The organism is Acrocarpospora sp. B8E8, from assembly GCF_039871605.1.
Lineage (GTDB): Bacteria > Actinomycetota > Actinomycetes > Streptosporangiales > Streptosporangiaceae > Acrocarpospora > Acrocarpospora macrocephala.
Window position 1 is genome coordinate 223795 of the sequence record NZ_JBDPLV010000002.1, and the last position, 56430, is coordinate 280224.

Consider the following 56430-nt stretch of genomic DNA (forward strand, 5'->3'; position numbering starts at 1 on the left):
GCTTCCAGGATGGGGTCGAACTCTTCGGCCGCCTCGAAGGTATGGACGTAGCTGATGGACGTAGGCGAGCCCGCCGCCGTCCTGCAGCAGCGCGGCGGCCTGGGCCGCCAGCGCGGTCACTTCCCCGGCGAGGACCTGCGCGATCTCGTCGCGGACCTGGTCCCAGAGCCCCCTTTTTCCCCGCCGTCGGCGGGGGCGGGGGCGGGGCCGGATCCCCGGCGGCCCGTCCCGGCCGCTTTCGCGGCTCTGGCCTCGCACAACGCTTCGCTGACCGTGCTCACCTCCTCCACCAGATCGGCGAACTGCTGGTAGGTCGCGACCTGCTCCTTTACCGCCTCCAGCTGCGGGCCCGGCTTGTAATGCGTGTTCACCGTTTTGCCGGCCACCCGGCGGGTCAGGTTGTACTGCGGGCCGTGCCCGCGATGCCCAGGGCTAGCGCACGCGCAGTTGCTCTTCCCGCACTTGCGGTACACCTCATTCAGGGCGCCGCGCCGGAAATCGGGCAGCTGTGTGATCGCGGCGAACAGCTGTGCCCGCAGCCGCTCCAAGCCCCGGATGTCAGACGGCAGCTCAGGCACGATGACCTCCACATCTGAGTCGGAACATCACTCAGACTAATCCACGACCTGCGCAAGGGCTAAGACCTCACAATCGTGTCGTGCACGCAGCTTGAGGTTTTGGTCTTTGGTGTTCGGAGTTGTGCAAATTACCCGGAACCCGCCTTTACAATGTAGATCAATTTGACCTGGTCCGCACTCCAGCCGGAAGACTTGACGGGACCGACCAGTGACGGAGGAGTGACATATGAAGCAGCACACGCTGGGCGCTCTGCGCACGTCCGAGCTCGGCCTCGGCTGCATGGGCATGAGCGACTTCTACGGCCCCGGCGACGAGGGCGAGTCCATCGCCACGATCCACCGGGCCCTCGACCTGGGCATCACCCTGCTGGACACCGCCGACATGTACGGCCCGTTCACCAACGAGCGGCTCGTCGGGAAGGCCATCGCCGGACGCCGTGACCAGGTCGTGGTGGCCACGAAGTTCGGCATCGAACGCCTCCCCGACGGCACCCGGGTGGGCGTCAACGGGCGCCCCGACTACGTGCGCGGCGCCGTCGAAGGCTCGCTCCAGCGCCTCGGCGTCGACCATATCGACCTCTACTATCAGCATCGGGTCGACCCGGCGGTCCCGATCGAGGACACCTGGGGCGCGCTCAAAGAGCTCGTCGAAGCGGGCAAGGTCCGCCATCTGGGCATCTCGGAGGCCGCCGCGGACACCGTCCGCCGCGCCCACGCCGTCCACCCGATCACCGCCGGGCAGTATGAGTATTCGCTGTTCACGCGCGGCGTCGAGGCCGAGATCCTGCCCACGCTCCGCGAGCTCGGCATCGGCCTGGTCGCCTACAGCCCGCTCGGCCGCGGCATCCTCACCGGGGCGTACGCCACGGTGGAGGGTTTCGCGGACAACGACTTCCGCCGGAACAACCCGCGCTGGACGGGCGACAACCTGGCGGCCAATCAGGCGCTGGTGGCGGAGATCACCCAGCTGGCCAAGGGCAAGAACGCGACCGAGGCGCAGGTGGCCCTGGCCTGGGTCCTCGCTCAGGGCCAGGACGTGGTGCCCATCCCCGGCACCAAGCGGGTGCCATACCTGGAGCAGAACGCCGCGGCGACCGGCCTGACCCTCACCACCGGCGAGCTGGACAACCTCGGCAAGCTGGCCTCCTCCGTCGCCGGCGAACGCTACGACGAGCGCGGCATGTCCTCCGTCGACCTGTGACCCGATCCGCGAATCGCCACAGAGCCTGGCATCGTGGGCGGCTTCGCGCCTACGGTCGCGGGCTGGCCACCTGCGGCGCCAATCCGAAGGCGGCTGTGTTCGCGACGTCCCTCCTGCCGCAGTTCGTCGCGGTCTGGCCAGGTGATCGGGGTGCCGGGCGGGGCGATCCCGGCTGCCCGCACCGGCCTGCGGTCAGCTCAGGTGGGTGATGAGGATGTCGGCGATTCCCCTCGGGCGCTCCAGGGCGGTTAGGTGGCCTGCCCACGGGAGTTCGAGCAGGGTCACGGACGGCAGCTCGGCAACCAGGTGGTGGCCGGTGGCGGTGAAGTAGGGCAGGTCGTGGCCGCCGGTGATCACCAGCGCGGGGGCGGTGATCGCGGTCAGGTCGACCTAGGGGCGGGTGAAATCGGGCTCGGAGTCGGCGGCCAGTTGCGGCTCGAAGGCGTTGCGCTGCATCTCGACGAGTTTGGCCCTGGCCTGGTCGTTCGCGTCGGGGCCGAGCCACGTGCGCGTGTTCAACTCGGCCGCGCCCACGACGTCCCCGGCCTCCATCAGCCGGTCCTCCTCGTCGCCGAACGCCTCCAGCTCCGGCGTCGGCGGGAGCCCGGCCGCGCGGCGATCAGCACCAGGTCCGACACCAGGTCGGGACGGATGGTCGCCAGCTCCAGCGCGACCCGCCCGCCGCCTGAGGAGCCCACCACCGCCGCGCCGTCGATCCCGAGGCTGTCCAGGAGTTCGGCCACGTCGCCAGCGTTGGAATACGACTTCTCGGCGACCAGGGGGCTCTTGCCGTACCCGCGCAGGTCCAGCCGGATCACGCGGAAGGCGGACGCGAGGGGTTCCCACACGTCGTCCCACATGTGCGCGTCGGCTGACGTGGAGTGCAGCAGCACTACCGGCCGGCCGGTTCCGGACTCTTCCCACCAGATGCTCATCGAGCGTCTCTAATCAGCTAAGCGATCTCGTGCCAGACGTAATGTCCGGCAATGGGATTGCCCACCGTGGCGGAGTAGCGTGAGCGTGCAGGTGGAAGCCCGCGCCCAGTGCTGCTCCTCGTGGCCTGTGGCCGGTGGTGGGTGTGCTGATCGTTGTCACGTCCTGGTGCCGGTGGGCTGCGCGGGGCAGCCGGGTCCGACCCGTTGGTGCGTGTCCCTCCGGACGCTTGCCCGCTGGACCGCACGGCCCGGTGGGGGAGGGTGTCCGGCGTCGCCTGGGCGTCGGACGTGTGGTTCGGTGCCGGGTGGGGCCGGTCTTGGACCGGTCCTTCCGGCTGGTCTTCTCGGCCGGGGTGACCACGGCCTTGGCTTCAAGGGTGTCCACGACCGTGCGGATCATCATGGTGCCGCTGGTGCGGTCCAAAACGGTCTTGGCCTGGTGGGTGAGGCCGCGTGCGGCGATACGCCGCCACGCGCCCTGGTCGCGGTCGCCCTGCCACTGGCAGGAGGGGCAGATAGCCCACTTCCATCCGGGCGTGGCCGGGCGGTCGGGCGCCTTGCGGTGCCGCAGCGGGGTCAGGCACTGAGGGCAGTGCTTGGAGGTGTTCCGCGCCGGGACGGTCACCACCGCGATACCGGTCTCGGCGCCCAGGTGCCGCATACGGTCCACGATCTGGCCGCGCACGGTGGCCGACATGCGGGTGTTGTGGCTGCGGCTCATGCCTTTGGCTTCCATCGACCGCAGGTCTTCGACATAGATCACGCTCGCCTCGGCGGCGATGGCCTGATCCACCGCCCAGCGTGCGGCAGCCCACGCGAGGGCGTCATTGAGATTGGATCGCCGGTCAGAGACGTACCGGATCTCATCCCGCAGGACTTGGCGCCTGCCCGTCAAAGCGTGCTGCTGGTTTGTGCCGATGATCCGTCGGTAGTGGTCGGCCTTGGCGTGCAGACGCTCCGACAAGCGGCGCAGGCGGTGCTGTCTGGCCAGGACACCAGCGGCCCGGAACTGGGCTCCGGCCCCGAGCGCGGTGATCCGGCCGGCCTCGTGCAGCCGTGCCGTGCCCGCGCTGAGCAGGGTGTTCAGGCCCCAGTCCACGCCGAGGGCGACGCTGTGACCGGTGCGGGCGCTCTCGGGTACGGCATGGGTGCAGGCGAGATCCGCCCGGACCTGGGCGCCGGTCACGCGCAAGGTGGGCAGGTGCAACACCGCGCCGGCCGGGATCGTCGGCGGCAGCGTGATCGGGCAGGCCACCCACGTCCAGTCCTGGTAGGAGCGCGGATCGGGGCGGGTGGGGAGTTGCAGGCGCAGCAGTGCACGGCCTGGTTCGTCGGCGCGTTCGATGGTGGCCTGCTGCCCGTCGCAGGCCGACAGCAGCAGCATCCGCGCTACCCGGGGCACCTCCTCCAGTTCGAACACATCGACCGGCATCCGGCCGTTCCCGGCGGTGAAGGCGGTGATCTGCCGGGTGCGGGACTTGATCACGCTGGACGGCAGACACCGGCCGCCCGGCAGCGCCTCGCGCACCGCGTCCCACTCCTCGGCGGTCCGCTTGGCAGGATCACCAGGCCAGGTGGCCAGGACACCGGCCGTCAGGTCCGAACGCCACCTCACCGACCGCAGAGCACGCCCGGCCTGCTCCTGAGCCATGCGGAGGATCCGGTCGTTGACCCGGATACCGTCCGGCGCCGCAACACTCCAGCCAAGGCGGCGCAACGCCATCCACGCGTTGGACGGCAGCTTCCGGCCGCCGACGTCCCGACCGGCCGCCAGCACCTCTACGTCGGCGGCGTTCCAATGCCCGGCCAGCAGTTGAGCGGTCATGCCGGACACCAGATCCATAGCCCATCCCACCCGCTGAGCGAGCATGGCGGACGGCAGGACTTCACCGGTCCTCTCATCCACACCGATACGCAGCAGACCACGCGCACACACAGTACGGGAGGTCTGGCCCTCGGCGAGCGACAGCTTCCGGCTCACGCGGCATCAGCCTCTCGCGGGCACTGGCCGCTCTCAGCCAGCAACCGCTTGCGGGCTTCGGCGCCGCGCATCCCATACAGACGGCCCGTCTGCGCGGCCAGCGAGGACTCCCGCCCCAGCGAACCCGAGACACGCACACACAGAACCTCCCGCCTCGGGCGGGAGATCGCGGAGTCACTGCCGCGCGTCATGTTCTCCACATCAAGCGAGGAGAACCGACACTCCCGGCCGACCCGGGAGAACGGGATCTTGCCGTCGATAGCCCACTGGCGAAGCGTCATCGGGTGAATCCCCAGACGTTTCGCAGCCTTGGACATGCGCAGCAACTCCATGCATGTAACTATACATATACAACTAGGGATGACTAATGAAGTTGATGAGCCTCCACGGCTAGCCGTACGCCCAGGCTGATCAGCACAGCCCCAGAGATCTGCTCCAGCCGCCGGCGCGCCGACGACCGGGAGAACACCATTCTCGCCCGGCTGACCAGCCAGATCAGCGAGACGTACCACACCAGGTCGACGAGGACCCAGACCGCGGCCAGCAGCATGAGCGTGACCGGCACATTCGCGCCGGGCGGGACGAACTGCGGCAGGAAGGACATCGCGAACACAGCCGCCTTCGGGTTGGCGCCACAGGTGGCCAGCCCCAGACCGTAGGCACGCCTCCAGCCTGTTGGCGCGGAACCCGCGAAACCACCTGCAGAACCACCTGCGACGCCATTCGCGGAGTCGCTCTCAAGGCCGCCGGTAAAGCCAGCCGCGGAGTCGCTCCCAGGATGGCCCGGCTTGCCGGGACCGGCGGGTGGCGAGTCCCGGCGCGCGTGCCAGATCGACTGTACGCCCATGACCACCAGCACGCCCGCGCCGACGATCTTGAGCGTGCCGTAGGCCGCCTCGGAGGCCAGCACCAGGGCGGAGAGCCCGAACACCGCCGCCATGGCCCACAGGAAGATCCCGGTTTCGTTGCCCAGCGTGGCGGCCAGGCCCGACGCTCGCCCCTCGCGGAGCGTCTGGCGCACGATGACCGCCGTGCTGACGCCGGGGATCATGGCGAGCAGCACGCAGGAGCCTAGGAAGGCAAGGAACAGCACGCGGTCATCGTCGCCATCCCGGCCGTGTGACAGCAAATGGATTAATCCTGGGACACCGAAGCCCTCGTCCGGGCTGGAGCCGCCGTCGTTCTGGTGGCACGTCGCCAGGAGCAGCTCGCCACGGCCGCCGCCGCTGCAGAAGCTCCCGGCGTCGGCGGACAATCCGCCCCAATCCACGCCCGTGTGGCATCACCGGAACGGCCGGCTCTCAATCCCGATACATCACGGACAGTTCCTCGATCGTTTCGACCATGAGTTTGCGCAGCTCAGGAGGGTCGAGGACCTCGACGGCCGAGCCGAGGCGCAGGAGTTGCCAGCGGGCGTGGCGTATCGACTCGATGGGAACGGCGAGGCGGAGCCAGCCGTCGGGCGTGGTTTCGGCGGCGGCGAGGGCGGTGTCGGTGGTGTCGTTGCCGATGGTGTAGCGGAGCAGACCGAGGTAGTCGGGGTCGAGGCGGATGGTGGCGGTGCCGGTGTACATGCGAGCGGCGAACTCGGCCGCGAACCGGGACCAGAACTCGACCAGATCGAAGCCGGGACGCCGTTCGAACCGGCCGGGTAGCGCGTCGATCCCCAAAATCCGCGCAACACGATAAGTCCGGAAATCTCCGGATGTTTCGGCGGCGAGGTACCAGGAGCCGCCCTTCAGGACGAGACCGTAGGGGTGGATGTCGCGCTCGACCTCCTGGGGCCCCCAGCGGCGGTAGCGCATCCGCAGCGGGCGCTGCTCCCACACCGCCTCGGCCACCTCGGCCAGAAACGGCGCCTCATCACTCCCCCGATACCACCCCGGCACGTCCAGATGGAAACGTTCACGCATCATGGCCGCCTGCGAGCGCGGTTCCGGCGGCAACGCGGCCAGCAGCTTCAACTCGGCCGCCGCCGCCACCTCCCCCAGCCCGAGCTCGGCCGCCGGCCCCGGCAACCCCGCCAGGAACAGCGAGGACGCCTCCGCCGAGGTCAGCCCGGTCAGCCGGGTCCGGTACCCATCCAGCAGCTGGTAGCCTCCGGCAGGCCCCCGATCAGCGTAAACGGGAACCCCGGCCCCCGACAGCGCCTCCACGTCCCGGTAGACGGTCCGGATCGACACCTCCAGCTCCGCCGACAGCTCGGCCGCCGTCATCCGGCCCCTCGTCTGCAGGAGAAGGAGCAGGGACAGCAACCGGCTGGCACGCATATCACCCAGTCTGCCACCTTTACAAAGTAGATTCCGTTTGCTCACCGAACACGACCTATGTTCAAATGCACACATGGAAGGTGCCGACCGAATCCGGGCGATCATGAACGCGTTACGCGCCCACGACAGCGTCTCCGTCGCCGAACTCGCCGGCCGGTACGGCGTCTCCGAGATGACCATCCGCCGCGACCTGGACGAACTAGCCCAGCAAGGCGTCGTGCGACGCGTCCGCGGCGGCGCCCTCAGCCTGCTGCTGCGCGGCGAGGAACCCCCCTTCGGCGTCCGCGAACGCGAAGCCGTGGACGCCAAGCGCAGGATCGCGGCCGAGGTCGCCAACCTGCTGGCCGACGGCGAGGCGGTCGTGCTGGACGGCGGCACCACCACCCTGGAGGTGGCCAGGGTGGTGCACGACCGCCGCCTCACCGTGCTGCCGCTGGCGCTGCGCTGCGCCGACGAACTGGCCACCGCGCCGCGGATCAAGCTCGTGCTCCCCGGCGGCGAGGTCCGCCCGGGCGAGCTCAACTTCGTCGGCCCGCTCACCGAGGCCTCGCTGCGCTCACTCCGCTTCGACACCGCCGTGATCGGCTGCTGCGGCATGTCGGCCGAGCACGGCGTCACCGCCCACGATCTGGAGGACGTCGCGGTCAAGCAGGCCGCCATCGCCTCGGCCAGGCGCGTCATCGTCGCCTGCGACTCCGGCAAGTTCACCAGGACCGCGTTCGGCGCGGTCTGCTCCTACGACAAGCTCGACGTCGTGGTCACCGACATCGGCATCCCCCGCGACCAGCACGACGCGCTCACGGGCGCGGGCGTCACCGTCCGCCTCACCTGAACCTCCCCCGGAGTCGAACCATGACAATCGCCGCCCCTCCTCGCACCACGCTGCTCCGCGCCCGCCTCGCCGTGTACGGATTGTTTATGATTGCCGGAATTGCCCTCGGCACCTGGACGTCCCGCATCCCGGCCATCAAGGACGGCCTGTCCCTCGGCGACGGCGAGCTGAGCCTCGCCCTGCTCGGCATCGCGGGCGGCGCGATCACCGGCATGCAGGCCGTCGGCCGCCTCATCGACCGGTACGGCAGCCGCCGGGTGATGGTCCCCGTCGGCCTGCTGCAGGGCGCGGTCCTGGTCCTCCCCGCCTGCGCGGCCGGCCTGCCCTCCCTGGCCGCCGCCATGTTCACCTTCGGCATCGTGCACGGCGTGCTGGACGTGGCGATGAACGCCAACGCGGTCGTGGTGGAACGCCTGCACGCCAAGCCGATCATGTCCTCCTTCCACGCCGTGTTCAGCATCGGCGGCTTCCTGGGCGCCGGCGTCGGCGGCCTGTTCGCGCACGCGGGCGCCAGCGTGCCGATGACGTTCGGGTCGGTCGCGGTGGTGACCACCACGATCGCGATCCTGTGCCTGCGCTGGGCGCTGCCGGACTCCTTCGACCCCGGCCGCCATCCGGAGGCCGCCGCCGGGCAGGTGCCGGGCCGCTCGCTCGCCGGGTGGGTGCTGTTCCTGGGCGTGCTGGCGTTCTGCTGCCTGGTCGGCGAGGGCGCGGCGGCCGACTGGAGCTCGGTCTACCTGGTGGAGGACCTGGGCGCCAGGGAGGCGGTCGGCGCGGCCGGATACGCGGCCTTCTCGATCATGATGACGGCGGGGCGGCTGGCCGGGGACTGGCTCACCGCCCGCCTCGGCCCGGTCCTGCTGGTACGGTGCTGCGGCGGGCTGGCGGGGATCGGCCTGCTGGTCACCCTGCTGATCGGCCACCAGGTCGCCGGGGTCGTCGGCTTCGGGCTGTTCGGCGCGGGCCTGTCGTGCATCATTCCGCAGGTGTTCTCCGCCGCCGGGCATCGCGACCCGGCCCAGTCCGGCCGGGCCCTGGCCCGGGTGGCCAGCATCGGCTACGCGGGCCTGCTGGCGGGCCCGGTCCTGATCGGCGCGGTGGCCGAGCTCACCGGCAAGCCGGTCGCGCTCGCCATCCCCGCGATCATGGCCCTGTTCGTCGCGGCGGCCGCCCCGGCCCTGCGCCCGGCCCGGATCTAGGTATCGGGTTACCAGGGCGCTGAACGGCGGGCCAGCACCCTGGGGCGGGCCGGTCGCGGCTACCTAAGGTGGCGGTGATCCTCTCGCAGCCAGGAGCGTGTGATGACCCAGGACAACCGCCCCCAGTCGTGGCGGCCGACCGCCACCGAACGGGACACGTGGACCCGAGACGTGTTCCGCGCCGCGGCCGGTCTGATCGCCGGCCCCGGCGGATTCATTCTCGTACTCGCCGGCGAGTACCTCTACGACCGGCGGCACCTGCTCTTCGAGACCGGCGGGGCACCCCTGGCGGCGATGAACCCGGAGGGCGAGTCGATCGCCCTGCGCGGCGGCTTCACCAGCGTGAACGCCGTCCCGCTGCTCGGCGGCGCCAACCGCGGCACGCAGGTGCTGTCGGTCACGCCCAGCCTGACCGCCTCCACCCGGGCCATGGGCCTGCGCGACGGCGACCCGGTGTCGGTGGCACTGTCCAGCCGGACCGTCAGTTCCACCCGGAGCGGCCTGATCGTGCCGGCCAGGATCGGGACCACCACCCGGATCACCGTACCCGCGGACGACTACTCGGTGGCCGCGCTCGGCGCCCGCACGTCGGCGCTGTTCACCAGCAAGGACCCGGTGATCGGCACCGGCACGGGGACGGTCGCGGGTTTGCGGGAGCTGCCGTTCCAGCGGATTCGGCCGACCCCGGGCGGCCTCTGGCTCGCCCCGGAGACCGCGCGGCAGGTGAACGTGCCGCTGATCGGCCGCACTCCGTTCCCGTCGCCGCGGCAGCCGAACCCGCTGACGGCGCCGCGGTGCCCCTGGTGCGGTCAGACGGTGACCGGTTCGGTGCTCCAAGCGATGGCGAACTGCCCGAAGAAGCCCGGATACGCCGCGGGTGTCGCCACGTACCAGCCGCTAACCTTCGCCAAACCGGCCGGACAGTACTGCGCGGACTGTCACCGGTATGCCACCTACCGCGAGGACCACAGCCTCTGGTGCAGGTTCATGACCTTCCTCGACGAGTTCTGAGGTTCAGCCGGAGAACTGGTCGTAGCCGAGGCGCAGCACCAGCGCGGACACCACGCACAGCAGCACGGCCCGGACGAACCCGGCGCCCCGGCGCAACGCCATCCGGGCCCCGAGCTGCGCGCCCGCGATGTTGCAGGCGGCCATGCCGAGCCCGAGCGCCCACACCACCTTCCCCTGCGTCCCCAGCACCAGCAGCGCCCCCAGGTTCGTGCCCGTGTTGATGATCTTCGCGGTGGCGGAGGCGTGCACGAAGTCCAGGCCCAGGATCGAGGTGAACGCGATCAGCAGGAACGTGCCGGTGCCCGGCCCGAGAATGCCGTCGTAGAAGGCGATGAACACCCCGCTCACCACGATCGCCGCCGCCACCCGCGCCCGGACGCGCAGCCGCGGATCCGGCGCGAGACCGAACGCGGGCCGTAAGGTCACGAACGCGGCCACCGCCAGCAGCACCACCATGACCAGCGGTTTGAGCACCTCCGCCGCCAGCAGCGCCGCCGACGCGGCCCCCGCCCCGGCGAAACACACCGCCAGGATCCCGGCCGGTACGGCCACCGCCCGGTCGAACTTGGTCCTCCTGGCGAAGGTGACGGCGGCGGAAGCCGTACCGAAAATGGAGGCCGTCTTGTTGGTGGCCATCGCCTCGACGGGCGAGAGCCCGGCCAGCAGCAGGGCGGGCAACTGCAGCAGCCCGCCGCCGCCGACCACCGCGTCCACCCAGCCGGCCGCCAGCGCCGCCACGAGCAGCAGCACGATCTGTTCCGCCCGCATCGGCGCCCGACCCCTACCGTGGTTGACCAAAGAACCTCAGCAGAGTAGCGACACCCCCCGCTTCGCCTCAGACCGGGTCAAATGTCCTGACCCGGGTCCTCGTTCTCGCCCGGCGCCGGGGACGGGCTCTGGCCCTGCTCGGTCTCCCCCGGGGTCGGCGACGGCTGCATCGGCTCGGGCGAGGTCGGCACCGGCGGCGGCGTCGGCACGAAGACGGTCGGCGGCAGCGGCCTGGCCGGCATCGGCTCGTCGTCGGAGCGGACCAGCATCAGCCACAGGATGGCCCCGATGAACAGCACCAGCGTCGCCAGCAGCGCGGAGGCCAGCGCCACCGAGCGCACGGTCTCGGTGCGCGGCGGCGCGGGCGACGGCGGGGCCGGCAGCGCCGGATTGCGATCCCCCAGCCAGTACGGCACGAAGTCCGGCCCGTGCCGGTCCCCGATCAGCATGCCCGACACCATGACGGGCTCCAGGAACCTCTCTGCCCCGACCCCGCCCGGCGCGTACGGCACCGCCACCCAGGGCGCCTCGCCCCCGTCCCAGGCCACCACCGGCGGCGTGGTCACGTTCCGCCGCCTGCTCACCCGCGAGAACAGGCCGCGCACACCGGACCTGGCCGCCTCGCCTTCCTTGATCCCGGTCACGAACCGGTTCCTGGCGGCCGGATCCAGGGCCGCGCCCCGGGTCAGCACGGCCACCGAGACCGCCCGCCCGTCCGCGCCCTGCCCGAGGTAGACCAGCCCCGCGGGGGCCGCCTGCAGGCGCGCCTGAAGCACGAAGGGCCCCAGCCGGGGCGGGTCGCCGTACTGCAGTGGAGTGGCCATCCCCTTCATGAAAACACACCGGGTGTTTTCGCCCATCCGAGCGGGCAGTGATCAGGGCATGGATTCTGTCGGGGAGTCACGATTGAATAACACCCATGACCGTTGCTGAAGGAGAGCCGGGCACCGAGGTGTCCCGGGCGCAAGACGAGGGCGAGGCCGGCCTCGGCGCGCTCCGGGACGCCCTGAACGAGGTCCGGCGGGTGATCGTCGGCCAGGACCACATGGTCGAGCGCCTGCTGGTGGCGCTGCTGGCCCGCGGGCACTGCCTGCTCGAAGGGGTGCCGGGCGTGGCCAAGACGCTGGCCGCCTCCACCCTGGCCACCGTGGTCGGCGGCACGTTCGCCCGGATCCAGTTCACCCCCGACCTGGTCCCCAGCGACATCGTCGGCACCCGCGTCTACCATCCGAGCACTGAACGTTTCGACATCGAGCTCGGCCCGGTGTTCGTCAACTTCCTGCTCGCCGACGAGATCAACCGGGCCCCGGCCAAGGTGCAGTCGGCGCTGCTGGAGGTCATGGCGGAACGCCAGGTCACCCTGGCCGGGGTCACCCACCAGCTGCCCCGGCCCTTCGTGGTGCTGGCCACCCAGAACCCGATCGAGTCCGAGGGCGTCTACCCGCTGCCGGAGGTGCAGCGCGACCGCTTCCTGTTCAAGGTGCGGGTCGACCACCCCAGCGCGCACGAGGAGCTGGAGATCCTGCACCGGATGAGCGTCACCCCGCCGGTGGCCGGCAAGGTGCTCGGCCCGGCCCAGCTGCTGGCCCTGCAGAAGACCGCCGAGGAGGTGTCGGTACACCAGCTGGTCGCCGACTACGTGGTCCGGCTGGTCATGTCCACCCGCAACCCGGGCGAATACGGGCTGCGCGAGCTGGAGGAGACCATCGAGATCGGCGTCAGCCCGCGCGCCACGCTCGGCCTGGTCGCGGCCGGGCGCGCGCTGGCGCTGCTGCGCGGCCGCGACTACCTGCTCCCCGACGACGTGCGCGACGTGGCGGTGGACGTGATGTCGCACCGGCTGATGCTCACCTTCGACGCGCTCGCCGACGGCATCGAACCCGAGGACGTGGTCCGCCAGATCCTGATGTCGGTGCCGCCGCCGCTGGTCGTCTGGAACCAGGGCCAGCGGTGACCAGCCGCGCCCCGCACGCCGCGCTCCGGCGGCTGGAGCTGACCGTGGTGCGCCGCCTGGACGGGCTGCTCCAGGGCGGCCACCAGGGCCTGCTGCCCGGCCCCGGCAGCGAGCTGGGCGACACCCGCGTCTACGTGCCCGGCGAGGACGACGTGCGGCGGATGGACTGGGCGGTCACCGCCCGCACCACGATCCCACACGTCCGCGATCTGATCGCCGACCGGGAGCTGGAGACGTGGGCGCTGGCCGATCTGTCGGCCAGCATGGACTTCGGCACCGCCGACACCGACAAACGTTCCCTGGTCATCTCCGCCATCGGCGCCGTCGGCTTCCTGGCCAGCCGCGTCGGCGACCGCTTCGGGGCGTATGTGATCCACGGCGACCAGATCCACCGCTACCCGGCCAGACCCGGCAGGCCCGCCCTGTTCGGCCTGCTGAAATCGCTCGCCGAGGCCCCGCACGACCCCGGCTCCACCGACCTGGGCGGCGCCATCGAGCTGATGGCCGCCGCGCACCGCAGGCGCGGCATGCGGGTCATCGTGTCCGACTTCCTGGACGCCCCGGACAGCTGGGAACGGCCGATCCGCCGCCTGGCCGCCCGCCAGCAGGTGCTCGCCGTCGAGATCATCGATCCGCGCGAGCTGGAACTCCCCGACGTCGGGCAGGTCACCCTGGTCGACCCGGAGACCGGCCACTCCCGCGACATCCACCTGTCCCGCAAGCTGCGCGACCGCTACGCCGAGGCCGCCGCCGCCCAGCGGGAGGCCAACCGGGTGGCCCTGCGCCGCAGCGGCGTCGCCCACCTGGTGTTGCGCACCGACCGGGACTGGGTCTTCGACATCGCCCAGTTCGTCCTGCGGCAGCGGCGCACCGCCCATCTGATGGCCCGGAGAACACGCGCATGATCTTCCTGTCCCCCGCCTGGCTCTGGCTGTTCGCCGCGCTCGCCGCCCTGATCGCGCTGTATGTGGTGATCCAGCTCACCCGCCGTAAGTACGCGGTGCGCTTCACCAACCTGGCCCTGCTGGCGCTGGTCGCGCCGGAGAAGCCCGGCTGGCGGCGGCACGTGGCCGCCGCGCTGTTCCTGGTCATGATGAGCCTGCTCGTGCTGGGCGCGGCCCGCCCGGCCGACGCGGTCCGGGTGCCCAGGGACCGGGCCACCATCATGGTCGCGATCGACATCTCGCTGTCGATGGAGGCCGCCGACGTGCCGCCCACCCGGATGATCGCCGCCCGGCAGGCCGCCGAGGCGTTCGTCCAGGAGCTGCCCGAACGTTTCAACGTGGGCGTGGTCTCCTTCGCCCGCTCGGCCGCCGTCGCGATCCCGCCCACCACCGACCACGCCGCCGTCGTCAACACGATCAGGAACCTGACCACCCGCCCCGGCACCGCCATCGGCGAGGCCGTCTTCAACTCCCTGGACGCGATCCGCTCCTTCGACCAGCAGGCGGTCACCGACCCGCCCCCGGCCGCGATCGTGCTCCTCTCCGACGGCGACAACACCTCCGGCCGCTCGGTCAACGAGGCCATCGAGGCCGCCCTCGGCGCGAAGGTGCCGGTCTCCACGATCGCGTACGGCACGCCCGAGGGAACCGTGGCCATCGACGGGCGCGACGTCCAGGTGCCGGTGAACAAGCAGACCCTGCAGTCCCTGGCGGACGGCACCAGCGGCCGCGCCTACAGCGCCGAGTCGGGCAGCGAGCTCCGCGACGTGTACGAGCAGATCGGCACCTCACTCGGCTACAAGATCGTCCACGAGGAGATCACCCAGCGGTTCATCATCGGCGCGATCCTGGCGGGGCTCCTGGTCGCGGGCTCGGCGCTGATCCTGGGCACGCGCATCCCCTAGCCCGGCGCGTGGCCCTCCGCCAAGTGGGCACGGTGGGGTGACCCCTCGGGCACAGCTCGCTACGCCACCCGCACGGGGCGTGGCCTGGGCAGGGTTAGGAGATTGGTAACGTTGCTGCGCGTGAGCAACACCGGCGCGCACTACTTCGACGAGCGTCCGCAGGCCGAATCCCGGCCGGGGACGGTCAGCCTGGTGTTGCCCGACCTGCACCTCCGGCTGGAAACCGATCGCGGCGTGTTCTCCCCCGACAAGGTGGACCTGGGCACCAGGATCCTGCTGGAGTCGGTCCCCGCCCCGCCCGCCGAGGGCGACCTGCTCGACCTGGGCTGCGGCTACGGCCCGATCGCGCTGACCATGGCCTCCCGCGCGCCCGCCGCGACCGTCTGGGCCGTCGACGTCAACCGCCGCTCGATCGAACTCACCGCTCGCAACGCCGCGCGCGCCGCCCTTGACAAAGTAAGGTCGGCGCACGTGGACGAGGTCCCCCCGGACATCCGGTTCCGCGCCATCTGGTCCAACCCCGCCATCCGCATCGGCAAGCCCGCCCTGCACGAGATGCTGACCCGCTGGCTCGACCGCCTCACCCCCGACGGCGTCGCCTACCTGGTCGTCCAGAAACACCTCGGCTCCGACTCCCTGCAACGCTGGCTGACCGACCAGGGCTGGCCCACCACCCGCCACACCTCCCGCGCCGCCTACCGAATCCTGAAGGTGACTCCCCGATGAGCACGCCGAACCCGCGCCGCCAGCTCCGGCCGACCGACGTGAAGCGGCTCAACCGCACCTGGCGCCGCACCACCGAGGCCCGCCTCGCCCTCATCCTGGAATCGGTCACCGGCCCCTTCAACATCGGCTCCATCTTCCGCACCGCCGCCGCCTTCGGCGTCGACACCGTCTGGCTGGCCGGCAACGCCACCCCGCCCACCAACCCGAAGGCCCAGAAGACCGCCCTCGGCACCGACCGCCTCGTCACCTGGCACGACCCCGTCCCCGCCCCCGAAGCCGTCAAGGCCGCCAAAGCCGACGGCTACCGCGTCATCGCCATCGAACTCACCGGCGACGCCACCCCCCTGCACGAAACCCCCCTCACCGGCGACGTCTGCCTCGTCGTCGGCAGCGAGGACCACGGCTGCTCCCCCGCCCTCCTCGAATCCTGCGACGCCGTCGCCTACATCCCCCAGGTCGGCCGCGTCGGCTCCTTCAACGTCTCCATCGCCGCCGCCATCGCCATCGCCGAATCCCGCCGCCAGGAATGGACCCGTTAATCCTGCGGGATCGGTACGGCGAGGGCAGCGGAAGCCTGGGCTTCACCCGATGGACGTGTGGCGATCACCTGGAAGCGCGATCGGCGATCTAACGTCCGGGGTGCCCTATTGACTAGAAAGTCGTGATCTGGACAGCCGCAGCAGCGGGTCGCCTGGTCGGCGGCTATGCGGCTGTCTATGGGACGGGTTTCTGGTCAATAAGCCAGGAGCACGAGGAGCGCGCGTGTTACGACGTACGAGCTTCATGACGGTCGCCGTTGGCGTGACGGCCCTTTTTGTCACGATGAGCCTTCCGGGTGGGGTGGCCAGTGCGGCCACCGCCACGTTCGCGCCGGTCGCGGACACCTATGTGGACAACAGCACGACGGGCACCAACTTCGGAACGTCCGGACAGCTTGGTGTGGACAATTCACCGGTGAAACGGATGTTCCTGCGGTTCACGGTGTCGGGGGTGAGCGGCGCGATCAGTTCGGTCAAGCTGCGGGTGCACACCGACGACGTGAGCGGGTCCGAGAGCGGCAGCGGTGGCGTCTTCCGGGGGATGAGCAGCACCACCTGGTCGGAGACCGCGACCACGTGGAACAACCAGCCGTCCATCGACGGGGCCACGCTCGGCACGCTCGGGTCGGTGGCCAGGAACCAGTGGTACGAGCTCGACGTGACCTCCTACGTGACCGGGAACGGCACCTACAGCTTCGGTGTGACCTCCACCAGCACCAACGGCGCGGACTACGACTCGCGGGAGAGCGGATCGGGGACGGCGCCGCAACTGGTGGTCACCACCGGGACCGGCCCGTCACCGAGCCCCAGCCCGAGCCCGAGCCCGCCGCCGGGCGGCGACCCGGTGCTGGTGGGCGCGGGCGACATCGCCAACTCGGGCTCGGGCGACACCGCGACCGCGGCGCTGCTGGACTCGATTCCCGGCACCGTCTTCACCCTCGGCGACAACGTGTACAACAACGGCACGGCCTCGGAGTTCAACACCTACTACAACCCGACGTGGGGGCGGCACAAGGCGCGCACCCGGCCGGTCCCGGGCAACCACGACTACAACACCTCCGGCGCGACCGGATATTACGGATATTTCGGGGCGTCGGCCGGTGATCCCACCAAGGGTTACTACTCCTACGACCTCGGCGCGAACTGGCACGTCATCGTGCTCAACTCCAACTGCTCGGCGGTTCCCTGCGGGACGACCTCCGCGCAGACGACGTGGCTGCGCGCCGACCTGGCCGCCAGCACCCGCCCGTGCACGGTCGCGATGTGGCACCACCCGCGCTACACCTCGGGCGCCAACCACTCGCCCAACAGCTCGGTCGCGCCGTTCGTCCAGGCCCTGTACGACGCCAACGCCGACCTCATCCTGACCGGCCACAACCACCAGTACGAGCGGTTCGCCCCCATCAACCCCGCCAACCAGCTCGACAACACGCGCGGCATCCGCCACTTCGTGGTCGGCTCGGGCGGCGCCAGCCACTACGGCTTCGGCACGATCCTGGCCAACAGCGAGGCCCGCAACAGCGACACCTACGGCGTGCTCAAGCTGACCCTGCACGCCAACGCGTACACCTGGCAGTTCGTCCCGCAATCCGGGCGCACGTACAGCGACAGCGGCACCACGAACTGCCACTGACGACGTGTACCTGTCCACCCTCGACCGAAGCCGGGCCGCGGGCGGCTCTCCCCGAGCCGTCGGCGGCACCGTCTTCGCCCTCGGCGCCGTCAGCCTGGTCACCGACATATCGTCGGAGATGGTGACGGCCGTCCTGCCGCTGTACCTGGTGATCGGCCTCCAGTTCAGCCCCGCCGCGTACGGCCTGATCGACGGCCTCTACACCGGCGCGACCGTGCTGCTGCGCCTGGCGGGCGGCCATGTCGCCGATCGCATCAACCGCCACAAGGCGGTCGCGGGGGCCGGATACGGCCTGTCGGCGCTGGCCAAGCTGGGCCTGCTCGCCGCCGGAGCCTCGGGCCCGCTGATCGGCCTGGCGATCACCGTGGACCGGGCCGGGAAGGGCCTGCGCACCGCCCCCAGGGACGCGCTGATCACCCTCACCACGCCGCCGGAACGCCTGGGCCTGGCCTTCGGCGTGCACCGGACCATGGACGCGACCGGCGCGTTCCTCGGCCCGCTGGCGGCCCTCGGCGTGCTGACCCTGGCGGGCGGCGTGTTCGGGCCGGTCTTCCTGGCGAGCTTCTGCGTGGCCCTGCTCGGCGTCCTCATCCTGGCCCTGTTCGTCCAGGACGTCCCCAGCCCGGCGGTCACCACCAAGAAGATGCCGTGGCGTGCCGCGTTCGGCCCGGCCCGGCGCCGGCTGCTGCCCGCCGCCTGCCTGCTGGGCCTGGTCACCGTCGGGGACGGCTTCGTCTTCCTGCTGCTGCAGCGCCGCACCGAGCTGGCCATCGGCTGGTTCCCGCTGCTGGCGGTCGCCACCAGCCTGGCCTACCTGCTGCTGGCCGTCCCGCTCGGCCGCCTGGCCGACCGCTTCGGCCGCCTCCGCGTGATGATCGGCGGCCACGCCGCCCTCATCGCCGTCTACCTGCTCCTGTACGGCCCGCTGACCGGCCTCCCCCTCCTGATCGTGATCCCCTTGCTGTACGGGACGTTCTACGCGGCCACCGACGGGATCCTGATGGCCATGGCCGGCCCGGTTTTCCCGCCGGAACTGCGCGCCACCGGCCTGGCCCTGATCCAGAGCGGCCAGGCCCTGTCCTACCTGCTGTCCTCGGTCCTGTTCGGACTCGCCTGGCAGGCCTGGGGCCCCGGCCCGGCCTGCCTGGCCGCCGCCGGAATCGCCGCCGCCGTGCTCCCCCTGGCCGTGCTCCTGCTCACGAGGAAACCATGACCTCCCTCCGGGCCCGTCTGGTCGTCATCAGCCTGGCGACCGTCCTCCTCGCCGGAATCGCCCTCACCTACGCCGTCCTCGCCCCCGCCGCCGACGCCCCCGCCTCCACCGCCCTGGCGGGTGCGGGCCCCCGCGTCCAGGTCCTGACCAACGGCCTGCTCTCCACGGTCTCCCGCGCCGACCCCGGGGGCCCGCGCGAGGTCACCGCCGTCCGCTGCGACCGCGCCCACACCGGCGCGGCGACCGTCGCCTGCCTCACCCCGGTCGGCGCGCTCACCGCCACCAGCCTGGTGGTCATGGACGCCGCCCTGCGCCCGCTCAGGGAGATCCCGCTCACGGGTTTCCCCAACCGGCTGCGCGTCTCCGCCAGCGGCCGCATGATCGCCTGGACGCTCTTCATCGACGGCCACTCCTACGCCGCCAACGGCTTCTCCACCCAGACCGGCATCCTGGACACCAGGACCGGCCGGATGGTGCGATCCCTGGAGGATTTCACGATCACGCGGGACGGCAGGCCGTACCGGAATGTGGACGTCAACTTCTGGGGGGTCACCTTCGCCGGGGACGACAACCGGTTCTACGCGACGCTGTCCACCGGCGGCCGCCGCTACCTGGTCGAGGGCGACGTGGCGGCGGGAACCGTGCGGACGCTGCGCGACAACGTCGAATGCCCGTCGCTGTCCCCGGACGGCACCAGGATCGCCTACAAGTCCGCGATCGGCGCCGACCCGGCCAGGGGCTGGCGGCTGACCGTGCTGCACCTGGGCAGTGGCAGGACGGTCCCGCTCGCCGAGACCCGCAGCGTCGACGACCAGCCGGCCTGGCTCGACGACCAGACCATCGCGTACGGCCTGCAGACCGGCGACGGCACCAACAACACCTGGACCGTCCCGGCCGACGGCGGCGGCGCGCCCACGCTGCTGATCCCCGGGGCGAACTCGCCCGCCGTCATCGGCCGCGACGGAGCGTGAAGGAGATTGGTCCAGACGTGACCCAAACGTTCACCTTGGCGCGCTGACGGCGGGCCCTGACAAACGGCATACTCCACTCGTGCGGCGGCGTTTCGCGTTTCTAGAGCACCCCGGGCCACTGGCGTTCGCCCATCGGGGTGGGGCGGCGGAGGGCCGGGAGAACACCATGGCCGCGTTCGAGCACGCCGTCGAGCTGGGCTACTCCTACCTGGAGACCGACGCGCACGCGACCGCCGACGGCGTCCTGGTGGCCTTCCACGACCACACGCTGGACCGGGTCACCGACCGGACCGGGCGGGTGTCGGAGCTGCCCTACCGGGAGGTGGCCAAGGCCAGGATCGGCGGCACGCACGAGATCCCGCTGCTGGCCGACGTGCTGGGCGCCTGGCCGGACGTGCGGGTCAACATCGACGTGAAAGAGGCCTCGGCCATCGAGCCGCTGGCCAAGCTGATCAAGCGGACCGGCGCGTACGACCGGGTCTGCCTGACCTCCTTCTCCGACCAGCGGCTGGCGCGGGCCCGGCGGGCGGCCGGCGGGCGGGTCTGCTCCGCGCTCGGGCCGCGCGGCGTGGCCGCGCTGCGCACCGCCGCCATCGGCTCCGGGTACGGGCGGCTGCTGGCCGGCCTGGCCCGGGCCGGCGTGCCGTGCGCCCAGGTGCCCATCGGGGTGCGCGGGCTGCGCATCGTGACCCCCGCGTTCGTCAGGACCGCGCACGCGATCGGCATGCAGGTGCACGTGTGGACCATCGACGCCCCCCAGATCATGGAACGCCTGCTCGACCTCGGCGTCGACGGGATCATGACCGACAACATCTCCGGCCTGCGCGGCGTGCTGGACGCGCGCGGGCAGTGGTATCCGAGGCATTGAAGTAGTCCGAAGTAATCTCGAAGTAGGAGAACATGACTGCCCCCCAGGCCCCCCAGGTCATCGACGAGAGCCCGGACGCCCGCCGGCGCGAGCAGCGCGGCTGGTACTGGTACGACTGGGCGAACTCCGCCTTCCCGACGACGGTGCTGACCGTCTTCCTGGGGCCGTACCTGACCGACATCGCGGAGCGGGCCGCCGAGGTCCGCGGGAGCGACTTCGTCGACGTGCTCGGCTTCGACGTGCGCCCCGCCGCCTACTACGGCTTCGTGGTGGGCGCGGCTGCCATCTGCCAGATCGTCTTCATGCCCATGGCCGGCGCGATCGCCGACCACACCGGGCGGAAGAGGGGCATGCTCGGCCTGTTCGCCTACCTGGGCGCGGCGGCGACGCTGGCCATGTGGTTCGTCGCCGACACGCGCTACCTGCTGGGCGGAGCGCTGTTCATCGTGGCGAACATAGGGTTCGCGTGCGCCATGGTGATCTACAACAGCTTCCTCCCGCAGATCGCCTCCGCGGACGAGCGCGACCGGGTCTCCTCCCTGGGCTGGGGGTTCGGCTACCTCGGCGGCGGCCTGCTGCTGCTCATCAACCTCGCCCTGTACCTGCAGCGGGAACAGCTCGGCATCGAGACCAGCGTCGCCGTCCGGATCAGCCTGGTCTCGGCGGGCCTCTGGTGGGGCGGCTTCACGATCATCCCACTGCTGCGGCTGCGGAACCGGCCGGTCACGACGCATGACGCCACGCTGGGCCAGGCGGTCGGCGGCAGCTTCCGCCAGCTCGGCCGCACCCTGCGCGACCTGCGCCGATACCCCCTCACGCTGCTCTTCCTCGGGGCCTACCTGCTCTACAACGACGGCGTGCAGTCGGTCATCGCGTTCTCCGGGCAGTTCGCCTCCGAGGCGCTCAAGCTCGACGAGGAGGTCCGGATCGCGGCCATCCTCATCGTCCAGTTCGTCGCGTTCGGCGGCGCCCTGCTGCTGGGCCGCCTCGCCATCCGGTACGGCACGAAGCGGGTCGTGCTCTACAGCCTCATCGGCTGGGTGGGCGTGCTGGGTCTGGCCTACATCGTCCAGGAGGGGTCGGCGCTGCAGTTCCTCGGCCTCGGCGTGCTCATCGCCATCGTGCTCGGCGGCACGCAGGCGCTGTCGCGCTCGCTGTTCTCCCACGTGATCCCGAAGGGCAAGGAAGCGGAGTACTACAGCCTGTACGAGATCAGCGACAAGGGCTCCACGTTCCTCGGAGCCTGGACATTCGGCCTGGTGCTCCAGCTAACCGACAGCGACTACCGGGTCGCGATCATATCGTTGCTGATCTTCTTCGCGCTCGGCTTCGGCCTGCTGCTGGCCGTCGACCTGCCCCGGGCCATCCGCGAAGCGGGCAACGAGGTCCCCGACAAGATCTAGGAATCCGCGGCGCTGGGAGCCAGCTCACGTGATTCCTGAGGAGCCCGCGCCAAAAAGCGCGATTGGATCACCTCTTGGGTGGGAATCCACACACGGTATCAAGCGTTGTACGCGGTGGAGACCAACCCCTCTAAGGCAGTATCGCTAGGGGGACCTCAGGAGGCTTAGAACATGGGCGAGCGTGCACTTCGCGGTACCCGGCTCGGGGCGACCAGCTACGAGAACGACCGCAACACCGACCTGGCTCCGCGCCAGGAGGTGTCCTACACCTGCCCGAAGGGCCATCACACCACCGTGCCGCTTGCCGCCGAAGCCGAGATTCCGGCGAGCTGGGAGTGCCGCAGCTGCGGCTCCCCCGCCCTCCGGGTGGACGCGGAGCAGCCCCAGCAGAAGAAGGCCAAGCCGCCGAGGACGCACTGGGACATGCTCCTGGAGCGGCGCTCGATCGAGGACCTCGAAGAGGTGCTGAACGAGCGGCTGGCGATTCTCCGGGCGCAGCGGCGCAAGAGCGCGTAGGACAGGCCGAAACCCCGACGGACACCCCAACCTCAACGAACCCTCCAGAGCAGAGGGAGCCGGAAGCCCCCGGGAGATCTTCCCGGGGGCTTCCGTGTGGTTTCAGGACGTGTGGTGCGGGACCGGCATGATCGTCTCCGCGCGGATGATGTGGATCACCGCGTTGATCAGGGCCAGGTGGGTGAACGCCTGCGGGAAGTTGCCCAGCTGGCGGCCGCTCACCGGGTCGATCTCCTCGGCGTAAAGACCGAGCGCGCTGGCGAACGACAGCAGCTTCTCGCACAGCCGCCGGGCCCGGCCCAGCTCGCCGATCTCGGCCAGCGCGGACACCAGCCAGAACGAGCAGATCGTGAACGTGCCCTCCTCGCCGGACAGCCCGTCGTCGGTCTCCTTGGTGCGGTAGCGCAGCACCAGGTCCTCGACGGTCAGGTCGTCGGCGATGGCGATCACGGTGGCCCGCACCCGCGGGTCGTCCGGCGGCAGGAACCGGACCAGCGGGATGAGCAGCAGCGAGGCGTCCAGCGCGGTGGTCGAGTAGTGCTGGGTGAAGACGCCGTTCTCGCCGACGCCGTTCTCGCACACGTCGGCGTGGATCTCGTCCGCGATCTCCTGCCAGCGTTCGGCCACCTCCGGCTCCTGCCGCAGCCGGGCCAGCCTGGCGCCCCGGTCCAGGGCGACCCAGCACATGACCTTGGAGGAGGTGAAGTGCCGGGGTTCGCCGCGCACCTCCCAGATGCCGCGGTCCGGCTCCCGCCAGTGCGCGATGGCCATCTCGACCTGGCGTTTCAGGATCGGCCAGACGCGCTCGTCCAGGCGGTCCCTGGACTTGATGTGGATGTAGAAGGAGTCCAGGACCGCGCCCCACACGTCGTTCTGGCGGTGGTTGAAGGCGCCGTTGCCGACCCGGACTGGTTGGGCGCCCTCGTAACCGTGCAGGTGGTCCAGGGTGTACTCGGAGAGGTCGCGCTCGCCGTCCACGCCGTACATGATCTGGAGTTCTTCGTCGCGTTCGGCCATGTCGGCGATGAACCAGAAGAAGTCATCGGCTTCCCAGTCGAAGCCAAGGGTGTAGAGGCCCCACAGCGCGAACGTGGAATCCCGTATCCAGGTGTAGCGGTAGTCCCAGTTGCGCTCGCCGCCCGGGGTCTCCGGCAGCGAGGTGGTGGCGGCCGCGACCAGCGCGCCCGTCGGGGCGAAGGTGAGGCCCTTGAGGGTGAGGGCGCTGCGCTCCAGGTAACCCCGCCACGGGTGGTCGGGGATGTCGCCCCTGGCCAGCCAGTGCTGCCAGTGGTGCGCGGTCCACACCAGCCGCTGGTAGGCCTCCGCGAAGGTGTAGGGCGGCTCGTGCTCGGTCCAGGTGAGCGCGCAGAACCGGGTGTCGCCCTCCTTGAGCAGGGTCCTGGCCATCGCCCGGCCGCCCTCGAAGCCGAGCCGCATGTCCGTGGTCAGCCGCAGCTGCAGGTCGACCCCGTCGGCGATGGCCAGGCCCTGGTGGTAGCCGCGGTCGGTGTGCTCCCAGCGGACTGGGCTGCGGCCGTAGTCCAGCACCGGCTCACAGTCCAGCGTCACCTGAACCTCGCCACTGACACAGCGGACCGTGCGCAGCAGCACGTGGTCGGCGTCGTAGTCGGTGGGCGCCCGCCGGTGGGTGTGTGACATCTCACCCTCGTGATGCCACGGGCCGATCAGGAGGAGGTCCCTGACGATGATCCAGCCGGTGGCCGTGCCCCAGCTGGTCTCCAGCACCATGGTGCCGGGCAGATATCGCCGCGCGGCCGGCACCATGGTGTCGGCCGGGCCGATCCGGAAGCGTCCGGCGCTGCGGTCCAGGATGGCGCCGAACACGCTCGGCGAGTCCAGCCGGGGCAGGCACAGCCACTCGATGTTCCCGCTGCTCGCGACCAGCGCGGTGACCTCGCAGTCGGACAGGAAACCGTAGTCGGCGATCGGCGGAAAGGGCGAAGATCCGTGAAGCGTGTCCATCTACCGTCCTATCCCCTTGTACATCCCCCAAACGATACGCTCGCGGGGTTGCCGGGACGGTCCTTCAGGTTTTCGCGTAGATCACCTTTCGGCAAAGTCGTCGCCGTCCAGCACCTGTCCGGGGACGACGTTCCCCGGGCGCCCCGGCCCCGGCTGGTTCAGGAGCGGCCCGTACGGCGAGCGCGCGGCCATCACCCGGACGCGGCGGCCCAGGAACCAGGTCAGGCCGCGCCGGGCCAGCGGCCGGGTGAACGGCAGGATCAGGAAGAACCCGAAGATGTCGGTGATGAATCCCGGGGTCAGCAGCAGCGCGCCACCGGCGACGATCATGCCGCCGTCGGCCAGTTCCCGGTCCGGCATGCGCCCCGACTGGAGCGCGTTCTGCAGCGCCGCCCAGGCCCGCCTGCCCTCCCTGCGGACCAGCCAGGCCCCCAGCAGGCTGTCGGCGATCAGCAGCCCGACGGTCTGCCAGCCGCCGATCACCGACCCGATCTGGATCAGTAACCAGATCTCCAGCACGGGCACGACGAGAAACCCCAGGAAAAGTCCGATTCGCAGCATCACACGACCTCACTCATACCTAAGCAACGTCGCTTGAACCCTACGCGTTCCAGCCGATCAGCGCTTTCTACCGATCAGCCCCTCCTTGGGTTACTTTGCGCCCAGGCGCGCCGTGGTGTACTCGATAAAGTCTCGGCTGGTCGCCGAGGGTCCGCGCGCGGCCGATTCCGAGCGGAACGTCCGCAGCAGATGCTCGGCGCGTTCGGTGTCCACGTGATCCGCGAGCAAGTCCACCACACGCCGAGCGGTCGCGCAGCCCTCGTCCAGTCGGCCGCACCGGAGCTGTGCGGTGGCCACGCCCCCCAGCCAGGTCGCCCTGTCGCGGGGGTAGCGCTCCCCGCACGCGGCGGTCGCGGCCAAAAGCTCTCGCTCGGCGCCTTCGTAATCGCCGGCGCGGCCGTCATAGCCTCATCGCGGCGAAGTCGTCGAACTCCGCCTCCACCCGGCCGCTCGATGTGGCGCCGGATGCCACCAGCAGGCCGGTGGTGCCGGTCATGAACGGGCCTTCCCGGTCGGTGACCTCCATTAGCCCGCCGTTGACCCAGAACCTGAGGCGCACCGCCTGCTGCCCGGCCTCGTCGGCGCATACGGCCTGCAGGCGGTTCACGGCGTGTACGTCCACGTCGAGTTGGTCGAGAGGGATGTTCAGCAGGGTGGTGTACCAGGGGGCCTGGTCGAATAGCTTGGCGATTTGAAGGCTTCCGTCCCATATGAGGAACGCATATCCCTGGGTGAAGTCCTGATTCATTCGACAGGTAAGGCCATATCCGGCCTCGGAGCCGCCTGGCAGCAAACGCGCCCGGACATCGACCCTCAATTGCGCGGGAGCCACCGGATAGACGCTGGATTCCGCGAAGGGCACAAAACGCGCGCTGCTGTTGGGACTGTCGATGCGAAGGCGGTACGCGCCGTCCCGCCACTCACTGCCAGCGCCCGGCACCTCCAGACCTCGCCAACCGTCCGCGGCCGCCGAGAAGTCGTCCGCGAAGACGACCTCCCCCGACGCCAGGGGTCCGGAAGGCGACCTGTTCACAGTGACGAGGATGACCGTGCTCACCAGGATGCACGCGAGCCCGACGCCCACTCGCCTAGGCAGTCGGTGACGCCTTGGCTGCGAGGAAGCGGGCACGACGATGACCGACGTGTCCGTTTCCGCAGTATCGACGACCGGTCCCTCCGCAGTGGCAGGTCGGTTCGGGGAGACCTTTGAGACGGCGGCCCGCTCAAGGGCCGCGTGAACCGCCTCAGCGGACGGACGCTCCGCCGGGGATCTGGCGAGCAGGGCGATGAGCAGGTCGCCGAGGAGCGGTCCGGCTCGGTCCGGGGCGGGAACCGCGTCGGTCAGGACGGCGGCGATGGCGGCGGCCGCGGTGTCGCGGTCGAACGGGGAGGCGCCCTGGACGGCGTAGTACAGCGTGGCACCCAACGCCCACAGATCGGTAGCCGGCGTGCCGGGCGCGCCGCGGAGCTGCTCGGGCGCGATATAGGCCGGGGTTCCCAGCACGGAGTCGTGCTCCGTCAGGGTCGGATCGCCCGCCAACCGGGCAATGCCGAAGTCCCCCAGCTTGGTCCTGTCGCGCGGGAGCACCAGCACGTTCCCGGGTTTGACGTCACGATGGATGACACCGATCCGGTGGGCCTCCCCCAGCGCCTCCAGCACCCCGATGCCGATCGCGGCAACCTGTTCCGGCGGCAGCGGACCATCGCGCTCAACCAGCTCCCGCAGGGAGGGCGCCTCGACCAGCTCCATCACGATGAAGAGCTCGTCATCCTCGCGTACCACGTCGTAGACGGTGATCACGCCGGGATGGCGAAGCCTGGCCGCCGCCCGCGCCTCCCGCATCATGCGATCCTGCACAGACGCGTCCGTCGTCAAGCCGCGGACCTCCTTGACCGCGACTTCCCGGCCCAGCAGCTCATCGGTGGCCCGCCACACCACACCCATGCCACCGGCGCCCAGCCTCGAGACCAGCCGGAACCGGTCCGCCAGTAAGCGACCGCTCTCGCTCACGACAATCCGTTCCGGCAAACTGGCGGCAGGGTTCCACTCAAGATCATTGACACCGAGCTCCGTCCTCAGCGGCTGCGATCACACTAATACCGGAAGTCCCCAAGACAGGCGAGACCCGTCCATACGACCTTGCCGGGGTGGAGCGGGCCGCGATGGAGCTCACCGTGGATCTGGAAGACACCCCGTAGAGCGACCAGTAGGAGATCGCCACGCCGCGCCTCGTGCCGCATCATGAACGAGCAAATCTTCGCCATCGATCTTTGGGACTTCCCCGCATGGAACTAGACATGACCAACCATCTCGACCTCGGCTTGGCCGAGCAGCAGACGGCCACCTCCACGGTGTAGGACCGTTGAGTGATTTGTGGCCCAGCTGGCACGAGAGTGTCAGGGGTGGAAAGCGGGAGGATGAAGGGGTCGTCGAACTGCGGGGCGGTCACGGGTTCAGGTCTCTGGCGCGTACGGCGGTCGCGGCCAGGGTGGTGTAGTTCATCGTGAAGCGTCCGCCCAGGGAGTCGATCGCGCCCCCGACCGCGTCCAGTATCTCGGCCAGCTGATCGGGACGGAGTTGGGTGAGGCCGCCGGTGGTGGGGAGCAGGTCCAGCCATTGGTCGCGCGTGTAGGACTGCTCCCAGTCGAATCGCCACTGTTCGGGATCGTTGAACTGTTGGGTCTCGCGGATCTTGTCGGCGAACTTCGCGTATGCCGCCTGGTAGAGGTCGAGCGGACGTTGGGCCGGTTGGCCGTTGAGCGGGGAGTCGGGCGCCGCCCGCCGGTAGGCGGCGGCGAACGGTTCGGCCACCTCGGTAGGCGGCTCGTAGACGTGCCCGAAGATCGCCAGCCGTCCCCCTGGACGCAGCACACGTGCCGCCTTCACGGTGCCGGCGACCGGATCCACCCAGTGCCACGACTGGGCGGCGATGACCGCGTCGAACGTCCGGCCGGCCGGTTGCCAGGCTTCGAAGGCCGCCACCTCGACCTGCAGGCCACGGGCTCGCGCGAAGTCGGCCATCCGCGCATCGGGCTCGACGCCGAGCACGGCGCAGCCGGCGGCCTGGAACCGGCGGGCTGCGATGCCGGTACCGCAGCCGACGTCGAGCACGTCAGGCCCAGGGCTCCCGGCGACGATCCGCGCCACCAACGCATCGGGGTAGCCGGGCCGGGCCTGGTCGTAGCGTTGCGCGTCCACGCCGAACGACTCGGCCATCCGCCGGGCCTTATGCGGCTCCGCTGGAGACGGGTTTGGTTGCTCTCGCGGTATTATGGGCATGCGCCCACTCTAGTGGGCATGTGCCCACTAGGCAACGGATGTCAGCGGGTTGACGCATGAAAGGATCTCTGAGTGCCGACTGGGGTGCACCTTCGCGACGCGCGGCAGCAGCTTTTCGACGCTGCGGAGCGCGTGCTTCTGCGGGACGGGCCGAACGGGCTGACCAGCCGGGCCGTCACCGACGAGGCGGGCTGCGCCAAGGGCGTCCTGCACCGGCACTTCGCCGATTTCGACGCCTTCCTCACCGACCTCGTGCTCGACCGGGCCGCGCAGCTCGAGGCACAAGCGAGTGCGCTGCGCGAGTCCGCCGGCACCGGCACGGTGGCCAACAACCTCACCAGTGCGCTGACCACCCTGTTCGGACCGGTTCCGGTGGCTATTATCCCGCTCATCACCTTCCGGGACGAGCTGCGCGCACGGCTGCGGCAAGCCAGACCCGGAGGCGGCATCGCGATCCTCGCCCAGGCCACGACTGCGATCTCCGCTTATCTGGCCGCCGAGCGTGAACTGGGCCGCATCGCGGCCGACGCCGACATCGACTCACTCACCCTCTCCCTGGTCGGTGGCGGGCATCTCCTGTTCGCAGACCGCGACCCCGGCCCGCCGACCGCGGCAGTCGTCGACAAGTTCGTGACAGCGGCCATCGCCGACGCCGTGTAGCGCCGACCGGCCTAGGAACCCCCGAGTGCCGGCAAACGACCGTCTGCCGACGCTCGCGCCCGTAATAACGAACCCGCAGGTGGGAAGTGTCGGCAACTCGTGTCGTGAATCAACGTCGGTGAACGGTCTGGCCGATAGATTCCGACACATGCTCATCGGCTACGCGCGGGTCTCGACCGCCGAGCAGAACCCCGATCATCAGATCGACGCCTTGCCACGGGCCGGCGTCGACCGCGACCACGTCTAGGTCGACAAGGCGAGCGGCTACACAGAGCTACTTTTCGGGTGGTGACACGGACCCGAAGTGGAGGACCTTTCCTTCGGGCTCCGCCCGCCCCCGCCAGCGCCGTGGCCGCCCACACGAGACGACAGTCACAGCACGCTGGAACCAGCCCCGTGATCAGCGCTTTCGCCGGAGGCGGGCCGGGAGGCCGGTGATGCCCCACAGGGAGATCCGCCACAGCGCCTCGGTGGCTACGCGGCCGCTCATCTTGCTGGCGCCTATGGTGCGGTCTACGAAGGTGATCGGGACCTCGACGACGCGCAGGTCGTTGCGGACTGTGCGCAGGGTCAGGTCGACCTGGAAGCAGTAGCCCTGGGAGTGCACGCCCTCGATGCCGATCTTGCGGAGGGTGGTGGCGCGGTAGGCGCGGAAGCCCGCGGTGGCGTCGCGGACGGGGAGGCCGAGCATGATGCGGGTGTAGATGTTGGCGCCGCGGGACAGGAATTCGCGGGAGGACGGCCAGTTGACGACCTTGCCGCCGGGGACCCAGCGGGAGCCGATCGCCAGGTCCGCGCCGCCGGCCACCGCGTCGAGGAGTTTGGCGAGTTCCTCGGGCTGGTGGGAGCCGTCGGCGTCCATCTCCACGAGCACGTCGTAGCCTTCGGCCAGGCCCCACTGGAATCCGGCGATGTAGGCGGTGCCGAGGCCCTGCTTGCCGGGCCGGTGCAGCACGTGCACCTGCGCGTCGTCGGCGGCCAGTTCGTCGGCGACCTTTCCGGTGCCGTCGGGGCTGTTGTCGTCGGCGACGAGCACGTCCACGTCGGGCAGCGCGGTGCGGAGCCGTTTCACGATCAGCGGGAGGTTCTCGCGCTCGTTGTAGGTGGGGACGATGACGAGGACGCGTCCCGGCATCCGATCCATGCGACTCCCTAGTCCAATCCCTGACTGTGACCCTGGCTCTGACTGCGAAGCCGGCCGTTGCCCTCGCTCTGGCCGTGATCCCGGCCGTGCCCGCCCGGCACGTCGTCCTGTGCCGCCCTGCCGTCCCGCCTGTTTGCCCGCTGCCGCCATGCCGCACCGGTAGCCACCATCGTCGCCGCCGCCCCCATCAATATCAACAGCAGCTCTGGCCACCCGCCCACCCGGGTGGCCAGGGTGTTCGCGGTGCGCACCGGCACGGTCACCACGGTGCGGTCGGGCACCAGCTCGGCGGTCCGCCATTGCACGGTCCCGTCCGGGCTGACGTAGGCGGAGATGCCGGTGGTGGCCACGGCGATCACCGCCCGGTTGTGCTCGACGGCGCGCAGCTGGGACATGGCCAGCTGCTGGGGCGGCAGGTTGGTCAGCTCGTAGGTGGCGTTGTTGGTCTGCACGACCAGCGGCGAGCCCCCGGCCTGGACGGTGCCGCGCACGATCTGGTCGAAGGCCACCTCGTAGCAGCTCACCGCGCCGACGGTGACCGGGCCGACCCGCAGATCCCCGTCCTCGGACCCCGGCACCGACTGCCTGCCGACCAGGTTGGCCCGCTCGAACAGCGCCAGCACGATCTCCTTGTACGGCGTGAACTCCCCGAACGGCACCAGCTTCTGCTTGTCGTAGTAGGCCCCGGGCCCGGTCACCGGATCCCACACGACGGCCCGGGTGGCCCGGTTCTCGGCTCCGATGGACACCACGGCCCCGACCAGCACCGGCACCCCGACGTCCTGCACGGCCGCGTCGATGGTCTGGTAGGCGGCCGCGTTCCGGTACGGATCGATGTCGGTGGAGTTCTCCGGCCACACCACGATGTCCGGTTTCGGCAGCTCCCCCGCCCGCACGGCGGCGGCCAGCCGGTGGGTCTCGTCGGCGTGGTTCTTCAGCACGACGGCGGGTTCGTTCCCGGCCCAGCCGAGACCGCGGCCGGGCACGTTGCCCTGGACGACCCCGACGCGCAGGGTCTTGCCCTCGTCGCCCGGCCGGGGAACGAGGAGTCCGAGCACCGGCAGGGCCACCGCCCCGGCGAGGACCAGCGCGACCTGACGGTTCCAGGCGGGGTGTGGCAGGCCGCGCGCGAGCAGGAAAGAGATCAGCGAGCCGGACAGGACCACGGTGAAAGTTACAAGCGGGGCCCCGCCCAGCGCGGCGTGCCCGGTATACGGGGAATCGCCTTGGCTGAAGGCGAGCCGGGCCCAGGGGAATCCGCCGACGGGGAACTGTCCGCGGGCCCACTCCTGGGCGACCCACAGGCAGGCGACCCAGAGCGGCCACAGCCGCAGCCGCATGACGCGGACAGCCGCGACTGCCATGGCGGCCCAGAAAGCGCTCTCAATGGCGACCAGGGCCAGCCAGGCGTCGTCTCCGATGGGCCGCACCCAGGCCATCGCGGGGAACAGGAAGGCCGCGCCGCCCAGGTATCCGAGCCAGGCCGCCCGGCGCGGGCGCACGCCGTACAGACCGAAGAACAGGAGCGCCACCCCGAACGGCGCGGTGAACCACCAGCCGAGCGGAGGGAAAGCGAGGAATGTCAGGATTCCGCCGCCGATGACGATGAGCGCGCGAGCCCAGGCGGGCGGTCCGGCCGGGTGGCCTGAACCGGGCGTCTCCGCCGTCTCGGCCACGTCGGGGACGGTCGCGTCACTCAGCACGATAGGACCGTACCCGCGATGACCAGCGGACCCCAAACCACGGGGGGCGTTATGAGTCAATGGTCCTTGAGTTCTCCTGTGGCCACAGGAGAACTCAAGGACCATCCCGGCGTTTCGCTCCGGGCACGGGTGCCTTCGTGCCCTTCGTCCTTCGCAGTCCCTCGCACGAGACGGAACAGGACGCGGACGAACCCTTCGGACCGGTTCCGTCCCGTCGGCGGCGGGCGCGGAGTTCCGTTGTCTACTGGGTGTCCGGATCCTTCCCGGGTCCAACCCCCCACCCGGTTGGGGTGCCCCGCCTCGACGGAACGTCGGCGCTGCGCCTGGCTGAGCTAACGGACGGACCTTGTGGTCACGCTCCGTCACGGACGCAGAATCCGACGATGTCTGAAGACGGCCAACCGGTCAGTCCCGTGCTGGACTGCGCAGCAAACTACCGACCTCAGCGCAGATGTCAACCGTGTCCCGAACAGCGGGAATACCAAGTTTTCGCAGGTAGGACAGGCCCGGGCGAGAGCCACCGTAGGGGTGCGCACCCGGGATGTCCCCCACCGACCGCTATTGCCGCACTACTGGGTGCGCCGATCCAGGGCCGTCAAAACAGACGGCAGCCCCGCGGTGTGCACCACGCCAAGACGCCGCGTGGCCCGGGTCAGCGCGACATAAAGATCGCTTGGGCCGCGCGGCGACTCGGTTAGGATCCGGCCCGGCTCGACGACGATCACCGCGTCGAACTCCAGGCCCTTGGCCTCGGCCACGGTGAGCACCGACACGGCCGCCTCCAGCGCGGCCGGTCCCGCGCCGGTCACCGCGCCGGGGAGCTCGACCCGGAGCCCTTCGGGGACGAGCACCACGAGTTTGCCGCCCGGCACCTGGTGCTCGGCCACGATGGCGGGGAGTTCGGCCAGGTCGGCGACGTGCCGGGCCCAGGGCCGCTCGCCGCTCTCCCGTACCGATTCTGGGGCCTTCAGGGCGGGGTCGACGAGGGTGAGGACGTCGGCGGCGACGGCCATCAGCTCGACCGGGGTGCGGTAGTTGACCGACAGCCCGGCCTCACGCCACCGCCCGGCGGCGTAGGGGTCCAGCACGTTGGCCCAGCTGAGCGCGCCCGCCGTGGAGCCGGTCTGGGCGATGTCGCCGACCACGGTCATCGAACGGGTGGGGCTCCTGCGCATCACCAGGCGCCAGGCCATCGCCGAGAGCTCCTGCGCCTCGTCCACGATCACGTGCCCGAACGCCCAGGTCCTGTCCTTGGCGGCCCGTTCCGCGGTGGTGAGGTAGGTCTCCTCGGCCTGCTGCCGATCGGCGAACCGCTCGGCGTCCATGATGTCGGCCATGCCGGTGAGTTCCAGCACCTCGCGGGCGTAGGCGAGCTGCTGCTCGCGCTCCTCCTCGGCCCGGCGGGCGGCCCGCAGCACGCTCTCGTCGATGTCGCCGAGCAGCTCGGCCGCCTCGTCGAGCAGCGGCACGTCGGCCTCGCTCCACCAGCCCTCCCCGGCCCGGGGCGGCTCGCGCAGCAGCAGGTCGGCCTCGGCCGGGGTCAGCCCGGCGTAGGCCATCCGCTCCCGGGAGGTGAACAGCCCGATCAGCAGCTGCTGCGGGGTCAGGTAGGGCCACAGCCGGTTCAGCGCGGCCCGCACCGGCTCCTCGGTGCGCAGGTCCTCGCGCAGGTCGGCGAAGTCCTCGTCGTTCAGCATGCCCCGGCCGAGATGCCGGGCGGCCTGCTTGGTCAGCGCGTTGAGCAGCTGCCGTACGAACACGCTCCTGGCCGCGTTGTGCGGCCGCCGCGACTTGGCCGCCCGGGAGCGGGCCACGTCGCAGGTCTGCCGGTCCAGCTTGAGGGTGAACTTGTCCAGCCTGATCTCGACCGTCTGCCGCGGCATGCGCTGCCGATCCTGTACGGCTCGCGCCACCACCTCCGCCATCCGCGCCGCCCCCTTGAACGCGGCGGCCTCCGGCCGTTCGGCCCGCCGCGCGGTCACCCCGGGATACAGCTCGGCCACGGTGGACAGCAGCACATCGGTCTCGCCCAGCGACGGCAGCACCTGCTCGATGTAGCGCAGGAACGTCAGGTTGGGCCCGAGGATGAGCACACCCCGGCGTTCCAGCCGTTCCCGGTAGGTGTAGAGCAGGTACGCCGCCCGGTGCAGAGCCACCACGGTCTTGCCGGTGCCCGGCCCGCCCTGCACGACCAGCACCCCGTTCAGGTCGCTTCGGATGATCTTGTCCTGCTCGCCCTGGATGGTGGCGACGATGTCGCGCATCCTGCCGGTGCGGGTCTCGCCGAGCGCGGCCAGCAGGGCGGCCTCGCCGTTCAGGGTGGCCTTGTCGGCGTCGGAGAGGCCGTCCAGGTCGAGCAGGTCGTCGTCGATGGTGCGGACGGTCCTGCCCTTGGTGTGCAGGTGGCGGCGGCGGGTGACGCCCATCGGCGCGGCCGGGGTGGCCCGGTAGAACGGCTGAGCCACCGGGGCCCGCCAGTCGATCAGCAGCCGCTGCTGGTCGTCGTCGGACAGGCCCAGCCTGCCGATGTAGAGCCTGGTCTCATCCGGTTCCGCGCCGACGCCGTCGACCAGGTCGAGGCGGCCGAAGCAGAGGCCGTGCTCCACCGCCCACAGCCGGGCCAGGCGGGTCGCGTACATGTCCGCGAACGAGTCGCGCTCCGAGCGGTTCTGGTGGGTTCCGCCCGCGGCGCCCTGGGCCAGGACGCCGTCCAGCTGCCCGCGGGTCCGCACCCGCAGGACGTCCAGCCGCTCGTAGAGCGTGGCGACGTATTGCTGCTCGCGGGCCAGCTCGCCCGCCGTTGAATGAGACATAGGCCGCCAGATTCTACCTGGGTGCCCACGACTCTCACGACGGGCGAGTCGGCGATCATTCCATCGGTTTCAGCGTTTCACCATATTTACGGAGTGGTGCAGGTGTAGCCGGCCGGCACGGCGGTGTTGCCGTTGGGACGGCTGCCCTGGAAGCCGAAGTTTCCGCTGCCTCCCGCCGGGAGGTTGCCGTTGTGGCCGACGTTCTTGGCGGTCACGGTCTGGCCGCTGACGGTCAGCGCGGTGTTCCAGGAACCGCTGACGGTGTGACCGGCGGGCAGGGTGAAGGTGACCGTCCACGAGGTGATCGGCGCGCCGCCGGCCGTCACCGTGACCGGCTGGATCACGTATCCGTTGCTCCAGGTGTTCTGGGTGGTGGCCACGACGGTGCAGGCACCGCCGGTACCGCCACCGGTGGTCGTGAAGGTGACCAGCGCGGAGTTACCCGACAGGTTCCCGGCGCCGTCACGTGCCCGGACGTACACCTGGTATTGGGTGCTGGCGGTCAGGCCGGTCAGGGTGATCGAGTTGGTCGTCGGCGAGCCGAGCAGCGGGTCGGTCGCACCCTGCTCGCGATACACGTTGTAACCCGCCAGGCCAGAACCACCCGTGTCGGTGGATGCCGTCCAAGTCAAGGTCGCACCCGACGAGGTGACGTTGGAGGCGGTAGGCGTACCGGGCGTGGACGGCGGAGTCGTGTCGGTGCCGCCGCCGGTGGTCGTGGTGAACGTCATCAGCTGGGAGTTGCCCGACAGGTTGCCCGCGCCGTCACGGGCCCGGACATAGACCTGGTACTGGGTGTTGGCCGTCAGCCCGGTCAGCGTGATCGAGTTGGTCGTCGGCGAACCCAGCAACGGATCCGTCGCACCCTGCTCGCGATACACGTTGTAACCCGCCAGGCCAGAACCACCCGTGTCGGTGGATGCCGTCCAAGTCAAGGTCGCACCCGACGAGGTCACGTTGGACGCGGTCGGGGCGCCCGGCGTGCTCGGCGGGGTCGTGTCGTTGCCCGGCGTGGAGTTGTTGAGGCCGAAGAACTGGATGGCGAGCGCCGCCTGGCCGCTCAGCGGCAGGCTGTGCCCGGTGTTCGCGATGCTGTACGCCTCGACCTTCAGGTTGCCCCCGCCGTCCCGGTACTGGGTCCTGGTCCAGTTCGGCTGCGGGGTCGTGGTGGAGGACGGCGTCTGGCTGATGCCGTGGACGTTGGTCCACTGCTTGATCTGCTCGTTGAAGTTCGGGTACGCGAGGGTGGTGTCGGTGGTGCCGTGCCAGATCTGCATCGGCGGCCGGGCCCCGGTGTAGCCGGGGAAGGCGTTGCGCACCAGGTCGCCCCACTGCTGCGGCGTCATGATCCGCTGGCCGGAGGAGCACTGGCTGTTCCACATCGAGCCGTCGGTGGTGGCGAAGCAGCCGAACGGCACGCCCATGAACGCCGCCCCGCCCTTGAACACGTCCGGGTACGCGCCGATCAGCACGTTGGTCATCATGCCGCCGGAGGAGGCCCCGGTGACGTAGACCCGGTTGGCGTCGCCGTTGCGGTTCTGCACCGCCCAGCGGACCATCGACACGATGCCCAGCGAGTCGCTGCCGCCGTTGTGGGTCAGGGTCTGCGGCGAGGACACGTCGAAGCAGCTGCCGCTGCGGGTGGCCGTGGGGTAGATCACGATGAAGCCGTACTGGTCGGCCAGGGACGCGAACTGGGTGCCCGAGTAGAAGGCCTGGCCGGAGCCGGTGCAGTAGTGCACGGCCACCAGGATGGCGGGGTTCGGCGCGACGTTGTCGGGCACGTAGATGTGCATACGCAGGTTGGTCGGGTTGGTCCCGAAGCCGGTGACCTCGACCAGCGACGCCGCCGAGGCCGGCCGGGCGAGCACCAGGCCGGCGACGACCATCAGCATCGCCACGGCCGTGCTCACGACGCCTTTCACCTTCGTCATTCGCTCTCCTTAGAAACGTTTCGCAGCTAGCAGCGATCGCATTCGGCGGAAACGTAGGCCGCGCCGGGAGGCCGGTCAAGCGCTTGGCCAGGGCGGGGGCACGCGGCCCTGGCCAGAGAGCGGAGCGAGAGAAACTTTCAGTGCGAAACGAGAGAACCCTTTGGGCGCGGAGCGGGAAGAGTTTTCAGGCGTGCGCGGGAAGGCGCGAAGCGGGAGAACCTTCAGGCGCGAAGCGGGGAAACTTTCAGGCGGGGGCGGCCGTGCTCTGGCGCACCACCAGGGTGGTGGCGAGCTCCACCCTGGTCTGCGCGGGAGGCCGCCCCGAGGCCAGCCCGACGGCCAGTTCGGCGGCGGCGGCGCCCATGTCGGTCAGCGGCTGGCGCACGGTGGTCAGCGGCGGCCCGCACCAGCGGGTGAACTCCAGGTCGTCGAAGCCGACCACGCTCAGATCCTGCGGCACCCGCAACCCGGCCCGCCTGGCCGCCTCGAACACGCCGAGCGCCTGCAGGTCGTTGCCGGCGAAGACGGCGGTGGGCCGGTCGGGCAGGGCGAGCAGCTCGGCGCCCCGGGCCAGGCCGTCCTCGAAGGCGAACGCGCCGTCCCGGACCAGCGCGGGGTCGACCGGGATCCCGGCGGCGTCCATGGCGGCGCGGTAGCCGTCCAGCCTGGCCCGCGCGCACAGGAAGCCGAGCGGGCCGCTGATCTTGGCGATCCGGCGGTGGCCCAGGTCGAGCAGGTGCCGGGTGGCGGCCACCCCGCCGCTCCAGTTGGTCGCGCCCACCGACGGGATGGCGTGCCCCGGCTCGCCGGTCGGGTCCAGCGCGACCAGCGGGATCGCGCTGGTGGACAGCAGGCCCTGCTGCTGCGGGGTGAACCCGGCGTAGACGGCGATCACGGCGGTGGGACGGCGGGCCAGCACCTGCTCGATCCAGCCGCGCCCGGGGGCCAGCCGCCCGCGCATCTCACTGAAGCCGACGGCCAGCTCGTGCGCGCGGGCCACCGACTCCACGCCGCGCATGATCTCGATGGCCAGGTGGCTCTCCAGGACCGAGAACACCACTTCGAGGATGGCGGCGGGCTCGACCGCCTCGGGGCGGCGGTAGCCGTGCTCGCGCAGCAGCTCCTCGACCCGCCGCCGGGTGTCGAGGGCCACCCCGGCCCTACCGTTGATCACTTTGGAGACCGTCGGCGCGGAGACGCCCGCCAGCCTGGCGATGGTGGCGACCGTCATCTCGCCCCGACGACGCCCGCGCCGCCGCGCCTCGGGATCCGTCGCCGTCACGCGGCGAAGTGTACATGGGTCACAACTAGGTCGCGGCGCTTGACTAGTTCGGAAAGACTCTTTACTTTCATTGGGTGGTTAGGAAACTTTCCTAACCGTTCTGGGAGGGACTCACCGTGAGCCAGCTCGTGCCCGGCACGCCGAGCCTGCTGCGGGCGATCAACGACAGGGCCGCGCTGCAGGTGCTGCTCGACCGGGGGCCGCTGACCCGGCCCGAACTGGGCGCGCTCACCGGGCTGTCCAAACCGACCGCCTCCCAGCTGCTGTCCCGGCTGCAGGAGGCCGGCCTGGTGGTGCTGGACGGCATCCGCGAAGGCCTGCCGGGCCGCACAGCCGAGTTGTACCGCATCAACGCGGCGGCCGCGCACGTGGCCGCGCTGGACGTGACGCCGGCCAGGATCGCCGTCGCCGTCGCCGATCTTACCGGCACGGTCGTCGCCGAGCACCGGCTGGCCACCCCCGGGCGGGCGGCCGGGGACCCGAAGGGTGTGGTGGCGAAGGTCCGGGCCGCGCTCGCGGGGGCCGGTCCCGGCCTGCCCCGGCCGAATCGCGTCGTGATCGGCATCCAGGGCGCGCTGGACCCGGGCACCGGGCGGCTCGGGTACGCGGCGCACATCCCCGGCTGGCACATGCCCGACCTGCTCGGCAGGCTCCGCGACGGGGTCGGGGTGCCGGTGGACGTGGAGAACGACGTCAACCTGGTCGCGCTGGCCGAGCAGGCGCACGGCACCGCGCGCGGGCACCGCGACTTCGTGCTGCTGTGGGCCGACGCGGGCATCGGGTCCGCACTGGTGCTGGGCGGCCGCCTGCACCGGGGCGCCACCGGCGGCGCGGGCGAGGTCGGCTACATGCCGGCCGTGGGCGCGCCGACCGCCCGCGAGGTGGGCGAGGGCGCCGACCACGGCTACCAGGCGCTGGCCGGCGGCCCGGCCGTGCTGCGGGTGCTGCGCGAGCACGGCCTGCGCGGCGCCACCCCGGCCGTGGCGGTACGGCACGCGGTCCGGGCGGCGGACGGCGGCGGCAGGCTCGCGCCCGCCGCGCGCGAGGCGCTGGGCGAGGTGGCGGGACGGCTGGCCATGGGCCTGGCGGCGGTCACCGCGGTGGTGGACCCGGAGCTGGTCGTGCTCTCCGGCGGCATGCTGCTGGCCGGGGGCGGGACGCTGCGGGCGCTGATCGAGCGCGAGCTGCACGCGCTCTGCCTGCCCAACCCGCCGGTGCGGCTGTCCACCGTGGCGGGCAATCCCGTTCTCGCCGGGGGGCTGGATCTCGCCTTGGACGCCGTACGCGACGAGGTGTTCAGTTCGACGAAGATTCTCACAACGACAACGGGTCTCGTGACAGGAGCACAGGGGTGAAACTCGCCGTAGTCGGGGGCGGTTCGACGTACACGCCGGAGTTGATCGACGGGTTCGCGCGGCTGCGCGGCGAGCTGCCGGTCAGCGAGGTGGCGCTGGTCGATCCGGACGAGGGCAGGCTGGCGCTGATCGCCGGGATGTCCCGGCGCATGCTGGCCAGGGCCGGGCATCCGGCCCGGGTCACCACCTGGACGGATGTCGCGGCGGGTGTGGCCGGGGCCGGGGCGGTGCTGCTGCAGCTGCGGATCGGCGGGCAGGCCGCCAGGAACGTGGACGAGACGCTGCCGCTGGAGTGCGGCTGCGTCGGGCAGGAGACGACCGGCGCGGGCGGCCTCGCCAAGGCCCTGCGCACGGTTCCCGTCGTGCTGGACATCGCCGCCACGGTGCGGGAGCACGCGCCGGACGCGTGGATCGTCGACTTCACCAACCCGGTCGGGATCGTCACCAAGGCGCTGCTGGACGAGGGGCACCGGGCGATCGGGCTGTGCAACGTGGCCATCGGGTTCCAGCGCCGGTTCGCGCAGCGGCTCGGGGTGGACCCGTCCCGGATCTCGCTCGGGCATGTCGGGCTGAACCATCTGACCTGGGAGCGGAGCGTCCTGCTGGACGGCGTGGAGGTGCTGCCCCGGCTGATCGAGGAGCACGGCGAACCGATCGCGGCCGAGATCGGGCTGCCCGCCTGGGTGGTGCGCCATCTCGGCGTGGTGCCCTCCTACTACCTGCGTTTCTTCTACGAGCACGACGCCGTGGTGGCCGAGCAGAAGGCCAAGCCGTCCAGGGCCGCCGAGGTCAAGGCCATGGAGGACGCGCTGCTGGAGATCTACGCCGATCCGGCCGCCGACACCAAGCCGGAGCTGCTGAACCGGCGCGGCGGCGCGTACTACTCCGAGGCGGCGGTCGCGCTGATCGCCTCCCTGGTGGGCGACCGGGGCGATGTCCAGGTGGTGAACACCCGCAACGACGGCACGCTGCCGTTCCTGGACGACGACGCCGTCATCGAGGTCCCGGCCGTCGTGGACGCCTCCGGCGCCAGGCCGCTGCCCGTGCCTACCGTCGAACCGCTGTTCCGCGGGCTGATCGGCAACGTGTCGGCGTACGAGACGCTGGCCCTGGAGGCGGCGCGGCACGGCGGCGCGGACCGGGTCAAGGACGCGCTGCTGGCGCACCCGCTGATCGGGCAGGCCACGCTCGCCGCCGAGCTGGCCGACCGGCTGATCGCGGCCAACCGGGCCCACCTGCCGTGGGCGGCCCGGTGAGGACCGTGCTCGCGGTCGACGGCGGCAACAGCAAGACCGATGTCTGCCTGGTCGCCGAGGACGGCGCCGTCCTGGCCGCCGGGAGAGGCGCGGGCTTCGCCCCGCAGAGCGCCGGGGTGGCCGCCGCCGTCGACGTGATCGGCGAGACCGCCGCCCGTATGCTGCCCGGTGCCCGGCCCCCGTACGCCGACCACATCGCCGCCTACGTCGCGGGCGCCGACTTACCCGTCGAGGAGGACCGGCTCCAGGCCGAACTCCGCTCCCGCGGCTACAGCTCCAGCGTCGTGGTCGCCAACGACACCTTCGCCCTGCTCCGCTCGGGTTCGTCCGCCCCGTGGGGGGCGGCCGTGGTCTGCGGCGCGGGCATCAACGCCGTCGCCGTCGCCCCCGACGGCCGGGTCGCCCGCTTCCCGGCCCTGGGCCGCCTCAGCGGCGACTGGGGCGGTGGGTCCGGCCTGGCCGAGGAGGCCCTCTGGCACGCGGCTCGCGCGGAGGACGGCCGCGGCCCCGCCACCACGCTCACCGACGCGGTCCGCGAAACGTTCGGCACGCCGTCGGTGGAAGCGGCCGTGATCGCCTTCCACCTCGGCGACATGTCCATGGGACGCCTGCACGAACTGGTCGCGCCCCTGCTCGGCATGGCCTCCGCCGACCCCGTCGCCCGCGCGATCGTCGCCCGCCTGGCCGAGGAGATCACCCTGCTCGGCACGGTCGCCATGCGCCGCGTGGGCCTGCTCGCGTCCGCCTGCGAAGTCGTCCTGGGCGGCGGGGTCCTCACCGCCCGCGACCCGCTGCTCACCGCCCTGATCGAGGAGCAGTACGCGGCGAAGGCCCCACACGCCACGCTCCTGGTGACCGAGGTCCCCCCGATCGTCGGCGCGATCCTCCACGGCCTCGACCACCTCAAGGCCAAGCCCTCCGCGTACGACAAGGTCCGCGCCCATTTCCGCCGGCCGGTCGGGGCGGATCCTGAGGGCGGCGTCACGGCTCAGGGGGCGATCGCCGGGGGGCGGTAGTCGTAGGGGGTGCTCAAGACCACGGTCGTGCGGGTGGACACGTTGGCCGATGCCCGGATCTGGTTGAGCAGGTCCTCCAGCGCCGACGGCGACGCCACCCGTACCTTGAGGATGTAGCTCTCGTCGCCCGCGACGCTGTGGCACGACTCGATCGCGGTCAGGTGCCGTAACCGATCCGGCGCGTCGTCGGCCGCCGCCGGATCGATCGGCTTGATCGAGACGAACGCCGTCAGCGGCAGCCCGATCTCGTCGTAGTCGATCAGCGCGGCGTATCCCCGCAGCACGCCCCGTTTCTCCAGGCGGCGCACCCGCTGGTGCACCGCGGACACCGAAAGGCCGGTCTCCTTGGCGAGGTCGGTGAAGCTCATCCGCCCATCGGCGGCCAGCAGCGTCACGATGCGGCGATCGATCTCCTCCACCCCGCAAACGGTACCGCCGCCGTGACCACTCCCGGACCCGGAAGTGGTCACGGCCTGATTCCATCAGTAGCCGTCCGTCGCCCCACTTGCCCCACCGGCCCCAATTGGCTCATTTGGGCCGATTTTGGCTCGTATGGGCTCAGTCGGCGATGAAGCTCACGCTGGCCACCTCGTAGCCCCTGGCCTTGGACCCGCGCACGTGCATGACCACCGCGCCGCCCTCGTAGGAGTACGCGCACGCGTATCCCTTCGGCTCCTTGCTGCAGCCCTGGTAGAAGTGCGTGACGCCGTTCGGGTCGTACTTGACCTTGAAGCGGGTGTCGACGGCGGCCTGGGTCGCCACCTCCAGCGCGCGCCGCCGGTCCCCCAGCACGAACGACTTGTGGAAGTGCTTGGTCACGGTCCCGGGGGACGCGAACCGCGAGCGGTAGACCCGCGTCACCTTGCTCCCGGTCACGACCATGCCGAGGCCGTTGAGGTCGCCCGGCACGTTCACGCTGGTGTGCACGAACCGGCAGTAGTTGCCCTTGCACCCGGCGAACTTGTCCGGCGCCTTGAACACGTACGCGAAGATACTGTTCACCGCCCCGGGTGTCGCGACCTTGGCCGCCGCCACCTTGTCGTTCTTGAGCCAGGCGTTGAACAGCTTCTTCGCCACCGTGGCGGGCGCGGGCTTGGCGGTCTGCGCGCCGGCCGGAGCGGGGAACATCATCACGGCGCCCGCCACCACGGCGACGCCACCTAAAGCGATTCGAGAGAACATGCCCTGAAACTAGCGGCAGCCCCTTGCGTCCGGGTTGACCCCGGCTTTCACTTGATCCGCGGCGCCGGGGGCAGGATGTCCAACATGCGCCGAAACCTAGAGACACTCCCTTGCGCGAGCCTTAAAACCTGCTTGCCGGCATCCGCAAATGCGTGCTGATACCCGCGTCACGGTCTAAGTCGGACATATCGCGGTTCGGGCGTGAATGGCCTGGGCACTCTGGCCACATCATGAGCTACTCGGCTCAGGCGGGAGGTTCCGGTGCCCGATGGACGGCCGATTCTGGTGACCGGGGCCGCCGGAGGGGTCGGCGCGGTCGGGCGTACCGTGGTCGAGCTGCTCCGGCGGGACGGCCTGCCTGTCCGCGCGCTCGTGCACCGGGAGGACGAGCGGGCCGAGGCGTTGCGGGTTATGGGCGCGGAGGTCGTGGTGGGGGATCTCAGCCGCGCGCCCGACGTCGTGCGGGCCGTGGAGGGATGCGGGCGCATGTACTTCGGCATGAGTGTCTCCCCCGAGTACCTGGAGGCCTCACTCACCACGGCTGCGGTGGCCCGCCATTACGGAGGGCTGGACGCTTTCGTGAACATGTCCCAGATGACCGTCTCGCAGATGGATCTGATGAGTACGGAGGAGTCGGTTCATCAGCGGTATCACTGGCTGGCCGAGCAGGCGCTGAACTGGTCGGGTGTTCCGGTTGTGCACGTCAGGCCGACGGTGTTCATGGAGAATCCGCTTTTCATGATCTTGGCGGTCTCGTCGATCAAGAAGGACGGGACTATACGGCTGCCGTTCGGCTCGGGCCGTACCTCTCCGGTCGTGGCGCATGATGTGGCCGAGGCGGTGGCCGCGATTCTGCGGTCCCGTAGCCCTCACGTTGGGAAGGTCTACGAACTGACCGGTCCCCGATCGCGTGATTTGACGGACATGGCGGCGGAATTCTCCGAGGTGCTCGACCGGCCGGTCACCTACATCGACGTCCCGCTCGGCGAGTGGGTCGACCAGAGTCTCCGGCCGCTGAATCTGCCTCCGCATCTGTTCGACCATGTGGTCACCATGGCCCGGCTGCACGCCAGGAACCGTTATGACCGCGTCACCGCCGACGTTGAGCTCCTCACCGGGAAGCCCGCCTCGGGTATCCGCGAATTCCTCGAATTCCACCCTGAGCTGTCGCTCTGAAGAGCCGGCCGGGCCCCCGGCGCGGGGCCTGGCCGGTGGGGAATCAGGGGGAGGTGCAGGTATAGGCGGTGGGGACCGAGGTGTTGCCGTTGGGGCGGCTGCCCTGGAAGCCGAAGGACGTGCTGGCTCCGGCGGCGAGGTTGCCGTTGTGGGAGACGTTCTTGGCGGTTACCGTCTGGCCGCTCTGGGTGAAGGTGGCGTTCCAGGAGCCGGTGACGGTGTGGCCGGCCGGGAGGGTGAAGGTGACCGTCCAGGAGGTGATCGGCGAGGTGCCCGCGGTGACGGTGACCGGCTGGATCACGTAGCCGTTGCCCCACTGGGTCTGGGTGGTCGGGACGACGGTGCAGGCGCCGCCGCCGGTGCCTCCGGTGGTGGTGAAGGTCCCGAGGGGGGAGTTGCCGGAGAGGTTGCCGGCGTTGTCCCGGGCGCGGACGTAGATCTGGTAGGCGGTGTTCGCGGTCAGGCCGGTGAGGGCGAGCGTGGTGCCGGTGGTCTGGCCGAGGAGCGGGTCGGTGGCGCCCTGCTCGCGGTAGACGTTGTAGCCCGCGAGGCCGGAGCAGCCGGAGTCGGTGGAGGCGGCCCAGGTGAGGGTCGCGCCGGAGGCGGTCACGCCGGACGCGGTCGGGGCGCCCGGGGTGGTGGGTGGGGTGGTGTCGACGCAGGTGCTGGGCTGGGTGGTGAAGGTGACCAGGCCGGAGTTGGCGGAGAGGTTGCCCGCGGCGTCCCTGGACCGTACGTAGATCTGGTACTGGGTGTTCGGGGTCAGGCCGGTGAGGGTGACGGTGTTGGTGGTGGGCGAGGCCAGCAGCGGGTCGGTGGCGCCCTGCTCGCGGTGCACGTTGTAGCCGGCGACGCCGCCGGTGCCGCCGGTGGAGGCGGTCCAGTTGAGGGTGGCGCCGGTGGAGGTCACGCTGGAGGCGACCGGGGTGCCGGGCACGCTGGGCGGGGTGACGTCGCCGCCGCCGACCAGGGGGGCCAGCACCGGGTACCACGCGTTGGACATCTTCTGGTCGCCGGCCGCGTTCGGGTGCACGCCGTCGTAGGTGTCGGTGGCGGTGTTGAAGCCGGTCCAGTGGTCGACCACGGTGATCGGCGAGGCGGCGGTGGTCTTGCCCGCGGCCCAGGCGGGGATGGCGTTGTTGAAGTCGACGACCCGCTGCGGGCAGGGGCCGCAGGCGCTGGCCGCCATTGGGATGATCTTGGCGACCAGGATCTTCATGTTCGGGTTGCTGGCGCGCATCTGGTCGACGAGCTTGCCGAACGCGGTGAGGATGGTGGCCGGGGCGATGTTGCTCCACACGTCGTTGGTGCCGAAGTGCATCAGCACGACGTCGGGGTTGGTGGCCGACAGCCAGCCGGGCAGCTGGTTGGCGTTGGCGACGTTGGTGGCGAGGAACCCGCCGTGGCCTTCGTTGTCCCCGTCGTACGGCACCCCGCAGCCCTGAGGGCCGAGCGTGCCGACGAAGTCGACGTTGGTGAGGCCGTTGCTCTGCAGGCGGTTCCAGAGCAGGGCCCGCCAGCAGCCGGGGGAACCGGTGATCGAGTCGCCCAGCGGCATGACGCGCACGGGGGCGGCCTGGGCGGGGGCGGTGAAGCCGAAGACGACTGCCCCCACCATGGTTAACAAAATCGTGAGAAAGGTGCTGATTTTTCGGCGCATGCGTACTCCTGTGGTCGGCTCAGGCGATGCTAGGAGCCGACTGATCGGATAGGCATGTCATGACCAGGGCCGATATCGGCTACCTGCGGCTTTCCCGAAACGGGAATGTAATTTTCGTTATTTCGGCCGGGGGCCGGAGGGCATAACCCCCGTTGAGAGCCCCTGTCGCCCAGTCCCGATGATCTTCGCCGTTGCGGCTTTCGGATTCCGGCCGTAATTTTCGGGTGCCCATCGCGCCGGCGGCGACAAAGAGGGAGCCCTCATGTCCAGAATCGTGGCACTCGTGCTGGCGCTGGCGCTGATCCTGGCGGGGAGTCCGGCCGCCGCGGCGGTGGTGACCGTGCCCGTCGGAGCGCAGTTCACCGACACGAGCGGCGCGCTGGTGCACGCGCACGGCGGCGGCGTGCTGAAGGTCGGGGCGTACTACTACTGGTTCGGCGAGAACCGCAACGCCAACGGCACCTTCCGGTACGTGTCGGTGTATCGCTCGGCGGATTTACGGACCTGGGAGTTCCGCAACAACGTGCTCACCCAGTCGAGCGCGGCGGAGCTCCAGGTCGCCAACATCGAACGGCCGAAGGTCATCTACAACGCGAGCACCGGCCAGTACGTGATGTGGATGCACAAGGAGAACGGCAGCGACTACGGCGAGGCCCGGGCTGCGGTGGCGGTGTCGTCCACCGTGGACGGCAACTACACATATCTCGGCAGTTTCCGCCCGCTGGGGCATATGTCCCGGGATATCACGGCGTTCGTGGACACGGATGGCACCGGGTACATGATCTCCGCGGCGGATGAGAACTTCGATCTGCACATCTACCGGCTTACTCCGGACTACCGGTCGATCTCAGCGCTTGTCCGGATGTGGGACGGCGACCATCGCGAAGCGCCCGCGATGTTCAAGCGCAACGGCGTCTACTTCCTGCTCACCTCGGCCGCCACCGGCTGGCAGCCCAACCAGGCCAGGTACGCCACCGCCACCAGCGTCACCGGCCCGTGGAGCGCCTGGCAGAACGCCGGCGACGGCCTCACGTTCGGCTCCCAGTCCACGTTCGTGCTGCCCATCCAGGGCACGCAGACCACGTCGTACCTGTACATGGGCGACCGCTGGGCCGGCGCGTGGGGCGGCCCCGTCAACGACTCCCGCTACGTCTGGCTGCCCATCACCTTCCCGACCAGCACCACGATGAGCCTGTCCAACGCCCGCCAGCTCAGCGTCGACACGACCACCGGAACCCTGTCGGCGACCGGTTCCGGGTTCGACCGCCTGGCCGTACGGCATTCGGGCAAATGCCTGGACGTGCGCAACCAGTCGACCGCCAACAGCGCCGCCGTCGTGCAGTACGCCTGCAACGGCGGCGCCAACCAGCAGTGGCGAATCCAGTCGATCAGCGGCGGCTACGTCCAGGTCATCGCCCGCCATTCCGGCAAATGCCTGGACGTGAACAGCGCGAGCACCGCCGACTACGCCACGATCCTGCAGTACACCTGCGGCTCCGGCGCCAACCAGCAGTGGACCCTCCAGGACGCGGGCGGCGGCTACCTCCGCCTGGTCGCCCGCCACTCCGGCCGCTGCCTGGACCTCCCCAGCGCCTCCCTCACCGACAACATCCAGTTCCAGCAGTACGCCTGCCACACCGGCAACCAGCAGCAGCTCACCCGCACCGCGCTCTAACCAGGGCTTCTGTCGGCTCTCCAGATCTTGCTGCGGAGGTCGGTGCCTCGGACGACCTGGACGCGCCAGGGGCGTAGGGCCAGCACGTGGAGCTGGGGGTCGGTGGTGCCTTCTCGCCAGAAACGGCCCAGGTCGTATCCGGCTCCTGGTGGGCTGGTTTCGCGGTAGAGGTCCCAGATAGAGATCAGCACGCGGGCCCGGGGGCGGCCTTTCTGGTCGACGGTGGTCATGGTGGCGTAGACGATGTCGCCGATGTAGGCGTTGAACTCGTCCTGGATCGCGGCGAAGGAGCTCGCTTCGGTGGCCATCGGGGTCAGGCCACGGTCTCGGCGGGGACGGGCTCCGGGGTCCGCGGCGCGCGGCGGCGGACGCTGAGGCCGGAGGCGATGACGGCCGCGCCGAGGATCCCGGCGGCGACCGGGACGAGGAGGGCGGTCTGGAGCGCGTCCAGTCCCGCCTGGGGTGCGGTGTCGTCGCCGAGGGCCGCGACGTTGACGGCGGTCACCGCGGACAGGCCGAGGGCGGTGCCGAACTGCATGGCGGTGTAGAGCAGGCCGCCGGCCAGGCCGTGTTCGTGTTCGTCGATGCCGTCGGTGGCGGCCATGGTCAGCGGGCCGTACGCCAGGGAGAAGGCCAGGCCGAGCAGGATCATGGTCGGGAGCATGGCGGTGTAGGCCCAGTCCAGGCCGACGGGCAGGAACAGGGCGTAGGCCAGGGCCGCCAGGAGCATTCCGGCGAACAGCACCCGGGCGTTGCCGAATCGGTTCACCAGCCGTGGCGTGAGGGTGGGGGCGAGAATCGTGTCGACGCCGATCACCAACATGGCCAGGCCCGTCTGGAGGGTGCTCCAGCCGCGCAGTTCCTGCAGGTAGAGGGTGACCAGGAACTGGAAGCCGGCGAAGGAGCAGAGGAACAGCAGGGCTCCCAGGTTGGCGCGCACCAGCGGGCCGGAGCGCAGGATGCCCAGCCGCACCAGGGGGTCGGGCGAGCGGCGTTCGATGACGACGAAGGCCGCCAGCAGGGCCAGTCCGGCGGCGAACGCGGCCACCGTGCCGGCCCAGCCGTCGCCGGGGTGCTCCAGGCGGACGACCCCGTACACCAGCGCGAGCATCGCGCCGGTGATGCTGAACGCGCCGGCCAGGTCGAAGCGCCGCCCCGCGCGCTCCGGAGTGCCCGGATCCTTGATGAGCGGGATGGCGGCCAGCAGGATCACCGCGGAGAGGATCACCGGCGCGAAGAACACCCACCGCCAGCCGAACGAGGCCAGGACGCCACCGGCGACCAGGCCGAGCGAGAAGCCGCCCGCGGCCGTCCCGGCGTAGACGCCCAGCGCCTTGGTGCGCCGCGGCCCCTCGGGGAAGTTGCCAGTGACGAGGGCCAGCCCGGCGGGGGCCATGAACGCGGCCGAGACTCCGGTGACGAACCGGGCGACCAGCAGCATCCAGCCCTCGGTGGCGAACCCGCCCAGGCCGGAGAAGACCAGGAAGACGGTCAGCCAGAACAGGAACATCCGGCGGCGGCCCAGCAGGTCGGCGGTCCGGCCGCCCAGCAGCATGAACCCGCCGTAGCCCAGCACGTACGCGCTGACGACACCGCTGAGCGTTCCGGTGGACAGGCCCAGATCGGCCCGGATCGACGGCAACGCCACGTTCAGCATCGCCACGTCGATCCCCTCCAGGAAGATCGCTCCACACAGGACGAACAAGACGCCCCAGGCACGCCCGTCCATCCGGCCTTCTGGTGTTGACATGGGGGAACTCCTTGGTTCTTCAGATGACTGCTGGTTACCTCTTGTAACCAGCAGCATCCTGGGACACCATCAATGACCATGGAAGACGGCACTTCAAAGTCCCCCGGTTACTGCGGGGATACCGATGGCGACTACGACGTTCTCCAGTGGGACACGCGGGAGGACTGCGAGGTCCGGCAGATTCTCGACCGGATCGCCGACAAATGGTCGCTGCTGGTCATCGCCCTGCTGGACCAGCGCAGCCTGCGCTTCTCCGAACTGCGCCGCAGAATCGAGGGCATCAGCCAGCGCATGCTCACCAGGACGCTGCGCCAGCTGGAGCGCGACGGCCTGGTGAACCGCACCGTGTATCCGGCCGTGCCGCCCCGCGTGGACTACGAGCTCACCCCGCTGGGCGTGACCCTGCACCACACCATCCGCGCGCTGGTCACCTGGACCGAGGAGCACCAGAACGAGATCGCCTTCGCCCGCGCGGCGTACGACGCCCGGGTGGCGGCCGAGCAGGAGGCCGCGGAGCGGGACTCGGCGGAGCGGGACGCCATCGCCCGGGAGGTGCTCGCGGCGGGCCGGGCGAACGCCGGCTGAGCGCTGCCGGGATGATCAGGGAGCGCGGAACGGGGTGAACTTCAGGATCGGGGCCAGGCTGAACAGGGGCTCACCGGGGGTCAGGGCCCGCTCGCCCAGGATCGTGTTGATGATCCCGGCGAGGGACTGGGAGACCTTGAACGGCCAGGGCCGGACGCTGCCGCCGAGGCCGCCTTCCTTGATCCCGGCCACCGACGCCAGCGCGTCGGGGGCGAAGCAGGTGGCCAGCTGGACCTCCCGGGTGGCGCGCACGCCGTTGACGACCGGCCTGGCGTAGGCGCCGCAGGGCATCACGCGGATCGCGAACCCGTCGTCGATGCGCAGGTGGGCGCCGTTCTTCAAGGTGATGGAGAACCCGCCGGGGTAGCAGACGCGGCCGTCCAGGCCGATGCTGTCGTGCTGCATGCCGATCGGCATCGTGATGCCCAGGTCGGCGCCGTCCGCGCCGATGACGCGGCTGACCGGCTTGATCGCGTCCCAGGTCCCGTCGTACTTCTGGACCAGCTCCCTGATCTTGGGCTCCCAGAGGACCGTCGCCTTGCCCCAGGGCGAGAAGTAGAGGCCGCCCTGGGTGCTGGAGCAGTACTCGGTCCGCGGGGCCTCGGCCGTGGCCACGGTGACGGTGGACATGGCCAGGGCCGCGCCGGCGATGGCGGACGCGATCAGACGGGTGGTGCGCATATGTGGATTCCCTCTCTGGACACGAAACGTTGTCACCCTAAGTAGTTGACGACTACATAAAGCGATGACGCGCCCGCTTTTCCCGGGCGGGTTACGGTGGAGGGATGGTGCCGCCACTGGAGGCCGAAACTTTCGGGCTCGGTGAGGATGACCGTTTGAAGGATTGACCGGATCACCGAGTAGTACCTATGTTTCAAGGGCGAAAACTCTCGGAGTTAATCCGAAAGTTTCGTCCCCACATGTGGAGGCGCCGGCGGATCGGCGCCCGCCGGCGCCTCCATCCCATCGTTTAGAACTCCGAGGTGTAGGTGACCAGCGACTGGCGGTCCAGCCGTGTCGTGGCGTTGTAACAGACCACGTCGCGCACGGTGGCCTGGCTGCCGCCCGTCCCCCACGTCGTCAGCAGGTTGCAGTACTCAGGACCGGGTCCGTACGCCGTGACCTGGACGTGGTCACGCAACACGCCGACCCTCGGGAAGAACACCAGCCGCATGCCGGCGCCGGCGGTCTGCACCGTGTTGACGCCGCCCTGCGAGTTGTAGTTGATGCCCGGCGGAGCCGGGACGTACGGGCCCGGATTGGCCGGGTTGAGATCGAAGGTGTAGGCGAAGTTCTTCGGCGGGATCGCCCCGCCGGTGATCGCCCGCTCCCGCTGGTAGGTCAGGTTCCAGCCGGTGTTGAAGGGATTGTTGACCCCGTCATGGCAGCGCACCTGCACGGTCTGCACGGCCGCCGAAGGCGCCCAGCCGCCGACCTTGCACCGGGCGGGAGCGGTCGGATTGACCGCGGTCACCTGGATGTTGCCCGCGGGCGACGGCGAGCCCATGCCGTTCAGGGTGACCGTCCAGACGCCGAGACCGCCGGGGACCACGGTGTTCGCGGCGAGCACCGAGTTGTAGGAGCCGACGACCGCCGCGCCGTTGTAGGCGACGTAGCCGAAGCCGTGGGTGCCCGGCGGGAGCGGGCCGCTGCTCTCCTCGTAGACGATGGTGAACGGCACGAACCCGGGCACCCCGCCGAACCGGTAGCAGCGCACGCTGACCACCTCGTCGACGCCGACCGCGTTCCACTTCTCGACCTGGCACCAGGCCGGTGCGCTGACCACGGCCGTGACGTGCACGATCCCGCCGGGGCCGCCGATCTGCGGGAACCGGACGAACGTCTGCCCGACCACGCCCGGGGAGACGTTGACGCTGAACGCGGCCGGCCAGCTGCCGGCCTGGTGGCTCGGGTCCGGCACCCCGGACGGGATGTTGACGAGCGCGAATCCCCACCGGTTCGGCACGGCCGCCTGCGCCGGACCGCTCAGCGCGGTCAGCCCGGCCGCCACCAGGGCGGCCGACACCAGGGCGAGAAGAATCCTGCGGAGGGGTAATCGGATTGGCGACATCACGCTTCCTCACTACTCGGGAAATCGGCCGGTGCAGGCCGTCCTGACGTTCATAGGCTGGAAATCAACCGTTGCGAAGACTCATTTCACGCACTGGACGCCAACTCCGTTGTCAAGGCCCTGTGACGTGCGAATTCGAGTTACTCGTGTATTTCGTTTTCGCGAACGATTCATTGGTACGGCATGATGGTCCGGTGGACCCCCTCCGGAGCGATTTCGGGAAGAACCGCGCGGCCCTATATTCGCCGAACTTCATGGCCCATTTTCGGCCACCCTTATCCGCCCTCTCGTCCGCCGGACTAAGGGAATGAGCTCAGTCCCCTTGATCATTTTCGATGCCCGGAAGGACAGTCGATGGGACACGGCCTGCGCGGGGCCCGGATCGGCACGACTCTCACCTTCATCCTCGCGGGGATCTTCTCGGGCACGATGGCCGTGCGCATGCCCGCGCTCACCGAGAAGCTCGAACTGTCGGAAGGGCAGCTGGGCATAGCGCTGCTCGCGCTGGGGATCGGCTCGCTGGCCAGCATGCAGGCGGCTCGCCCGCTGATGCGGCGGCTGGGCGGCCGGGGCATCCTGGCGGTGGCCGGGCCGAGCTGCGCGGGTTCGCTCGCGCTGGTGGGGGCGGCCCCCTCCTACCCGCTGCTGCTGGTCGCCACGAGCGTGTTCGGAATCACCTTCGGCCTGCTCGACGTCGCGATGAACGCGCAGGGCGCCGCGGTGGAGGCCGGGTACGGGCGCCCGCTGCTGAGCGGCATGCACGCCGGCTGGTGCTTCGGCGCGATCGTCTCGGGCGTCCTCGGCTTCGCGGCCATCCGGCTGGGGCTGACGTTCACGCCCCACCTGGTCACCGTCGGGCTGGCCGGCGTTCCGGCCGCGCTCGCGCTCATCCCCGCGTTCCTGGCCGACCCGCCCGCGCCGGAGGAGGACGCCGGTGCACGGCGCGGGCTGCCCCGGGTCGTGTACCTGCTCGGCGGCGTCGTCTTCGCGGCCTTCACGGTGGAGGGCATGGTCGCCGACTGGAACGGCCTCTACCTGCGCGACATCCTCGACGCCCCCGAGTGGCTGGCCGCGCTGGGCTACCCCCTGTTCGTGACCGGCATGCTCATCGGCCGCCTCGCCGGGGACCGCCTCCGGGCCCGGTACGGCGCCCGCGCCCACCTCACCGCCAGCGGCGTCGCGACGGTGGCCGCGTTCACGGTCGTCGTGACGGCCCCGGCGGCGGGGGTGGTCATGCCGGTCCTGCTCCTGGCCGGGCTGGGGATCGCCCCCGTCATCCCGTTCGCGCTGTCCCTGGCGGGCGGCGCCGACCCCGCGCAGTCCGGCCCGGCCATCGCCCAGACCGCCACGATCGGCTACGCGGGTCTGCTGCTCGGGCCGGTGATCATCGGCTTCCTGGCCGACGCGACCTCGCTGCGGGTGGCGATGGCGTTCGGCCTGGTCCTCGGCGTGGTGATCGCGGTGACGTCGCGCTTCCTCCCCGCGGACAGGCTCGGCAGTGCCGTACCCGGCCTGACCCGCGAGGAGTCCGCGGCTCAGCGCTAGGCGAGTTCGCGGCGGACCAGGGTGACCGCTTCGGTCATCGCCTGGAGTTTGGCGAAGGCGCGGGGGCGGGGCAGGTATTTCATGCCGCAGTCGGGGGCGATCTGGAGCTGGTGCGGCGGGTGGTAGCGGAGCGCCTCGCGGATCCGGGCCGCGATGGACTCCGGGGACTCGACGTCCGGGGTGGACAGGTCGACGACGCCGAGGATGACGGTCTTGCCGGGGAGCTGCTTGAGGATGGACAGGTCGAGGCCGGGCTGGGCGGTTTCGATGGCGATCAGGCCGGCGGCGCAGTCGTTGAGTTCGGCGAGGAAGGAGTAGCCGGGGGGCCGCTCGTGGACGATCGCCGCGTAGCCGAAGCAGGTGTGCAGGGCGACCGGGCCGGGGAGGCCGTCGACGGCGCGGTTGATGGCTTCCACCGCGTACTCGCGGGCGGCATCGGGGCGGGCCTGGAGATAGGGCTCGTCCAGCTGCACGATGTCGGCGCCCGCGGCGAACAGATCGGCGACTTCGGCGCGTACGGCGTCGGCCAGGGCGAGCGCCAGGGAGCGGCGGTCGCCGTAGAAGTCGTCCTGGGCCTGCTGGGCCATGGTGAACGGGCCCGGTATGGTGATCTTGACCGGGTGGCCGGTGTTCCGGCGCAGGAACTCCAGGTCCCCGACCTCGACCGGGCGGGCGCGCTGGATCGGGCCGACCGCGCGGGGCACGGGGTTGGGGTGGCCGGTGCGGTCGATGGCGGTGCCGGGGTTCTCCACGTCCATGCCGTCCAGGGCGGTGGCGAAGCGGTTGGAGTAGCTCTCCCTGCGGATCTCGCCATCGGTGATGATCTCGACGCCCGCGCGTTCCATGTCGCGGATGGCGATGATCGTGGCGTCGTCCTGCGCTTCGGCGAGGAACTCCTCGGGAATCCGCCAGATCTCCTTGGCCCGCACCCGGGGCGGCAGCCTGCTGCCGAGCATCTCCCGGTTGACCAGCCAGTCGGGCTGGGGGTAGCTGCCGACCACCGTCGTCACCAGAACACCGTCAATCACCATGAGCGACCTCCTCCCCCGACCTTGCCCCGCCCAGCCGATCCCGGCAAGAGCACGCTGTGCCATGGCCCTGCCCGCCAGGGACAACCGATGGAACGAAAAGTCACGACAAGGGAGTAGTAGCAAGACATCAGGGGGATCGATCATGGATGTTGAGGTCAGGGGCCCGGATCGGGAGGAAACGGCTGCCGCCGAGTCACCCGTGGCCGAAGGGTCCAAGGGGAAGCTCTTCCACCGGCACGAGTGGCTGGAGATCGAGCGGATCGGGAACGTCGTCACCAGCCAGTGCCTGTGCGGCAAGAGCAAGACCCGCGTCAAGTAGGTCTGGACGGCTTCGAATTCCGATCCCGGGGTAAGGGACTAGGGGTTTCCCTAGGCCGGATCCGGATCCGGCCGCACTCCCCCGCGCTTAACGTGGACCGCCACGAACGGGGAGGTGGGCAATGAGCATGCCGGGCGATCCGGGCGGGGGCGGGCCGGAGATCCCCCGCGAGTACGGCGCGACGTCCGACGGAACGTCGCCGCGGGAACACGTCCCGGCCGCGCCCGACCTGGTGGCCGACTCGATCATCTCGCGCCCGCTGATGGAGCGCATGGCGGTGGCGGAGGGCCGCCAGCTGGGGGTGGTGATCGAGCTGCGTACCTCCCATCCGGGCGGCGTGCGCGGGGCGTACGAGCAGGTCAACGCCCTGGTCCGGGAGGTGGCTGGAACCGAGACGCGGCAGGTCGGGTCGTATCTGGCGGTGGCGCTGACCGCCGACGAGATCCGCGACCTGGTCGACCGGGACATGGCGAAGGGCCGCAGCCGCGCCGACGCGTCCACGCCGGGCGCGCCCCGCTGGTCGATCCACCGGCTGTGGCCCAACTTCGAGGTCACCCCGCTCACCCACCGCAGCGTGATCACCACCAAGTGCGCCGCCGCGCACCGCACCTTCGAGGCCTCCGGCGAGGGCATCGTGTGGGCGGTGCTGGACTCGGGCATCGCCCCGCACGCCCATTTCGACCTGCATCGCAACCTCGAGGAGCTGCCCGGCATCCGGCACCGCAGCTTCGTGCCCGGCAAGACCCACGCCGAGGCCCTGCTCGACGAGCACGGCCACGGCACCCACGTGGCCGGGATCCTGGCGGGCGAGTCGATCAGCAAGGCCGCGCCGCTCATCGCCGCCGCCTGGTACCAGGACGAGCGCAACGCGGTGACCGGGCAGCTGGACGTGCGCCGGCTGGAGGTCGGGTCGTTCCGCGGCATGGCGCCCCGCTGCCGCCTGCTGTCCTGCAAGGTGCTCCGCGACGACGGCACCGGCGACGTCACGGCCGTGCTGGCGGCCCTGCAGTACATCAACGACCTGAACGCGGGCGGGCGCGAGCTCAAGGTGCACGGCGTCAACCTGTCGGTCGGCTACCCGTTCGACCCCAGCTGGTTCGGGGCCGGGCTCAGCCCCGTCTGCCGGGAGGTCGACCTGCTGGTGCGCAGCGGCGTCGTCGTGGTGGTCGCGGCCGGGAACACCGGTTACGGCTTCGCCCAGGACACCGGCAGCAGGGCCGTACGGCTCGGCCTGGACATGACCATCAACGACCCCGGCAACTCCGACCTGGCGATCACGGTCGGGTCCACCTCGTGCAGCCCGCACGTCAGCGGGGTGTCGTATTTCTCGTCGAAGGGCCCCACCGGGGACGGGCGGCCCAAGCCCGACCTGGTCGCGCCCGGCGAGCGCATCGTCAGCGCCGGTTCCGGCGCCCTGCTGCGGCGGGCCACCGACACCGTGAAGGACGCCATGTTCGTGGAGGATTCGGGCACGTCGATGGCCGCGCCGCACGTGTCCGGGGTGATCGCGGGCTTCCTGTCGGTGCACCGCGAGTTCATCGGCCGTCCCCGGGAGGTCAAGGAGACGCTGATGCGCTCGGCCATCGATCTGGGCCGGGACAGGTCCTTCCAGGGCGCCGGGCTCGTCGACGCCATGCGCGCCATCCAGCTGGTCTGAAAGGGAGAGTCCGGTGCGATTCCCGTACGCGAAGGTGCAGTTCCGCTCCACCGGGGAGCCGCACGACCCGGCCGAGCGGCAGCGGGCGCTGGACCTGGTCCGGGCTCCGGGCGTGACCGACATCCTGGTGCTGTCGCACGGCTGGAACAACGACATGGCGGCGGCCGAGGCGTTGTACCAGGACCTGGCCGCCAGCCTGGACAGCGTGCGCCGCCCCGGCGGGATGAACCTCGCCGTGATCGGCGTGCTCTGGCCCTCGATCCGGTGGGCCGAGCCGGGGCAGCTGGCGGGCGGCGGCCTCGGGGTGGACGACGGCGCGGCCCAGCTCAGGCGGGAGATCCAGGA

General features: G+C 70.5%; 55 protein-coding genes (2 of these 55 cut by a window edge). 27 read left to right on the forward strand and 28 right to left on the reverse strand.

The window, feature by feature from the left end; translation table 11 throughout:
• Both ABGB08_RS03820 and ABGB08_RS03825 read right to left on the reverse strand, forming a co-directional pair.
• Nucleotides 1-56, reverse strand: partial view of a UPF0236 family protein gene (locus tag ABGB08_RS03820; RefSeq protein WP_347586438.1) — the start only. 580 nt of this gene lie to the left of the window's left edge; only the first 56 of its 636 coding nucleotides appear in the window; it begins with the start codon at nt 54-56; the stop codon falls past the left edge of the window.
• Between the two features lie 60 nt (nt 57-116).
• Nucleotides 117-578 (reverse strand): DUF6788 family protein, encoded by a 462-nt coding sequence (locus tag ABGB08_RS03825; protein ID WP_347586264.1) that lies wholly within the window; start codon nt 576-578, stop codon nt 117-119.
• A gap of 226 nt (nt 579-804) precedes the next feature.
• Here ABGB08_RS03825 and ABGB08_RS03830 point away from each other — a divergent pair, with 226 nt between their 5' ends.
• Nucleotides 805-1779, forward strand: coding sequence for an aldo/keto reductase (locus ABGB08_RS03830; protein WP_347586266.1), 975 nt, complete (start codon nt 805-807; stop codon nt 1777-1779).
• Between the two features lie 192 nt (nt 1780-1971).
• Here ABGB08_RS03830 and ABGB08_RS03835 read toward each other — a convergent pair whose 3' ends face one another.
• Genes ABGB08_RS03835 through ABGB08_RS03865 form a run of 7 tightly spaced genes read right to left on the reverse strand, consistent with a single transcriptional unit; the run spans nt 1972 to nt 6965 of the window.
• Complete coding sequence (locus ABGB08_RS03835; protein ID WP_347586268.1) at nt 1972-2136, reverse strand: hypothetical protein; 165 nt, start codon at nt 2134-2136, stop codon at nt 1972-1974.
• Between the two features lie 33 nt (nt 2137-2169).
• The gene (locus tag ABGB08_RS03840) at nt 2170-2331 is read right to left on the reverse strand and encodes a hypothetical protein (protein ID WP_347586271.1); all 162 of its coding nucleotides are present in this window, start codon (nt 2329-2331) and stop codon (nt 2170-2172) included.
• Nucleotides 2331-2714 carry an alpha/beta hydrolase gene (locus tag ABGB08_RS03845; RefSeq protein WP_347586273.1) on the reverse strand — a complete coding sequence of 128 codons (384 nt, stop codon included), beginning with the start codon at nt 2712-2714 and terminating at the stop codon, nt 2331-2333. Before ABGB08_RS03845 ends, ABGB08_RS03840 begins: the two co-directional genes overlap by 1 nt.
• Nucleotides 2715-2727: 13 nt before the next feature.
• Complete coding sequence (locus ABGB08_RS03850) at nt 2728-4695, reverse strand: zinc ribbon domain-containing protein (protein ID WP_347586275.1); 1968 nt, start codon at nt 4693-4695, stop codon at nt 2728-2730.
• Nucleotides 4692-5027, reverse strand: coding sequence for an excisionase family DNA-binding protein (locus ABGB08_RS03855; protein WP_347586278.1), 336 nt, complete (start codon nt 5025-5027; stop codon nt 4692-4694). The genes ABGB08_RS03850 and ABGB08_RS03855 overlap by 4 nt, the downstream gene beginning before the upstream one ends.
• A 32-nt stretch (nt 5028-5059) precedes the next feature.
• Complete coding sequence (locus ABGB08_RS03860; RefSeq protein WP_347586280.1) at nt 5060-5950, reverse strand: LysE family translocator; 891 nt, start codon at nt 5948-5950, stop codon at nt 5060-5062.
• A 46-nt stretch (nt 5951-5996) separates the two neighbouring features.
• On the reverse strand, nt 5997-6965 hold the full coding sequence (locus ABGB08_RS03865; RefSeq protein ID WP_347586282.1) for a transcriptional regulator: 969 nt from the start codon (nt 6963-6965) through the stop codon (nt 5997-5999).
• A gap of 73 nt (nt 6966-7038) precedes the next feature.
• Here ABGB08_RS03865 and ABGB08_RS03870 point away from each other — a divergent pair, with 73 nt between their 5' ends.
• The 3 genes from ABGB08_RS03870 to ABGB08_RS03880 all read left to right on the forward strand — a co-directional run bounded on the left by ABGB08_RS03870 (nt 7039) and on the right by ABGB08_RS03880 (nt 10007).
• The gene (locus ABGB08_RS03870) at nt 7039-7797 is read left to right on the forward strand and encodes a DeoR/GlpR family DNA-binding transcription regulator (protein WP_347586284.1); all 759 of its coding nucleotides are present in this window, start codon (nt 7039-7041) and stop codon (nt 7795-7797) included.
• Between the two features lie 20 nt (nt 7798-7817).
• Nucleotides 7818-8996: an MFS transporter gene (locus ABGB08_RS03875; RefSeq protein ID WP_347586286.1), complete on the forward strand. Its 1179-nt coding sequence runs from the start codon at nt 7818-7820 to the stop codon at nt 8994-8996.
• A gap of 102 nt (nt 8997-9098) precedes the next feature.
• Entirely contained in the window at nt 9099-10007 is a 909-nt protein-coding gene (locus tag ABGB08_RS03880) for a hypothetical protein (RefSeq protein WP_347586288.1), read from the forward strand.
• Between the two features lie 3 nt (nt 10008-10010).
• Here the strand turns inward: ABGB08_RS03880 and ABGB08_RS03885 are convergent, their stop codons facing one another.
• Complete coding sequence (locus ABGB08_RS03885; protein ID WP_347586290.1) at nt 10011-10775, reverse strand: TSUP family transporter; 765 nt, start codon at nt 10773-10775, stop codon at nt 10011-10013.
• 77 nt (nt 10776-10852) lie between these two features.
• Entirely contained in the window at nt 10853-11599 is a 747-nt protein-coding gene (locus ABGB08_RS03890) for a hypothetical protein (protein WP_347586292.1), read from the reverse strand.
• A gap of 95 nt (nt 11600-11694) precedes the next feature.
• On the opposite strand from ABGB08_RS03890, the gene ABGB08_RS03895 reads away from it, so the two are divergent.
• From ABGB08_RS03895 to ABGB08_RS03945, 11 genes are all read left to right on the forward strand, one after another.
• Nucleotides 11695-12729, forward strand: a complete 1035-nt coding sequence (locus tag ABGB08_RS03895) for an AAA family ATPase (protein ID WP_347586294.1) — start codon at nt 11695-11697, stop codon at nt 12727-12729.
• Nucleotides 12726-13634 (forward strand): DUF58 domain-containing protein, encoded by a 909-nt coding sequence (locus ABGB08_RS03900; RefSeq protein ID WP_347586296.1) that lies wholly within the window; start codon nt 12726-12728, stop codon nt 13632-13634. The genes ABGB08_RS03895 and ABGB08_RS03900 overlap by 4 nt, the downstream gene beginning before the upstream one ends.
• Nucleotides 13631-14578: a VWA domain-containing protein gene (locus ABGB08_RS03905; RefSeq protein WP_155355993.1), complete on the forward strand. Its 948-nt coding sequence runs from the start codon at nt 13631-13633 to the stop codon at nt 14576-14578. The genes ABGB08_RS03900 and ABGB08_RS03905 overlap by 4 nt, the downstream gene beginning before the upstream one ends.
• A 120-nt stretch (nt 14579-14698) precedes the next feature.
• Nucleotides 14699-15304, forward strand: a complete 606-nt coding sequence (locus tag ABGB08_RS03910) for a methyltransferase (protein ID WP_347586299.1) — start codon at nt 14699-14701, stop codon at nt 15302-15304.
• Complete coding sequence (locus ABGB08_RS03915) at nt 15301-15843, forward strand: TrmH family RNA methyltransferase (RefSeq protein WP_347586301.1); 543 nt, start codon at nt 15301-15303, stop codon at nt 15841-15843. The genes ABGB08_RS03910 and ABGB08_RS03915 overlap by 4 nt, the downstream gene beginning before the upstream one ends.
• Before the next feature lie 223 nt (nt 15844-16066).
• Nucleotides 16067-17476, forward strand: a complete 1410-nt coding sequence (locus ABGB08_RS03920) for a DNRLRE domain-containing protein (RefSeq protein WP_347586303.1) — start codon at nt 16067-16069, stop codon at nt 17474-17476.
• Between the two features lie 4 nt (nt 17477-17480).
• Nucleotides 17481-18689: an MFS transporter gene (locus ABGB08_RS03925; protein ID WP_347586305.1), complete on the forward strand. Its 1209-nt coding sequence runs from the start codon at nt 17481-17483 to the stop codon at nt 18687-18689.
• Nucleotides 18686-19660, forward strand: a complete 975-nt coding sequence (locus ABGB08_RS03930; RefSeq protein ID WP_347586307.1) for a hypothetical protein — start codon at nt 18686-18688, stop codon at nt 19658-19660. The genes ABGB08_RS03925 and ABGB08_RS03930 overlap by 4 nt, the downstream gene beginning before the upstream one ends.
• 79 nt (nt 19661-19739) lie before the next feature.
• Entirely contained in the window at nt 19740-20528 is a 789-nt protein-coding gene (locus ABGB08_RS03935) for a glycerophosphodiester phosphodiesterase (RefSeq protein WP_347586309.1), read from the forward strand.
• 32 nt (nt 20529-20560) lie between these two features.
• The gene (locus ABGB08_RS03940) at nt 20561-21931 is read left to right on the forward strand and encodes an MFS transporter (RefSeq protein ID WP_347586311.1); all 1371 of its coding nucleotides are present in this window, start codon (nt 20561-20563) and stop codon (nt 21929-21931) included.
• 171 nt (nt 21932-22102) lie between these two features.
• A complete protein-coding gene (locus ABGB08_RS03945; RefSeq protein WP_155336694.1) occupies nt 22103-22447 on the forward strand; it encodes an RNA polymerase-binding protein RbpA in 345 nt (114 codons plus the stop codon).
• Nucleotides 22448-22549: 102 nt separating this feature from the next.
• On the opposite strand, the gene ABGB08_RS03950 is transcribed toward ABGB08_RS03945, so the two are convergent.
• The 4 genes from ABGB08_RS03950 to ABGB08_RS03965 all read right to left on the reverse strand — a co-directional run bounded on the left by ABGB08_RS03950 (nt 22550) and on the right by ABGB08_RS03965 (nt 28208).
• Nucleotides 22550-24430, reverse strand: a complete 1881-nt coding sequence (locus ABGB08_RS03950) for a glycoside hydrolase family 15 protein (RefSeq protein ID WP_347586314.1) — start codon at nt 24428-24430, stop codon at nt 22550-22552.
• 81 nt (nt 24431-24511) lie between these two features.
• Nucleotides 24512-24991 (reverse strand): FxsA family protein, encoded by a 480-nt coding sequence (locus ABGB08_RS03955; RefSeq protein WP_347586316.1) that lies wholly within the window; start codon nt 24989-24991, stop codon nt 24512-24514.
• 400 nt (nt 24992-25391) lie between these two features.
• Entirely contained in the window at nt 25392-27002 is a 1611-nt protein-coding gene (locus tag ABGB08_RS03960; RefSeq protein ID WP_347586318.1) for a serine/threonine-protein kinase, read from the reverse strand.
• Between the two features lie 435 nt (nt 27003-27437).
• Nucleotides 27438-28208 carry a class I SAM-dependent methyltransferase gene (locus ABGB08_RS03965; RefSeq protein ID WP_347586320.1) on the reverse strand — a complete coding sequence of 257 codons (771 nt, stop codon included), beginning with the start codon at nt 28206-28208 and terminating at the stop codon, nt 27438-27440.
• Nucleotides 28209-28343: 135 nt separating this feature from the next.
• Between ABGB08_RS03965 and ABGB08_RS03970 the strand changes: the two genes are divergently transcribed.
• Nucleotides 28344-28931: a TetR/AcrR family transcriptional regulator gene (locus ABGB08_RS03970; protein ID WP_347586322.1), complete on the forward strand. Its 588-nt coding sequence runs from the start codon at nt 28344-28346 to the stop codon at nt 28929-28931.
• Nucleotides 28932-29079: 148 nt separating this feature from the next.
• Nucleotides 29080-29178, forward strand: a complete 99-nt coding sequence (locus ABGB08_RS03975; protein WP_347586324.1) for a recombinase family protein — start codon at nt 29080-29082, stop codon at nt 29176-29178.
• 153 nt (nt 29179-29331) lie between these two features.
• On the opposite strand, the gene ABGB08_RS03980 is transcribed toward ABGB08_RS03975, so the two are convergent.
• The 5 genes from ABGB08_RS03980 to ABGB08_RS04000 all read right to left on the reverse strand — a co-directional run bounded on the left by ABGB08_RS03980 (nt 29332) and on the right by ABGB08_RS04000 (nt 37807).
• Nucleotides 29332-30075, reverse strand: coding sequence for a polyprenol monophosphomannose synthase (locus ABGB08_RS03980; protein ID WP_347586326.1), 744 nt, complete (start codon nt 30073-30075; stop codon nt 29332-29334).
• A gap of 8 nt (nt 30076-30083) precedes the next feature.
• The gene (gene lnt, locus ABGB08_RS03985; protein ID WP_347586328.1) at nt 30084-31778 is read right to left on the reverse strand and encodes an apolipoprotein N-acyltransferase; all 1695 of its coding nucleotides are present in this window, start codon (nt 31776-31778) and stop codon (nt 30084-30086) included.
• A 569-nt stretch (nt 31779-32347) separates the two neighbouring features.
• Nucleotides 32348-34591, reverse strand: a complete 2244-nt coding sequence (locus ABGB08_RS03990; protein WP_347586330.1) for a UvrD-helicase domain-containing protein — start codon at nt 34589-34591, stop codon at nt 32348-32350.
• An 86-nt stretch (nt 34592-34677) separates the two neighbouring features.
• A complete protein-coding gene (locus tag ABGB08_RS03995; RefSeq protein WP_347586332.1) occupies nt 34678-36525 on the reverse strand; it encodes a PHB depolymerase family esterase in 1848 nt (615 codons plus the stop codon).
• A gap of 244 nt (nt 36526-36769) precedes the next feature.
• Nucleotides 36770-37807 (reverse strand): LacI family DNA-binding transcriptional regulator, encoded by a 1038-nt coding sequence (locus tag ABGB08_RS04000; protein WP_246268718.1) that lies wholly within the window; start codon nt 37805-37807, stop codon nt 36770-36772.
• A gap of 116 nt (nt 37808-37923) precedes the next feature.
• On the opposite strand from ABGB08_RS04000, the gene ABGB08_RS04005 reads away from it, so the two are divergent.
• From ABGB08_RS04005 to ABGB08_RS04015, 3 genes are read left to right on the forward strand one after another with little or no spacing between them, the layout of a single operon-like run.
• Nucleotides 37924-39162 (forward strand): ROK family transcriptional regulator, encoded by a 1239-nt coding sequence (locus ABGB08_RS04005; RefSeq protein WP_347586334.1) that lies wholly within the window; start codon nt 37924-37926, stop codon nt 39160-39162.
• Nucleotides 39159-40418, forward strand: coding sequence for a 6-phospho-beta-glucosidase (locus ABGB08_RS04010; protein ID WP_347586336.1), 1260 nt, complete (start codon nt 39159-39161; stop codon nt 40416-40418). The genes ABGB08_RS04005 and ABGB08_RS04010 overlap by 4 nt, the downstream gene beginning before the upstream one ends.
• Nucleotides 40415-41434, forward strand: a complete 1020-nt coding sequence (locus ABGB08_RS04015; protein WP_347586338.1) for a BadF/BadG/BcrA/BcrD ATPase family protein — start codon at nt 40415-40417, stop codon at nt 41432-41434. Before ABGB08_RS04010 ends, ABGB08_RS04015 begins: the two co-directional genes overlap by 4 nt.
• Here the strand turns inward: ABGB08_RS04015 and ABGB08_RS04020 are convergent.
• Together ABGB08_RS04020 and ABGB08_RS04025 are read right to left on the reverse strand one after the other, a co-directional pair.
• Nucleotides 41407-41853 (reverse strand): AsnC family transcriptional regulator, encoded by a 447-nt coding sequence (locus ABGB08_RS04020; RefSeq protein WP_155357153.1) that lies wholly within the window; start codon nt 41851-41853, stop codon nt 41407-41409. The genes ABGB08_RS04015 and ABGB08_RS04020 overlap by 28 nt on opposite strands.
• A gap of 139 nt (nt 41854-41992) precedes the next feature.
• Nucleotides 41993-42616 carry a hypothetical protein gene (locus ABGB08_RS04025; protein WP_347586340.1) on the reverse strand — a complete coding sequence of 208 codons (624 nt, stop codon included), beginning with the start codon at nt 42614-42616 and terminating at the stop codon, nt 41993-41995.
• 261 nt (nt 42617-42877) lie between these two features.
• Between ABGB08_RS04025 and ABGB08_RS04030 the strand changes: the two genes are divergently transcribed.
• Entirely contained in the window at nt 42878-43792 is a 915-nt protein-coding gene (locus ABGB08_RS04030) for an NAD(P)H-binding protein (protein WP_347586342.1), read from the forward strand.
• Nucleotides 43793-43835: 43 nt separating this feature from the next.
• Here ABGB08_RS04030 and ABGB08_RS04035 read toward each other — a convergent pair whose 3' ends face one another.
• The gene (locus tag ABGB08_RS04035) at nt 43836-45410 is read right to left on the reverse strand and encodes a fibronectin type III domain-containing protein (RefSeq protein ID WP_347586344.1); all 1575 of its coding nucleotides are present in this window, start codon (nt 45408-45410) and stop codon (nt 43836-43838) included.
• 304 nt (nt 45411-45714) lie between these two features.
• On the opposite strand from ABGB08_RS04035, the gene ABGB08_RS04040 reads away from it, so the two are divergent.
• Nucleotides 45715-47127, forward strand: a complete 1413-nt coding sequence (locus tag ABGB08_RS04040; RefSeq protein ID WP_347586346.1) for an RICIN domain-containing protein — start codon at nt 45715-45717, stop codon at nt 47125-47127.
• Here ABGB08_RS04040 and ABGB08_RS04045 read toward each other — a convergent pair.
• Both ABGB08_RS04045 and ABGB08_RS04050 read right to left on the reverse strand, forming a co-directional pair.
• Entirely contained in the window at nt 47124-47435 is a 312-nt protein-coding gene (locus ABGB08_RS04045) for a hypothetical protein (protein WP_347586348.1), read from the reverse strand. The two genes, ABGB08_RS04040 and ABGB08_RS04045, sit on opposite strands and share 4 nt — an antisense overlap.
• A 5-nt stretch (nt 47436-47440) precedes the next feature.
• Nucleotides 47441-48877 carry an MFS transporter gene (locus ABGB08_RS04050; RefSeq protein ID WP_347586351.1) on the reverse strand — a complete coding sequence of 479 codons (1437 nt, stop codon included), beginning with the start codon at nt 48875-48877 and terminating at the stop codon, nt 47441-47443.
• Nucleotides 48878-48955: 78 nt separating this feature from the next.
• Between ABGB08_RS04050 and ABGB08_RS04055 the strand changes: the two genes are divergently transcribed.
• On the forward strand, nt 48956-49462 hold the full coding sequence (locus ABGB08_RS04055; RefSeq protein ID WP_347586353.1) for a helix-turn-helix domain-containing protein: 507 nt from the start codon (nt 48956-48958) through the stop codon (nt 49460-49462).
• A 15-nt stretch (nt 49463-49477) separates the two neighbouring features.
• On the opposite strand, the gene ABGB08_RS04060 is transcribed toward ABGB08_RS04055, so the two are convergent.
• Both ABGB08_RS04060 and ABGB08_RS04065 read right to left on the reverse strand, forming a co-directional pair.
• On the reverse strand, nt 49478-50143 hold the full coding sequence (locus ABGB08_RS04060; RefSeq protein ID WP_347586355.1) for a hypothetical protein: 666 nt from the start codon (nt 50141-50143) through the stop codon (nt 49478-49480).
• Nucleotides 50144-50432: 289 nt separating this feature from the next.
• The gene (locus tag ABGB08_RS04065) at nt 50433-51533 is read right to left on the reverse strand and encodes a hypothetical protein (protein WP_347586357.1); all 1101 of its coding nucleotides are present in this window, start codon (nt 51531-51533) and stop codon (nt 50433-50435) included.
• 354 nt (nt 51534-51887) lie between these two features.
• Between ABGB08_RS04065 and ABGB08_RS04070 the strand changes: the two genes are divergently transcribed.
• The gene (locus tag ABGB08_RS04070; protein ID WP_347586359.1) at nt 51888-53078 is read left to right on the forward strand and encodes an MFS transporter; all 1191 of its coding nucleotides are present in this window, start codon (nt 51888-51890) and stop codon (nt 53076-53078) included.
• Here ABGB08_RS04070 and ABGB08_RS04075 read toward each other — a convergent pair.
• Nucleotides 53075-54109 carry a uroporphyrinogen decarboxylase family protein gene (locus ABGB08_RS04075; RefSeq protein WP_347586361.1) on the reverse strand — a complete coding sequence of 345 codons (1035 nt, stop codon included), beginning with the start codon at nt 54107-54109 and terminating at the stop codon, nt 53075-53077. The two genes, ABGB08_RS04070 and ABGB08_RS04075, sit on opposite strands and share 4 nt — an antisense overlap.
• A gap of 142 nt (nt 54110-54251) precedes the next feature.
• On the opposite strand from ABGB08_RS04075, the gene ABGB08_RS04080 reads away from it, so the two are divergent.
• The 3 genes from ABGB08_RS04080 to ABGB08_RS04090 form a co-directional block, all read left to right on the forward strand.
• On the forward strand, nt 54252-54428 hold the full coding sequence (locus ABGB08_RS04080) for a hypothetical protein (RefSeq protein ID WP_347586363.1): 177 nt from the start codon (nt 54252-54254) through the stop codon (nt 54426-54428).
• A gap of 121 nt (nt 54429-54549) precedes the next feature.
• Complete coding sequence (locus ABGB08_RS04085) at nt 54550-56085, forward strand: S8 family peptidase (protein WP_347586365.1); 1536 nt, start codon at nt 54550-54552, stop codon at nt 56083-56085.
• Between the two features lie 13 nt (nt 56086-56098).
• Nucleotides 56099-56430, forward strand: partial view of a hypothetical protein gene (locus tag ABGB08_RS04090; protein WP_347586367.1) — the start only. The gene runs 901 nt beyond the window's last position; 332 of the gene's 1233 nt are visible here — the first part of the coding sequence; the start codon lies at nt 56099-56101; its stop codon lies off the right edge, out of view.

Excerpts from the sequence above, each read along its gene's own strand:
- ABGB08_RS03855 (WP_347586278.1), bottom strand. The coding sequence starts at position 5,027 with ATGGAGTTGCTGCGCATGTCCAAGGCTGCGAAACGTCTGGGGATTCAC.
- ABGB08_RS03915 (WP_347586301.1), top strand. The coding sequence starts at position 15,301 with ATGAGCACGCCGAACCCGCGCCGCCAGCTCCGGCCGACCGACGTGAAG.
- ABGB08_RS04025 (WP_347586340.1), bottom strand. The coding sequence starts at position 42,616 with ATGTTCTCTCGAATCGCTTTAGGTGGCGTCGCCGTGGTGGCGGGCGCC.
- ABGB08_RS03890 (WP_347586292.1), bottom strand. The coding sequence starts at position 11,599 with ATGGCCACTCCACTGCAGTACGGCGACCCGCCCCGGCTGGGGCCCTTC.
- ABGB08_RS04050 (WP_347586351.1), bottom strand. The coding sequence starts at position 48,877 with ATGTCAACACCAGAAGGCCGGATGGACGGGCGTGCCTGGGGCGTCTTG.
- ABGB08_RS04065 (WP_347586357.1), bottom strand. The coding sequence starts at position 51,533 with ATGTCGCCAATCCGATTACCCCTCCGCAGGATTCTTCTCGCCCTGGTG.
- ABGB08_RS03950 (WP_347586314.1), bottom strand. The coding sequence starts at position 24,430 with ATGGACACGCTTCACGGATCTTCGCCCTTTCCGCCGATCGCCGACTAC.
- ABGB08_RS03875 (WP_347586286.1), top strand. The coding sequence starts at position 7,818 with ATGACAATCGCCGCCCCTCCTCGCACCACGCTGCTCCGCGCCCGCCTC.
- ABGB08_RS03940 (WP_347586311.1), top strand. The coding sequence starts at position 20,561 with ATGACTGCCCCCCAGGCCCCCCAGGTCATCGACGAGAGCCCGGACGCC.
- ABGB08_RS03975 (WP_347586324.1), top strand. The coding sequence starts at position 29,080 with ATGCTCATCGGCTACGCGCGGGTCTCGACCGCCGAGCAGAACCCCGAT.
- ABGB08_RS03895 (WP_347586294.1), top strand. The coding sequence starts at position 11,695 with ATGACCGTTGCTGAAGGAGAGCCGGGCACCGAGGTGTCCCGGGCGCAA.
- ABGB08_RS03870 (WP_347586284.1), top strand. The coding sequence starts at position 7,039 with ATGGAAGGTGCCGACCGAATCCGGGCGATCATGAACGCGTTACGCGCC.
- ABGB08_RS04085 (WP_347586365.1), top strand. The coding sequence starts at position 54,550 with ATGAGCATGCCGGGCGATCCGGGCGGGGGCGGGCCGGAGATCCCCCGC.
- ABGB08_RS04055 (WP_347586353.1), top strand. The coding sequence starts at position 48,956 with ATGGAAGACGGCACTTCAAAGTCCCCCGGTTACTGCGGGGATACCGAT.
- ABGB08_RS04075 (WP_347586361.1), bottom strand. The coding sequence starts at position 54,109 with ATGGTGATTGACGGTGTTCTGGTGACGACGGTGGTCGGCAGCTACCCC.
- ABGB08_RS04060 (WP_347586355.1), bottom strand. The coding sequence starts at position 50,143 with ATGCGCACCACCCGTCTGATCGCGTCCGCCATCGCCGGCGCGGCCCTG.
- ABGB08_RS04080 (WP_347586363.1), top strand. The coding sequence starts at position 54,252 with ATGGATGTTGAGGTCAGGGGCCCGGATCGGGAGGAAACGGCTGCCGCC.
- ABGB08_RS03885 (WP_347586290.1), bottom strand. The coding sequence starts at position 10,775 with ATGCGGGCGGAACAGATCGTGCTGCTGCTCGTGGCGGCGCTGGCGGCC.
- ABGB08_RS03955 (WP_347586316.1), bottom strand. The coding sequence starts at position 24,991 with ATGCTGCGAATCGGACTTTTCCTGGGGTTTCTCGTCGTGCCCGTGCTG.
- ABGB08_RS03830 (WP_347586266.1), top strand. The coding sequence starts at position 805 with ATGAAGCAGCACACGCTGGGCGCTCTGCGCACGTCCGAGCTCGGCCTC.
- ABGB08_RS04070 (WP_347586359.1), top strand. The coding sequence starts at position 51,888 with ATGGGACACGGCCTGCGCGGGGCCCGGATCGGCACGACTCTCACCTTC.
- ABGB08_RS04045 (WP_347586348.1), bottom strand. The coding sequence starts at position 47,435 with ATGGCCACCGAAGCGAGCTCCTTCGCCGCGATCCAGGACGAGTTCAAC.
- ABGB08_RS03930 (WP_347586307.1), top strand. The coding sequence starts at position 18,686 with ATGACCTCCCTCCGGGCCCGTCTGGTCGTCATCAGCCTGGCGACCGTC.
- ABGB08_RS03990 (WP_347586330.1), bottom strand. The coding sequence starts at position 34,591 with ATGTCTCATTCAACGGCGGGCGAGCTGGCCCGCGAGCAGCAATACGTC.
- ABGB08_RS03965 (WP_347586320.1), bottom strand. The coding sequence starts at position 28,208 with ATGGCCGAGTCGTTCGGCGTGGACGCGCAACGCTACGACCAGGCCCGG.
- ABGB08_RS03995 (WP_347586332.1), bottom strand. The coding sequence starts at position 36,525 with ATGACGAAGGTGAAAGGCGTCGTGAGCACGGCCGTGGCGATGCTGATG.
- ABGB08_RS03865 (WP_347586282.1), bottom strand. The coding sequence starts at position 6,965 with ATGCGTGCCAGCCGGTTGCTGTCCCTGCTCCTTCTCCTGCAGACGAGG.
- ABGB08_RS04040 (WP_347586346.1), top strand. The coding sequence starts at position 45,715 with ATGTCCAGAATCGTGGCACTCGTGCTGGCGCTGGCGCTGATCCTGGCG.
- ABGB08_RS03880 (WP_347586288.1), top strand. The coding sequence starts at position 9,099 with ATGACCCAGGACAACCGCCCCCAGTCGTGGCGGCCGACCGCCACCGAA.
- ABGB08_RS04035 (WP_347586344.1), bottom strand. The coding sequence starts at position 45,410 with ATGGTGGGGGCAGTCGTCTTCGGCTTCACCGCCCCCGCCCAGGCCGCC.
- ABGB08_RS03945 (WP_155336694.1), top strand. The coding sequence starts at position 22,103 with ATGGGCGAGCGTGCACTTCGCGGTACCCGGCTCGGGGCGACCAGCTAC.
- ABGB08_RS03845 (WP_347586273.1), bottom strand. The coding sequence starts at position 2,714 with ATGAGCATCTGGTGGGAAGAGTCCGGAACCGGCCGGCCGGTAGTGCTG.
- ABGB08_RS03840 (WP_347586271.1), bottom strand. The coding sequence starts at position 2,331 with ATGGAGGCCGGGGACGTCGTGGGCGCGGCCGAGTTGAACACGCGCACG.
- ABGB08_RS03905 (WP_155355993.1), top strand. The coding sequence starts at position 13,631 with ATGATCTTCCTGTCCCCCGCCTGGCTCTGGCTGTTCGCCGCGCTCGCC.
- ABGB08_RS03980 (WP_347586326.1), bottom strand. The coding sequence starts at position 30,075 with ATGGATCGGATGCCGGGACGCGTCCTCGTCATCGTCCCCACCTACAAC.